A 57671-nucleotide genomic window follows, 5' to 3' on the forward strand; every position below is an offset into this window, starting at 1 on the left:
ATCGCTCTCGGCCACCAGGACCTCGGTCAGGCGCAGGCCGCTTTCTTCCGCGCCGATCGTCGCTTCCTGCCAGGCGGCGACGGTGCCGGTCGCGCCGATCGACGACGTGACCGTCTCGGAGGCGACCTTCTCCACGGAAACCGTAAGTGTCGCCGACGACACGGGTGCCAGCGTGGCAGGTACGGGGGCGGCGCGGCCATAGGCCTTGAGCGCGGCGACGGCGGCCACCACAACAAGCACAGCCAGCAGAAGAAGATGTCGTTTACGCAATTTTGYGGTCATCGTTTTTGACGTTGGTCGAGGCGCTCGGGAGCGACAGCCGAAAGGCCGCGAAGTTCAACCGGATCGCGTCCCCGGTTGTGATGGGCGCGATCGCTGGCTGCGGCGCGCGCCGGCCGACCGGCAAGCCCGGAGCGACAGACACGATGAGGCGCAGCATCATGAGCGCTTCCCACATGGTGCTCTCCATTCGCGTCGGGCGGCTTGGCGGCAGCTCGACGCATCGTTCGGTTGAAAGAGGAGCCGGCCGGCCCTTGAACGGGTGGGTCAGAGGGCCGGCCGGTGCAGCCGGTTAGAGTTGCTCGCCACTCCGGGGGAGGGGTGGAGGGAGCTGTCCGCCGTGATCAGGCAGACCTCCGGGGCCGGCTGCGTCCGGCGGATCACCCCATGGACCGGGGGGCGGRCCGTGCGGCCGATCCGCCGAAGCGAGTATTTCGAGCTGTTCGGGCGTCAGCTTGGCCCGCAGCACCGTGATGGCGTCCTTGAGCTTGGCGGCCGAGGCGGCGCGCTTGGTCACCTCGTCGGCCAGCTTTTCCTGGAAGGCGAACGGATCGCGCTTTGCCTGATCCGGCTTGCCGCCGACAGCATCGTCGGGCCCCCGGCCGGGTGGGCCGAAATCGGGCCGCGGCGGCGGCGCCAGCACCGCTTGCAGCGCGCTGGTGTAGTCGCGCCAGGCGTCGAGCTGTTCGGAACGGATGCCGATCCGGGTTTCGAGCGCCGCAAGCCGGGCGGCAAGGAATTCCGGCGGCGGACCCATGCGGCGCGGACCGAAGTCCTCGGGGCCGTGCCGCATTGCCCAACGCTGGCCGTGCCACGGCATCGGGCCGGGGCCGGAGTCGGGACCCGCGTCATCCTGCCGGCCGATTGCCGGCGGTTCGTCCCCGGGAACTGCGCCAGGCTCCGGCTGCGCGGCGAGCACGGGGTGGATGGCCGCGACCGAGAAGAGGCCAAGCGCCAGAAGTCTGCTTCGCATGACATGATCCTTTCCTGCATGCTTCGGATGCCGGGGAGGATAGGAAGCGTCTTTTGCCCCATTGCTTCGGCGCGTTGCCGAAGGTTTCCGGAAAAAGGAGATTTGTTTCCGAATGTTTCCAGCGGCTTTGCGGAAACGTTCCGTTGCAATTTTCCATGCCGCTTGGCGGCGTCGCTCCCTATAATCACAAACAAACAGGCAAGCGGGCTAAGAATGCAGGCACAATCCCACATCCTTGTCGTCGACGACGACCGCGAGATCAGGACGCTGCTCGGGCGCTATCTCGACGGGCAGGGATTTCGCGTGTCGGTGGCGGCGGACCGGCGCGAATGCGAGCAGAARCTCGGTTCAGGCCAGTTCGATCTCATCGTGCTCGACGTCATGCTGCCCGACGGCTCCGGTCTCGACATCTGCCGGAGCCTGCGGGACCGCAAGCCGCACATCCCCGTCATCCTGCTGACGGCGCTGAAGGAGGATGTCGACCGCATCATCGGGCTGGAGCTCGGCGCCGACGACTATCTTGGCAAGCCTTTCAATCCGCGCGAGCTCTCGGCTCGCATCCGGGCGGTGCTCAGGCGTTCGGCGCCGGACGAAGCCGCCCCGCCCAAGGTTCGCGTCTATCATTTCGCCGGCTACAGGCTTGAGCCGGATACACGCAAGGTGATGGATGCCGACGGCGCCCTGATCGACCTTACCGGCGCCGAGTTCGACCTGCTGCAGGTCTTTCTCGACCGGCCGGGCCGGCTCTTGTCGCGCGACCAGCTGCTCGACCTGACGCAGGGGCGCGAGCGCGAGCCGCTCGACCGGTCCGTCGACGTGCTGATGAGCCGACTGCGGCGGAAGTTCGCCGAAGCGGGCGAGGAAAACCTGTTCAAGACCGTGCGCAATGGCGGCTATCAACTGACCGCGCGCGTCGAGACGGCGGAGACCGGGGCATGACCTCGCTGCGCCGGCGGCTGATCATCCTTCTGGTCGTGTCGATCCTGGGCGTGGTCGGGCTCGCCACCTTYGTCGCGGTGAAGGTGCTCGGCGGGCCGTCGCCGGAACTGATCATGGGGCCGCTCGCCCACCAGATCCAGTATATGGTGCAATTGGTTCCCGGCCGCGCGCCGAAGACAAGCGATGCGCCCGTCATCGTGAAGGATCGCCCGGCCGACGGCTTCGAGGACCGCAAGCACACAAAGGTGCTGAATGAGATCCTGCACCACAACGGGCTGGATCTTTCGGCCGTGGTCAGCCGCAATGCCGGCAGGCCGGGAATGGTCGCTTCCGTCGAGCTGCCCGACCATCGCTGGATGATCGTCGACGTGCCCGATTTCGGTCCGCCGCGCGATGTCTGGCACGGGCTCGCAGGCTGGATGGTGCTGATCGTGCTAGGGGCCACCCCGGTGTCGATCTACTTCACCGGCGTGCTGGTGCGGCCGCTGGAAATGCTCGAAGCCGCCGTCAGCAAGATCGGATCGGACGGGGTGCTGGCGACCTTGCCGGAAAAAGGCTCGGCCGAGGTGAGGGCAACCGCCCATGCGCTCAACGAGCTGTCCGCAAGATTGAGGACGGCGATGGAAAGCCGCATGCGGCTGGTTGCCGCCGCCGGCCACGATCTGAGGACCCCGATGACCAGGATGCGGCTCCGGGCCGAGTTCCTCGAGGAGGATCGCGAGAAATGGCTGAGCGACCTCGACGAGCTCGACCGCATCGCCGACAGCRCCATCCGCCTGGTGCGCGAGGAGGTCAATCAGGACGCGGTCGAGCCGGTGGAACTGGACCGGCTGGTCCGCGATATCGAGGTCGAGATGGTCTCGCTCGGCCATGCGGTGACGATCGACCATCTCGATCATGTGTCGGTCAAAGCCGGCGCGCTTGGCTTGCGCCGGGCGCTGCGCAACCTGATCGTCAACGCCGCCACGCATGGCAAGAGCTGCACCGTCGCGCTTGCGAGGCGGGGCGGCCAGGCGGTCCTCACCATCGCCGACCGCGGCTCGGGCATTCCGCCGGACCTCCTGAACAAGGCCTTCGAGCCGTTCTTCCGGGTCGATCCGGCGCGCACGCAATTCATTCCGGGCGCGGGGCTGGGGCTTGCGATCGCCAAGGAGATCATCGAACGCTACGGCGGGACGATCACGCTGGAGAACAGGCCGGGAGGAGGGCTGATGCAGACGGTGGTGTTTGCAACAGCCTGACGTCGGACATTGTTCGTCCTCGGGCAATTCCAGGCCTTTGGCGCGGGCTTCAGCTGCTTTTCAAGGCTTCGCTCGCTGCATCGTGACCGCGCCACCGTTGCGGAGTGGCGTCGCCAGATGCGAATTTGGCGACAGGATGTTTGCGAGGATGCCACAATGCCCATGCGCAAGATTGCGTTTTGCGCGGCAGCGATGATCGTTGCCGCCACAAATTTCGCCGATGCGCGGCCCGACACACGCACAATGACCTGCGCTGAGACCCAGGCGCTGATTCAGAGCCGGCACGCGGTGGTGCTGACCACGGGGGCGAACACGTATGAGCGCTATGTCCGCCAGTTCGGCAATGAGTGCGATGCTCCCTATGTCCCGATGGTCGACTATGTCCCGACCCGTGACGGGCAGTGCATGGTCTATCGGTGCGAAGAGCCGGCGCCGATGGTTCCGGATTGATCGGGGGTCGCCGTTTCTCTCTGCTGGGTGGCCGCTGCCTTTTCTGATCGTCAACTCGCGCTGGCTCGATCAACGGCATGCCGTTCGGCACAGAGCGCGCCGCCTCTCACTTGACCTTCTTGATCTCCGGGCCGGTCGGCTGGTCGGTCGCCGGGGCCRGTGTGCAATCCTGCCCCTTGCACTCCAAAGCGGGGTCGTTCCTCGGCGGCAGGCAATTCTGTCCCTCGCAGTGAACGGGCGGCAGCTGTTGCGACGCGTCGCCTTTCGACTGGGCAGGCTGATCCTCGGCGAGGACTGGCTGCAGCCCGCCCAGGCCGGTCATCACCGCSCATAAGAGAGCTGTCCGAAGCAGGTTCATCCGCGCCTCCATGGCGAGGCAGAACTCTACACCGTCCGATTGCCGCCAACATGCGTCACCCGACAACGCCGTTAACGACGCGTTTCGGCCCGGGGAGCGCGAGGTGCCGGATTGCAGGTGTTCAGGGGAGACAGGTCTGGTACGCCCAAGGGGAATCGAACCCCTGTTACCGCCGTGAAAGGGCGGTGTCCTAACCGCTAGACGATGGGCGCGCTCAGACGAAGCGGCTTATAATTGCGTTGTTGCCAGCCGGCAACCCATCCGCCGCCACATGCGACAACTTTTTTCAAGGGCGGGAAAATCCGGCTTTTCAGCGAGGCAGAGCCTGCTTAGTGGACCTACTCCGCGTTGCAGCCTTGGAGATTGGCTGTAACGCTTCTCGCGGTCGTCATTCTATGGCGGAGCAAGGAGCGAAGCGACGCGCGCAGACCATAGAATCCATTCCGTTACCCAGAAGCGTTGCAGCGGTGAAAATTCTGCTCGGCTGCATTCTTTCGCCAAGGTCACGGAATGGATCCTCCGGTCTGCGCGTCCGCTTCGCTCCCGCTCCGCCCGTGGATGACGAAGTTCGGAGGGCCTCGGCCAATGTCCACTATGGCTTGTTCAGACRAATGTCAGCGTTGGCTTGGATCGGCTCTCAACCCGGCTATGCGCACCGGGCCAAGCCGAACGTATCAGCCGTCCTCGCCACCGCCGCTGCGGCGACGGCAGCGCCAGTTCCAGTCGCGCTCGGGGCCGACGTCGACATGGACGGATTCGGTGTGGCAGTAGGTGCCGACGCCGCCGCGGCCCGGCATCGTGCGGACGTAGTTCRCCAGCTCCCACTTCGACACGCCGGGCACCTGGATGTCGGCGGCGGCGCAGTACATGTGCAGCGAGTTCTTGGCGCCGTTGGCGCGGCGGTTGCGCGAGGGATCGCGGTAGCCGGAGGTAACGACCATCTTGCGGCCGAAATGACCCTCGATCGTCTTCAGCACCCGCACCAGCGAGGGCTTGAGGCAGGCGACGTCGACGCTTTCGTTCTGCTTCAGGAGACCGTTGGGCGCGAGTCTCGCCATGCCGGCGGCCGAGGCCACCTGGTAGGAACCGCCGCCTTCATCCTCGTTAAGGTCGACGTCGCTCTCGTCGTCGATACCGGACTTGCGCTTGATCTCGAACAGCGCGGTCTGGCGTACGCCCGGAAGGGCATCGGCACCGGTGATGTGATAGCTCGGGTCGTCCAGCGAGGCGAGCTGCACCGGTTTTGCGGCCGGCGTCGCGGAGGCCAGCTCAACGATCGGCTTGGCGGGAGCCGGCGCGGCGGTCGCGGTCTTGGCTTGGGCCGCGGTCTGGTCGCCGGAGCGCGCATTGTTGACCAGCGGCGCGGGCGCGGCCGAAGCCGGCGTGGTGCTGAACAGCGAGGCAAACAGGCTCTTCTTCGGCGCGGCGATCTGCGGCTGCGCCGGCTCGCCCGCGGTGACATAGACACCGTTGCTCATGGCCTGCGTGGTCGCCTGGGCCTTTGAGGCAATGGCGGCGGCATCGCCGGCGGCGACCTGCTGGGCAACGGTTTGCGTCTGCTCCGCCGTTTGCGCCTGCTGAACCAGCGGTTGCGGCGTGCGGCCGGCAATCGCGGCGGAGCCCGCCGGCACGGAAACCGCCGGGAAGGCGGCGGCTTGCGGCCGTGTCTCCGGCACATAGGCGACCTTCTCGGGCAAGGGCGTATCGCCCTCGCTCATCACGGTCGACCCGGCTTCGGCCGGCGCCGAAGCCTGCAGCGACGAATCGGCCGCGGTCGCGGTCTTGGCGCCGGATGTCGCGCTCATTTCGGTCGCGGTTGAATTGTAGGCGGGCGAAACGACCGACATGGTCGGGTCGCCGGTCGAGGTGCAGGAGGCCAGCAGCACGGAGAAAAGCGCTGCCGCGATGCTGCGACCTTCCCTTCGTGCAAGACGCCAACCTGCTGATTTCAAAATAAATTCCCCCTCGGTATCCGGTCGGTTCGTCATCGCCGCGCCACTCCAGCATCGCGCCGCGATAACCCTCCTGTTCCCAACCGGAAACGGGACATGTGTCGAATCTGCAAGCCTCGGAATTATTCTGCGTCGGAAGGTGATTTGAGGCCGTGAAACGATTGACGCCACCATTTCGCCCTGTTTTGGCGGCCCGTCAACTCACCAGACATTACAGTCCGTTACACACGCACCTTGACGTAGGTGCCCGGCGCATCCCCCAAGGTTTTCATACGCTTGCCGGGTTTGCGGGCGGGTACGCGGATGTTGTCCTGGTTCTCKATCCAGTGCTGCCAGTGCGTCCACCAGGAGCCTTGATGCTCGTGGGCGGCGGCAAGCCACGCGTTGAAGTCGCCCACCGGCTTGCCGCCGGTCCAGTACTGGTACTTCTTGGCGGCGGGCGGGTTGAYGACGCCGGCGATATGACCCGAACCCGCCATCACATATTCGACRTCGCCGCCGAAGAACCGCGATCCCAGGAACACCGAAAGCGCCGGCGCGATGTGGTCTTCCTTCGTGGCTAGGTTGTAGACGGGGATGGTGATGTCGGCCAGCGAGACGGTGCGGCCGRCAAGCTCCATCGTGCCGCGCGAGAGATTGTTTTCGAGATAGCAGTTGCGCAGGTAGAACGAGTGGTTGGCCGCCGCCATGCGCGTGGAGTCGGAATTCCAGTAGAGCAGGTCGAAGGGCAGAGGCTCCTTGCCGCGCATGTAATTGTTGACGACATAGGGCCAGATCAGATCGCCCGAGCGCAGCATGTTGAAGGCGGTCGCCATCTTGGTGCCTTCGAGATAGCCCTTTTCGCTCATCGAGCGCTCCACGGCGGCGACCTGGTCCTCGTCGACGAAGACCTTGAGGTCGCCGGCATAGGTGAAGTCGACCTGCGTCGTGAAGAAGGTGGCAGATTTGAWGCGGTGGTCGCCTTCCTGCGCCAGCAGCGCCAGCGCGGCAGCCAGGAGCGTGCCGCCGACGCAATAGCCGATGGCGTTGACCTCCTTTTCGCCGGTCGCCTTCTCCACCATGTCGAGGCCGAATTGCAGGCCTTCGCGGATATAGGCCTCCCAGCCCTTGGCGCCGTGGCGCTCGTCCGGATTGATCCAGGAGATGACGAAGACCGTGTGACCCTGCTCGATCGCCCAGCGGATGAAGGACTTTTGCGGGTTGAGGTCGAGGATGTAGAATTTGTTGATCCATGGCGGGCAGATCAGCAGCGGCCGCTTCAGCACCGTCTCCGTCACCGGATCATATTGTATGATCTCGGCGACATCGCTGCGGCCGATGACCTTGCCGGGCGTGGTGGCGATGTTCTTGCCGATTTCGAAGGGCGTGTAGTCGGCCTGGCGCAGCTTCAGGTCGCCGCGGCCGGCGGCGATGTCCTCGGCCAGCATCTTCATGCCGCGCACCAGGTTTTCGCCATTCGAGGCGACCGTTTCGCGGAACAGCTCTGGATTGGTCAGGATGAAGTTCGACGGCGCGATCGCGTTCGACACCTGCTTGACGTAGAAGCTCGCCTTGTGGCGGGTGTGCTCGTCCAGGCCCTCGGCGTGCTCCACGAGCTCGTTCGCCCAGCGCGAGGTGACGAGATAGGCCTGCTTGAGGAAATCGAAGAAGGCGTTGCGGCCCCATTCCGGATCCTGGAAGCGCTTGTCGCCGCGCTCAGGCTGAACCGCGTCCTGCGGCGCCTCGGCGTTGGGATTGACCTTCTGGATGGCGTTCGCCCAGACCGTCATATAGCCGGCGAAGAGCCGCGTCTGGGCTTCGAGCGCGCGTTGCGGATCGCCCAGCCAGTACTCCGAGAGTTTTGAGAAGGTCTTGACCATGTCGACCACCGGTTCGGCGACATGATCGCGCACCTCGCCCTTCTCGCGCGGTTCGGTCCAAGCGGACGCCGCCTTGCCGGCCTGCTCGATCATGCGGGCCATGTTCAGGGCGAAACGCTCGGGATCCTTCACCAGATATTGCTCGATGGCCGAAGGTCCGCCATTTTCCGCTTTGTCCGAATCGGGAGCTTTGGACATGGTTCGCGGGGTTCCTCCCGGAGCGTTTTCTTGACATATTACCATGGGACATCTGACCGGGTCCAATTCGCTGTAACCCGGCTGCCAGGAAAACAATATGACGATTAATGTTGGCGGGACWTTTTTTCTCAGGCCGGGTTCGATTTGCCGCACGGCCGCCGTGGCGGGGCTGCTCGGCGTGCTGCTGCCCGCCGGCGGCYGCACAAGCACCAGCCCGAACRATGCGGCGCCGACGGCCCTGACCGAAGGCCCAAAGGACACCGGCTCCTATCCAAATCTCAACATCCCGCCGCAGGTGGCCGCCAAGCAGTTCACCAAGGAGGAGACCGCGGCGAACCTCGCCCAGCTCAAGGCCGAGCAGCAGGCGCAGGCTGCCAAGGGCGGCAGCGTCAAGGCGCCGACGAATTCCGCGGCGCTCAAGACGCTTGCCAAGACGCATGGCGACGACACGCTGAAGCAGATCGAGGGCAAATGCGACCCGACCCTCGACCCTAACTGCAATTAGGTTTATATCGCGCGCCGAAAGCGCCCCTTCGATCGTCTGGAACTGAAATGGAAGAATTTCACAAGGTCCGCCGGCTTCCGCCTTACGTGTTCGAGCAGGTCAATCGGCTGAAGGCCAGCGCCCGTTCGCGCGGCGCCGACATCATCGACCTTGGCATGGGCAATCCGGACCTGCCGACGCCGAAGGCCATCGTCGACAAATTATGCGAAGTGGTGCGCGATCCGCGTACGCATCGCTATTCGTCCTCGCGCGGCATTCCAGGGCTGCGCCGCGCCCAGGCCAACTATTACCAGCGCCGCTTCGGCGTGAAGCTCAATCCAGACACGCAAGTTGTGGCGACGCTCGGCTCAAAGGAAGGCTTCGCCAACATGGCGCAGGCGATCACCGCGCCCGGCGATGWGGTCCTGTGCCCCAATCCCACCTATCCGATCCATGCCTTCGGCTTCATCATGTCGGGCGGCGTCATCCGCTCGCTGCAGGTCGAGCCCGATGACGGCTTCATCCCGGCGGTGGAACGCGGCATCCGCCACTCGATCCCGAAGCCGTTGGCGCTGATCCTCAATTATCCGTCGAACCCGACGGCGCTGGTCGCCTCGCTCGACTTCTACAAGGATGTGGTCGCCTTCGCGAAGAAGAACGACATCATCATCCTGTCGGATCTTGCCTATTCTGAGATCTATTTCGACGGCAATCCGCCGCCTTCGGTGCTGCAGGTGCCGGGCGCGATGGACGTCTGTGTCGAGTTCACCTCGATGTCGAAGACCTTCTCCATGCCTGGATGGCGCATGGGCTTCGCCGTCGGCAACGAGCGGTTGATCTCCGCGCTGACGCGGGTGAAGTCCTACCTGGACTATGGCGCCTTCACGCCGATCCAGGTGGCGGCGGCGCATGCGCTGAACGGCGACGGCGCCGACATCGAGGAAGTGCGCGAGGTCTACCATAAGCGGCGCGACGTGATGGTCGATTCCTTCAGCCGCGCCGGCTGGACCATTCCCGCGCCCGCCGCCTCGATGTTCGCCTGGGCGCCCATCCCCGAGCAGTTTCGCCATCTCGGCTCGCTCGAATTCTCCAAGCTGCTCATCGAGCATGCGGATGTCGCGGTGGCGCCGGGCATCGGCTTTGGCGAACATGGCGACGACTATGTGCRCGTGGCCCTGGTCGAGAACGAGCACCGGATCCGCCAGGCGGCGCGCAACATCAAGAAATTCCTCGCGACCACCGCCAAGCAGCCCAACAATGTGGTGCCGCTCGCCGCGCGCCGCTGAATTTGCCGGACATTTGTTGAATTGAGGGGCGTCGCCGGACATGGCTGAAGCGTTGCGTGTTGGAATTGCCGGCCTCGGCACGGTTGGCGCCTCCGTGGCGCGCGTGCTGCGCGACAAGGCGACCGAGCTCACCCGGCAGTGCGGCCGCGACATCGTCGTGACGGCTGTTTCGGCGCGTGATCCGAAGCGCGACCGCGGCGTCGATCTGAGCGCGGCGAAATGGTTCGACGACCCGGTCAAGCTGGCCGAGAAGGCCGATATCGATGTCTTTGTCGAGCTGATCGGCGGCGATGAAGGCCCGGCGCGAACCTCGGTGAAGGCGGCGCTCGAGGCGGGCCGCCATGTCGTGACCGCCAACAAGGCGCTGCTTGCCAAGCATGGCGTGGCGCTTGCCGAGATCRCCGAGAAGAAGGGCGTGCTGCTCAACTACGAGGCGGCGGTCGCCGGCGGCATCCCGGTCATCAAGACGATGCGCGAGGCGATGGCCGGCAACGCGGTAACCCGTGTCTTCGGCATCCTCAACGGCACCTGCAACTACATCCTGACGCGCATGGAGGCCGAGGGCATTTCCTTCGACGCCTGCCTGAAGGACGCGCAGCGGCTGGGCTACGCCGAGGCCGACCCGACCTTCGATATCGAAGGCCACGATACGGCGCACAAATTGTCGATCCTGACCAGCCTTRCCTTCGGCACCAGGATCGCCGCCGGCGACATCTATATGGAAGGCATCTCCAACATCACCCAGGCCGACATCCGCGCGGCGGCCGATCTCGGCTACCGCATCAAGCTGCTCGGCGTCGCCCAGCGCACCGACAGCGGCATCGAGCAGCGCGTGCACCCGACCATGGTGCCGACGGCGTCGGTCATCGCCCAGGTGCATGGCGTCACCAACGCGGTGGCGATCGAGACCGATATCCTGGGCGAGCTTCTGCTTTCCGGCCCCGGCGCCGGCGGCAACGCCACGGCGTCGGCGGTGATCGGCGATATCGCCGATATCGCCAAGAGCCGGCCCGGGTTCCAGCACGCGCCGGTGTTCGGCTGGCCGGCGAAGGAGCTGAAACCCTACAAGAAGGCGCGGATGYGCAGCCATGCCGGCGGCTATTTCATCCGGCTGACCGTGCATGACCGCACCGGCGTCTTCGCTGCCATCGCCAAGCGCATGGCCGACAACGACATCTCGCTGGAGTCGATCGTCCAGCAGGCGGCCAGCGCGGAAAGCCAGGCGCAGAAGACGGTGATCCTCGTCACGCATGAGACGACGGAAGCTGYGGTGCGCAAGGCCGTCGAAGGCATCACCAAGGACGGTCACCTGACCGACAAGCCGCAGGTGATCCGCATCGAACGGGCGGAATAAACCAGGTCCGATTCCGTCTTCAATCGATTGATTTTGCTGTCATTTCGAAAAATGGCGAGCCAAGTCTTGCCGTTGTCATGGAGCTTTGCCAGAAGAAGCCCGCCTCTGGCGGGAGGCGGAGCAATTCCGGCGCTCAACCGTTCTGGGATCGCTCGACGCAAACAGACAACGAGGAATGCGTAATCCATGAATATCGCCCAGAACATTGCCGCTGGTCTCGACCGGATCCTTACGATGGAAGTCGTGCGCGTGACCGAACGGGCCGCCGTCGCGGCCGCCAGGCTGCGCGGGCGCGGTGACGAGAAGGCCGCCGACCAGGTGGCGGTCGACGCCATGCGCCAGGAGCTCAACCGGCTGGCCATCAAGGGCACGGTGGTGATCGGCGAGGGCGAGCGCGACGAGGCGCCGATGCTCTATATCGGCGAGGAGGTCGGCACCGGCAAAGGTCCGGCCGTCGACATCGCGCTCGATCCGCTCGAGGGCACGACGATCTGCGCCAAAAACCTTCCCAACGCGCTTGCCGTCATCGCGATCGCGGAAAAGGGCAGCCTGCTGTTTGCGCCCGACGTCTATATGGACAAGATCGCCATCGGTCCCGGCTATCCGGAAGACCTGATCGACATCGACGCCTCGCCGGCGGAAAACCTCGCCAATCTGGCCAAGGCCAAGGGCGTGGCGGTTTCCGACATCACAGCCTGCATCCTCGATCGGCCGCGTCACGCCAAGCTGATCGACGCCGTGCGCGCCACGGGCGCCGCGATCCGGCTGATCGGCGACGGCGATGTCGCCGGCGTCATCCACACCACCGATCCGGACGAGACCGGCATCGACATCTATCTCGGCACCGGCGGCGCGCCGGAAGGCGTGCTGGCGGCGGCAGCGCTGCGCTGCACCGGCGGGCAGATGCAGGGCCGGCTGATCCTCGACACGCCGGAAAAGGTGGCGCGAGCCGAGAAGATGGGCATTTCCGACCCGAAGCGGGTCTACCGCGCCCAGGACATGGCGCGCGGCGACGTGCTGTTCGCGGCGACCGGCGTCACCGACGGCAATCTGCTCGACGGGGTGAAGTTCGGCCGCACCTTCATCACCACGCATACCATCGTGCTGCGCTCGTCCTCGCGCACGGTGCGCGAGATCAAGGCGCGTCACCAGGACCTGGACAAGTTCTGATCTTTCCGCTTGAGCGTCGCATCCGGGGAAACCCATCCACACCTTTCCCCGGCTTGCCCGCTTGCCCGCAATTGCTCCAGACGTCGCATGTTGATATCTGCGCAAGTATGATGTGCAGACGGCGCGTCGCATGACGGGCGAGAAACGGTTCTTCCTCGATGTCAGGCAGTCGGCGACGGGTGTTTCCTGGGAACACCGGCTGACCGAGCGGCAGGATATGGCCGCCTTGGCCATCGCGCAGGGCCATGGCGTGCCGGACATCGTGGCGCGGGTGCTTGCCGGGCGCGGCGTCAGCGTCGAACAAACCGGGCGCTTCCTCGATCCGACCATCCGCGAGCTTTTGCCGAACCCGGCATCGCTGACCGACATGGAGAAAGCGGCGGCGCGGCTGGCGGACGCGATCGTCGCCAGCGAAAAAGTGGCGATCTTCGGCGACTATGACGTCGATGGCGCCGCGTCGTCGGCGCTCCTGAAACGCTTTCTCACGCATCTTTCCGTACCGTCCGAAATCTATATCCCGGACCGCATCTTCGAAGGCTATGGGCCCAACCCGGAAGCGATGCGGGAGCTGATCTCGCGCGGCGCGAAGCTGATCGTCACCGTCGATTGCGGCACCAACAGCGCGACCTCGATCGAGGCGGCGAGGGAAGCCGGCGCCGACGTCGTKGTGCTCGACCATCACCAGGTCGGCGGCCCGCTGCCGCCAGCGGCGGCCGTGGTCAATCCCAATCGCGAGGACGACCTGTCGGGGCAGGGGCATCTGTGCGCCGCCGGCGTCGTTTTCTTATGCCTGGTGCAGACGRCCAAAGTGCTGCGCGAGCGGCTGCCGAACGCCGCGCCGGTCGACCTGCTCTCGCTGCTCGATCTGGTGGCGTTGGCGACGGTCTGCGACGTGGTGCCGCTCACCGGCGTCAACCGCGCCTTCGTCGTCAAGGGACTGCAGGTATTGCGCCAGCAGAAGAATGAGGGGCTGGCGGCGCTGGCGCGGGTCTCGCGCATCGGCGAGCCGATCAACACCTTTCACTTGTCCTTCCTGATCGGGCCGCGCATCAATGCCGGTGGCCGCATCGGCGATGCCGCGCTCGGCAGCCGGCTTTTGGCCACCGACGATCCCGTCGAGGCGGCAAGYATCGCCGAGACGCTCGACCGGCTGAACCAGGAACGGCAGCAGATGGAACAGGAGATGCTGGCGCAGGCGCGCGCCGAGGCCGATGCGGAGCTTGCCGGCGGCAATGGTCCCGCGGTCATCGTCACGGCCAGCAACAGCTGGCATCCGGGCATCGTCGGGCTGATCGCCTCGCGGCTCAAGGACTATGCGCGCCGGCCGGCCTTTGCCATCGCCTTCAATTCGACCGGCGTCGGCACGGGCTCCGGCCGTTCGGTGACCGGCTTCGATCTCGGCCGGCTGGTGCGCGAGGCGGCGGCTGCCGGGCTGATCGTCAAGGGCGGCGGCCACGCGATGGCCGCGGGCATTACCGTCGAGCGTCCCAAGCTTGGCGAGTTGCGCGCCTTCTTCGAGGAGCGCGCCGCGGCCGACGTGTTCCGGTTGCAGAACGAGGAAAGCCTGGCGATCGACGGCGCTCTGGCCGCCGAGGGCGCCACGATCGCGCTGCTCGACGCGCTTGAGAAAGCCGGGCCGTTCGGCGCCGGGCATATCGCGCCGGTGTTCGTGCTGCCGCGCCACCGGCTGGCCGATGCGCGCGCGATCGGCACCAACCACATTCGCGTGGACCTGCAGTCGCAAAGCGGCGGCAACATCCAGGCGATCGCCTTTCGTGCCGTCGATACCGCGCTCGGCGAGTTCCTGTTCAAAAACAGGGGCAGGACCGTGCATGTCGCCGGTTCGCTGTCGGGCAATTACTGGAACGGCAATCGCACGGTGCAGTTTCGCATCAGCGATGCGGCACTCGCCTAGCAATAATAGCGGGAAATTCAGACCAGAACGGATTGCAGCCGGGTCAGTTCGCTGATCTGTGCCTTCGTTGCCTGATAGCCGATGCTGATCGCCTCGTCGGCGCGGTGGAATTCCGTGAGGCCGATATGGCTAAGCTTCGGCTGCAGCGACATATCCGGCGGATCGCCGGCGAGCCTGGCGCGCGAGATCCTGTCCTGGATGATGTTGAAGGCCTCGACCATGACGCCGGTGATGCCCAGGCGTGTCTGATGTGACTGGGAATTGACCTGCCCGGGGCGAGGCGCGTCGTTCTCGACGAGCAACTCGCCGGCGCTGTGCTTGATGACGGCCGCACGCCCGAACAGGTCGTAATGCAGGTTCACCGCGACGACGAGCGGCTGCTCATAGGCGCGGCAGACCGAAACCGGCACCGGATTGACCAGCGCGCCGTCGACCAGCACGCGGCCGTTGCAGGCCACCGGTTCGAAGACGCCCGGTAGCGCATAGGAGGCGCGCATGGCGGTGACGAGCAAGCCGCTCGACAGCCAGATTTCATGGCCGGTGCGGATTTCGGACGCGACGGCGACGAAGGGTTTCGACAGGTCTTCGAAGCGGGCGCCGTCGAGGTGCTCGCGCAGGCGCTGGTCCAGCTTCATGCCGCCGAACAGGCCGCTGCCGCGCAGGTTGAGATCGAGAAGGCCGAAGATGYGCCTTTTGGTCAGGCTTCTGGCAAACTCTTCCAGTTCGTCGAGCTTGCCGGCAAGATAGCRGCCGCCGACCAGCGCGCCGATCGAGGTGCCGGCGATCATCGACACTTCGATGCCGGCCTCGTCAAGCGCGCGCAGCACGCCGATATGGGCCCAGCCGCGGGCGCATCCGCCGCCGAGTGCCAGCGAGATGCCGGTTTTCGCGCCAGGTTTCGGATCGGGCAGGCCGCCCGACGATGCGGGGCCGTTAGCCTCCTGAACGTCAGGTCTGCTGCGCAATGACGCCCATTCGAGCATCACGATCTCCCATGTCCCATATCCCTTGTACCACAAGGACGTTTGAGAATAATGAATATGAGTGGTTTTTGAATATTGAACGGTTCACAGAGGCTTCCGATACGTTTGGTCCGCATCGAACAGCGGCCTGCTACCGTCGTCGGCAAGCGTCGCCCTGCCGTCACTCAGCCCCACCGTCCGATAAAAGCAGGAACGTCTGCCGGTGTGACAAGTTGCGTCGTGGCCCAACACTTTGACGCTCAACCATATCGCGTCCTGGTCACAATCCGTGCGCATCTCGACGACGCGCTGGAGATTGCCCGAGGTCTCGCCCTTCTTCCAGAGCGCATTGCGCGAACGCGACCAATAATGCGCGATGCCGGTTTCCAGCGTGAGCGCCAGCGCCTCGGCATTCATATGCGCGACCATAAGAAGCATGCCGTCGACGGCATCGGTGACGACGACGGTGACGAGGCCTGCGGCGTCAAAACGCGGAGAAAGGACGGTGCCTTCCTCCAGCGCTTTCTTGTCTGACGGAGCTTTCGGGAATTCAACTGCCGACATCGCCGGTCCCTATATGTTCTGGCCGGCGAGGGCCGGCAAATCAGCCGCCTGCGCGCACCATGGTGACGAAACGGACCTGTTCCTCGGGTGTGTCCTTGAAGACGCCGGTGAAGGTCGAGGTCAACGTGGTCGAGCCCTGCTTGCGGATGCCGCGCATGGCCATGCACATATGCTCGGCCTCGAGCATGACGGCGACGCCGCGCGGATTGAGCACGTCCTGGATGACGCCGGCGATCTGCGCGGTCATTGCTTCCTGCGTCTGCAGGCGATGCGCGAAGATGTCGACGACACGGGCGATCTTCGACAGGCCRACGACCTTGCCGTCCGGCAGATAGCCGACATGCGCCTTGCCGATGATCGGCACCATGTGATGCTCGCAATGCGAATGGAATTTTATGTCCTTGACGATCACGAGGTCGTCATAGCCGGCCACTTCCTCGAAGGTGYGGCCAAGCTCGTCGGCCGGGCACATGTCATAGCCGTTGAACATTTCGCGGAAGGCCTTGGTGACGCGCTTGGGTGTATCGACTAGGCCTTCGCGGTCCGGATTGTCGCCGGTCCAGCGCAACAGCGTGCGCACGGCCGCCTCGACCTCGGCTTCGCTCGGCCGATCGGTGACGGGCTTGTCCAGATATTGGGACGGGGGCATGATTTTCTTGATGACGGCATCCATAAAGGCGTCTCCCGTAGTCCCACTCAAAGGTGGGACGAGTTGAACGGACCACGACCTTTTGGGTGAAAATCGCCCATTTCCATCCCGCAAGCGGCGTGAACAGATGGGCAAGGACACTGGCTTTTCGTCGCCTTGTCGATGCCCGACTGCCACCATTATATATGGTTACAGCGAAGCGAAAGGAAGACGCGGGAGCGGCAAAGCCTGTTCGCTGGGCGGCGACGGATTGGAAAAATATGATCGACGACGTCTACAATGCGAAAATTCTCGGCTTCGCCGGGAACATAGGGCGGATCGGCCGGCTCGACGACGCCGACGCGACCGCCAGGGCGCATTCCAAATTATGYGGCTCGACGGTTACCGTCGACCTCAAGATGGACGGCGATGTGGTGACCGATTTCGCCCATGACGTAAAGGCCTGCGCGCTCGGCCAGGCCTCGTCCTCGATCATGGCCCAGCATGTGGTCGGCGCCAGCGCCGACGAATTGCGCGCCGTGCGTGAAACCATGCTGAAGATGCTCAAGGAGAACGGCGCGCCGCCGGAAGGCCGCTTCGCCGACCTCAAATATCTGGAGCCGGTGCGCGACTACAAGGCGCGCCACGCCTCCACGATGCTGACTTTCGACGCGGTGGTCGACGCGATCGGCCAGATCGAGAAGAAGCGCGCCGGGCAGGCGGCTTGAAATCGGGCTTAGGCCGCTCTCCTGGTCATCGCGAACTCGCTTCGGATCCAGTCGGCGAACGCCCTGGCAGGCTCCGTCAGATCCCCAAGGCTCCTGGCCACCAGCCAGTAGGCGCCGGAAGCGACATCGATGTCGAAGGGCTTGATCAAAGTGCCCGACGCGAGTTCCTCGCCGACCTGCAAGAGATCGCCGAGCGCCACGCCATGGCCCAGGAGTGCCGCCTGTTTCGAAAGCGCGACATCCGCCAGCATCGGGCCACGCGCGGGCACCGCATCGGCAGGCACACCTGCCGCCTGGAACCAGCGCGCCCAACCCTGGCGGTTTTCCTCATGCAGCAACGTGTAATGGCGTAGGTCGACCGGCTTTTCCAGCGGAGGGCCGGCGGCGAGCAGCGTCGGCGACAGCACAGGTGAATCGACGGTCGAGACCAGGCGCTCGGCCTCGCTGCGCGGCCATGAGGTGGCGTGCGCGCTGAAACGCAAGGCGAGCTCGGGCTGATCGCTGCGGAACTCGATCGGCCGGGGATCGACTTCGAGGGACACATCGATGTCGGGCCGCAACTGGCGAAAGCGATTGAGTCGCGGCACCAGCCACACGGCGGCAAGCGATGGCTCGACGCTGACGCGGACAATCGCCTGCGCCGGCGAGGCGGTGAGCTCCGAAAGCACGCGGTCGATGTCGTCGAAGCTTCTGACCAATCGGTCGAGCAGCCGATGTCCCGCATCCGTCAGCTCGACGCGGCGATGGAGGCGCAGAAACAGCGGTCTGCCCAAAAAGGTCTCGAGCTCGCGTATCTGCCGGCTGATCGCGGCCTGTGAGACGTACAGTTCTTCGGCCGCCCGGCTGAAGCTCAAATGCCGGCCGGCCGTCTCGAAGCTTCTGAGCGCTGTCAGCGGCAGCCGGCCACGCTTCATGTCGCATAACCTCAAGTTATCCGACGCGGAAATTATACTCGTTTGAGAGGGAAGGCCAGCGGCGGTCTAATCCGTCTCAAAGGAGACCTGCCATGAACGAGTTCCTGGCCATTTTCAGCGATGTGATACGGATAGCGACCTTCCAATGGCACGGCGAGGCCGTGCGTGGCGGACACCACCATGACTGTCGCGATCTTCCCTCTCACCATCGCCCATGGACCGGCAGCCATCCTGTCCGGCGCTCCAGACCTTGAGGGCAAAGGCATTGCGTTTCAGCGCCGAAGCCCACATCTATCGCGCAGTGAAACAGGCTGCGGAGCGATGGGYGACCATCACGGGCATATGCATGGCGTCCGGTCGGTCCAGCGCGGGCGCAATTGGCCGGGGCCCTGGCGCAAGACGCCCGGGCGCGTGCTCGGCACATCGCTCGTGCGCCTCTATCAGCTGACGCTCTCAGGCTTCGTCGGCAACAGCTGCCGGCATCTGCCGACCTGCTCCGAATACGCGCATGAGGCGATCGCCCGTCACGGCCTGTGGGCCGGTGGCTGGATGGGGCTGTTCCGGGTCCTGCGCTGTGGGCCGTTCGGGACGCATGGCATCGACCGCGTGCCAGAGACGCTTGCGGCGCGCTATGTCTGGTTCATGCCCTGGCGCTACTGGCGGATCGGCAAGAAACGCGGCGACCCCGAAATCTGATTGCTTCGCCGTCACGCGCGGCTCGGATCTTAACGGTCCGGTAGGGTTAACGCGAAGCTGCACAAACACTGCGAATTTGAGACAAAATCGAGACAAGACGCCTCGCTAAGCCGCTCTCGTAATCTCATACCGGAGTGACTTCGCCATGCGCCAGATGGACCGCTATCCCTTCATTTTTGCCATCGTCCTCTTCCTTCTGGCCTGGATGCTGGGCTTGCCGGTGCGGGCGCAATCGGCGCCGCTCAACGAGATCCACTGCACGCTGATCCTGGACGCGCAAAGCGGCGCAACACTTTACCAGGACGGCGTCTGCGACCAGCGCGTCAGCCCGGCCTCGACCTTCAAGGTGCCGCTCGCGCTGATCGGCTACGATGCCGGCATCCTGAGCGACCAGCACACGCCGAGCTGGGACTACAAGCCGGAGTTCAAGGCGGCGAAGCGCGACCAGAAGAGCGTCGATCCGACGATCTGGGAGCGCGATTCCATCGTCTGGTACTCGCGCGAGATCACGCGGCGTCTCGGCGCCGAGAAGTTCRCCAACTACGTGTCGAAATTCGGCTATGGCAACAAGGACGTCTCGGGCGATGCCGGCAAGGACAATGGGCTGACGCAATCCTGGATCAATTCCTCGCTCGAAATATCGCCGGCCGAGCAGACGGCGTTCCTTCGCCAGCTGCTCGCCGGCAAGACGCCGGTGTCGGCGAAGGCGCATGAAATGACCAGGGYGATCCTGCCGACCTTCGCGGCGGGAGACTGGACGGTGCAGGGCAAGACGGGCAGCACCAGGCTTGGCGAGGACGGCAAGCGCTCGCTCGGCTGGTTCGTCGGCTGGGCCGAGAAGGACGGCCGCCRCATCGTCTTTGCAAGGCTGGTCATCGATGCCAAGCGTACCGACAAGCCGAAGGGCCTCGTGACGCGAGCGGCGTTCCTGAAGGACTTGCCGCAGCTGGTGAAATGAGGCGCGCTCGACGCAAAGTCAGGACAAGGCGATCCGATGGGCGGATCGGTCGCGGTTGATCAAACGGCGCGTCAGGCACGCTCGTGCGGTCGCGCTCAGATCAATGTGCGGACGTRGGCTTCGCGGCCRTAGATCGAGACCAATGCGAGAATGACGATCCCCAGCGCGGCCTGCACCGTGGAGGGCGCGAGGCCGAGGCCGATCAGGAAAGTGTTGAGCTCGATCAGGACTGCCGAGCCGGCAACCGTGCCGATCAGGCTGCCGCGCCCGCCGACGAGCGCGGTGCCGCCGATCACCACCGCTGCAATGGTCTGGAACAGGTAAGGTTGGCCGACGTCGCCATAGGCCGAGCCGGTGAAGCCGAGCAGCAGGACGCCCGCGAGCGCGGCGAACAGGGCGCTCAGCGCGTAGCTGACGACGACGATCCGATGCGGGTCGATCAGCGCCAGCGGCGCTGCCGTCGGGTTGCTGCCGAGCGCATAGACCTGCCGGCCGAACGGCGTGCGCGCAAGCATCACATGGACAAAGACTGCCAGCACCGCGAAGCACGGCACGACCCACGGCACGGGCAGCGGGCCGATCGCCCCGCCGATCGACACGAACTCGCTCAGATAGGCTGGAGCCGAGCCGGTGGGCAGCCCGCCCGTCCACATCAGCACGATCCCCTGTACAGCGGTGCCGACGCCAAGCGTCACGATCAACGGATGGATCCTGAGGAAAGAGGACAGCGCGCCGTTGAGGGCTCCGATGGCCATCGACAGCAACGCCACGATGAAACAGACCAGCCAGAACGCCATCCCGTCGCCGTAAAGCGATGCGGCAACGACATTGGCGAAGCCGATGACGAAGGGGATCGACAGGTCTATGCCGCCAAGCAGGACCACCAGCGTCTGGCCGATGGACGCCACGGCTATGAATGTCGCTAGAACGAGYATCGAGCGGATGGCGAACGGCGCGCCGAAACCCTCGATCATCAGTGAGCCGAGGACGAGCAGCACCAAAGCCATGCCTGTGGCGCCAAGGGTGCGGCGGGTGTTGGCGCCGAGGTCGGAAAGGACGTTCATCTCGATCCTCCCGCGATGCGGCCGGTGAGCGCGTTCAGCGACACGGATGCCACCAGGATGACACCGTAGAGGGTGTGCAGCAGGAAGCTCGAGACGTTGAACTAGGTGAGCGTGCTCTGCAGCAGGAAGATCACTGCCGCCCCAAGCGCCGCGGCCGCGAAGCCGCCGCGCCCTCCCGCAAGGCTCACGCCGCCGAGCGCCACGCCGGAGATGGCGACCAGCGTGAAGGTGGGGCCGACATTGGGGTCGGCCGAGCCGAGCAGCGCGCTGAGCAAAAGCCCTCCGGCGCCGGCAAAAAGGCCGCCAAGCGTGTAGGCGAAGACACGCACGCCGGTTACGGGGATGCCGGCGGTGAAGCAGGCACGGTCATCGCTGCCGCACGCCATCAGCCAATCATAGACGGTCAGGCGCTTCGCCAGCAGCCAGACTGCCGCCATGCCGGCGAGCGGGACGATGGAGTAGGGGCCGGCAAGGGCCTTCAGCCAGGCGGGCGCCGCGCCCTCCGGCGCAGGCAGCAGGGTCAGTGTCACGCTGCTGAGCACCAGATAGGTGCCGAGCGTGGCCACGATCGGCTGGATGCGCGGCACCGCGGAGAGCAGCCCGTTGAACAGCCCGACGAGCGCGCCGATCGCAAGGGCGACCGGCACCAGCACCCAGGGTTGGTCGATGCCCATATCTCCCGCCAGCACCTTGACCAGGATGATGTTGATGACCCCATCAACGGGCCGATCGAGACGTCGATGCCGCCGCGCCCGGCCATGATCGCCGGCATGGAGGCGATCGCTGCCGCCATCGTCGGGCCGGCGAGGCCGATGACGGTGCCCCAGGAGCCGGGCAGCATCCAGGCCCGGTTCAGCCACAGGTCGACGATGAGCAGTGCGGCAAGGATGACCAGGGCCGGCGCCGACTCGCGACGGCCGGCCAGGAGCGCCCCGATGCCACGCGATCGCGCAGGCGCGTTGCCGGCAATTGGCGCGGCCGCTGTCATGCGACGCGCCCGAACATTGCCGCGATCACTGTGCTGCTGTTCATATCGGCCCCCGAAAAGGTAGCGACGACGCCCTGCTCGCGGAACACCAGGAGCCGATCGCAGAGGCGGAAGATTTCCTCTAGCTCCGAGGACAACACGACAAGCGTCATGCCCTCCTGTCGCGCGAGATCGCGGAAAGCCTGGTAGAGCGTTTCACGGGTCCGCTGATCGACGCCGCGCGTGGGGTCGTTGAGGAGGAGAATCCTCGGTTCGCGCGCCAGCCAGCGCGCCAGCAGCACCTTTTGCTGGTTGCCGCCGGAGAGAGCCGTGATCGGCTTGTTGCCGCCGGGCGCGACGATCGACAGCCGCTCGCGGTAGCGCTCGAAGCGTTCGCGCCTGGCGCGCGGGCTGATCAATCCGAAGCGACGATCGCGCCCCAGCGTCACCATGCTGAAATTGTCGAGGATCGACAGCGAGGGGAAGATGCCGTTGGCTCTGCGGTCACGGGCAAGATAAGCGATGCCGAGCCGTGTGGCGTGGCGGAAATCGTCGATTTCGACATAGCCGGCGCTGCCACGACGGACGAGGATGCGACCGGCGACCGGCGCGCGCAAGCCGGCAAGCGTTTCGAGGAAGGCGTCCTGGCCATGCCCGTCGAGACCGGCGAGGCCGACGATCTCGCCTGCATGGACGCGTTCGTCCAGCCCGGGCGTGTTGTGAGCAAGCGATACGCCTTCGACACGCAGGGCCGGCTCAGAGGGCATGATCGAGCTCCCTGGCGGTGGCGGGTGCCATCAATTGCAGCAGCCGTTCGGCCGAAACCGACGCGGTTTCGAGCGTATCGACCAGTTGTCCATTGCGCAGCACGGTGACCCGATGGGCAAGACGCATCACCTCGTCCATCCGGTGCGAGATGAACAGCACCAGGCCGCCCGCCCGGGCGTGGCCCTCGATCATCTCGAACACCGCGTTGCGGTCGCCGAGGTCGAGCGCGGCGGTGACCTCGTCGAGCACAAGGATTTTCGGGCGGCGGACCAGAGCCCGCGCCAGCACGACCAATTGGCCCACCGCCAGCGACAGCGACCCGGCGGGCGCATCGAGATCGATCGGCAGGCTGGTGACCCGCGAGAGGGCGGCTGCGGCGATGCCGTGACGCGCCGAGCGGCTGGCGCGCCAGCCGAAAGCCGACCCGGTGCCGAGCACGATGTTGTCGGCCACGGAGCGTTCGGGGGCGAGCAGCACTTCCTGGAAAACCGTCGCCAGGCCGAGTTGCTGGATGCGCGCCGGATTGGAGCCGGTGACCGGCCGGCCAAGCATCCGGATGGTCCCGGAGGAGGGCGCGACGATCCCCGAGAGTAATTTGACCAGCGTGCTCTTGCCRCAGCCATTCTCGCCCAGGATGGYGTGGACCGAACCCGGCTGGAACGCGAGATCGACGTTCGACAGCGCCACGGTCTCGCCATAGCGCTTCGACAGGCCGCACGCTTCCAGCATCGGGGCGCGCTCGCCGGTCATCTCATTGGCCGTCCATGCCGATGYCGTTGCTGCCGGCGCCGCAGATAAGCGTCGCGATCTTGGCGCGCGGCGGCAAGCCCAGCTTGCCCGAGCGCAAGGCAGCAATGCCGGCCGCGCCGCTCAGGTCGGCCGCGATGCCGAATTCGAACCACAGCCAGCGCGCAGCCGCCTGCATGTCCTCGTCGCCGACCAGGATGATCTCGTCGACATGCTCTTGCACGATGCCGAAGATGCGCTCGTCGGTCCGCCCGCAAGCCATGGTGGCGATGCGGGTGGTGACGGCCGGCAGGGTGACCACATGGCCGGCGGCAAGAGAGGCCTGGAGCGTCGGCGAACCGGCGGGCTCTATGCCGACGATCCGGATCGAAGGTTTCAGCGCCTTGAGYGCGACAGAGATGCCGGAGATCAATCCGCCGCCCCCGATAGCGACCAGCACGGTGTCGAGTTCCGGCAGCGCCTCGATGAGCTCGAGCCCGATCGTGCCCTGGCCGGCCACGACCTGGGGATCGGCAAAGGGATGGAAATAGGCTGCGTTGCGTTCCTTGGCGAACGCCAGGGCCGCTCGGTTGGTGGCATCCCAGACGGCGCCCTCGACACGGACCTCGGCGCCCCACGCACGGAGCTTTTCGATCTTCGCCTGCTCGGCCGTCTCAGGCACGAAGACCGTGGCCGTCACACCGGCGATCGTTGCCGCCCGCGCGGTCGCGAGACCGTGATTGCCTCCCGAAGCGGTCACGATGCCGGCGGCGAGCTCTTGCCGGGGCGTGGTCAGCAGGCGGTTGGTGGCTCCTCTGGCCTTGAAGGAGCCGGTCGGCTGCAGCGACTCGAGCTTCATCCAGACTTCGGCATCCGCCAATGGCTGTCGAGTAGCCGTCATCTTCACGACCGGCGTGCTTCGGATGTATGGCGCGATGCGTTCGGCGGCCRCCCGCACATCGTCGAGGCCGATCACGGCAGTTGCCCGCGATAGGGCGTGGCCACGACCATGCAGACGTTGCCGGGCCGGACCTGGCCCGGCTGGCGGCGCACGTAAACGATGCCGTCGGCCCGGTAGTAGAGCGTTACCGGGGCGCGGCCGGGATTGGCAAGAAAATGAATGCGCCCGGCCGGCTCGCCGGCATGCACCTCGACGCCGTTGAGATGCAGCGGTTCGAACACGCCTGTCTCGGTGGCGAGCACGTAGGCATCGGGAGTGATCTCGTAGATGTCGGGTCGCGTTATGGAGGGCGGTCCGTCCTTTCCGGGCGGCAGCACGCCAAAATGCGCCAGCAGGTTGCGCAGGCCGCGCCGGACGACCGCCAGCGCTTCGACGGACACCCCGCCGCCGCCGGCGAGCTCGGTGCCGACCACCGTCAGCCCCGCGCGCACCGCCGTGGCCGTCGAGGTTCGTGGATCGCCGCGGTTGGAGATGACCACGACCATGGGCGCGCCGAACGCCACGACCGCGTCGATGTTGCGCTTGAAATGCGCTGGATCGGCTGCCGGCTCGATGGCGGCGCTCGGCACATTGACCGATGACGACCCGCCGGAGTGGAGGTCGACGAAGACATCGGCCATCGGGAACAGGACATCGCTGATGTAGGCGGCGATCTGGGCRGTGATGGTGCCGCCGTGATCGCCGGGGAACACGCGATTGAGATTGAGGTCGTCGACCGGCGAGGTTCTCCGACCCGCCACGACCGCCGGCAGATTGATCGCCGGCACGATGATCAGCCGGCCCGCGATCGAGGCCGGATCGAGATCGCGGATGAGCTCGCCGAGCGCGATCGGCCCCTCATATTCGTCGCCATGGTTGCCGCCCTGCAGCAGGATGGTCGGCCCCTTGCCGTTCTTGATGACGGTGAGCGGGATCGGCACGACGCCCCAGGCATCCTCGTGAACGGAGAGCGGGAGGTTGACGAAGCCGATCTGCTTTCCATCCTTTTCGAAATCGATATCCGTGCTGGCCGTGCTGACAAGCTTCATGGTGGTTCTGCCAAAAATGTCTGGAAGTGAGGAAGGGCCCTCCGAGGAGGGCCCTTGGGAGGTCTCGACGGGCGTTATTGGGCGCAGGGATCCGGCGTCTTGGCGTAGTCGAATTGCGGCGTCGGCGCGGGCTTCTTGAAGTAGCCGTTCATCAGGTCCTCCGGCATCGGATCCTGCGGCGCGACCGGGAAGACCGAGACGGCGTCGGCCGTCATGCATGAGCGGTACCATGAACCAAGGTCGCCGATCTTGACGTCGGGGACCGGGATTTCCACCAGGCTCACCTTGGGCTCCTGGCCCAGCAGCATCCGCACGCCGACGCGCACGGCCGTCTGYGCGGTCCATGACGGCAACAGCGCGCCGCCCGTGAACTTGAAGTCGGGATGCGCTTTCCAATAGCCGAGGGCATCGCCCGAAATGCTGCCGGTGATGACAGGCGCCGGCCGGCCTGCCTGCGCGAAGGCCTCAGCCACCACACGCGCTTCGCTGYCCGAAGTCCACACCGCTTCGATCGGACCGGGATTGGTGGCAAGCGCCTGCAGCACCACCGTCTTGGTCACCGCCGCGGTCCAGTTGCCGTTGACGTCGCGCACCACCTTCACGTCCGGCGATTCCGCGAACCCCTTATCGGCGCCGACGCGCTGCTCGGCCACCAGCGGACTGCCGGCAATGCCCTCGACCCTCARCACATTGCCCTTGCCGTTGAGCGCCGTGGTAATGTCCTTGGCCATGTCATAGCCGAACTTGATGTAGTTGGAATCGACACTGACCGCGTAAGGGGTGGTGACGAGGCCCACCGAGACCACCGGAATGCCCGCTTTGTAGGCCGCCTCGATGGCGTCGTTCAGCGCGGTCGACGATCCGGCCACGACAGTGATGATGCTGCATTTCTTGTCGATGAAGGCACGGAGCTGGGCGATCTGCTGGCTGGTGTCACCGTTGGAGTCCGAAAGCTCGAAGCTGCTGACGCTGCCGTCGGCCTGGAAAGCGCCGACAAGGCTCTTGAAGTGGTTGGTCAGCGCCACCCGCCAGGGATTCCCCTGATACGATTCGGAGTGGCACCATTTCCATGGCTTGGCCGGCATCGCGAAGCCGTCGAAGGCCGACGGCTGCACATTCTGTTCAGCCCCGACATACAGGCTCTGCAGATTGTCCGGCAGCGTGGCGAGGGCCGCCTTGCCGTCGGCGAGAGCGGTATTGGGAAGTGCCAGCCCGGCGAGCAGCAGAGCTGGAAGAAGTATGCGAACGGCATGCGTATCCATGGTCGTGTTCCCCTGTTGATTTTATATATGATAGTCTATTTTAATAGGTAATAGGAACTTTGCGCGCTTGTCAATCGCCGCCGAGACCAGCAAGTTCCTGCGAACCGGAACGGACGGGACCAGAATCAAAATGGGTGGGCCAAGGAAAAGCGACGTCGCCGCGCGGGCGGAGAAGGCGCCCAAAGAGGGGCAGGCAACCTATCTTGCGCCCGCGCTGGAGAAGGGCCTGGACGTGCTCGAACTGCTTGCCCGGCAATCCGAAGGACTGACCCAGAGCCAGATCGCCCAGCAGCTCAGCCGTTCGTTGCAGGAAGTCTACCGCATGGTCGTCTCGCTGGAGCGCCGGGGCTATATCCGGCGCGGGCCGCAGGATGAGGCCTYCAGGCTGTCGATGAAGCTCTACGACCTTGCGCTTGCTTTTCYGCCGATCGAGATGCTCACCACGGCGGCCAATCCGATCCTGTTGCGGCTCGCGGCCGAAACGCAGCAGTCGATCCTGCTGACGGTGCTGGAGGGGGCGTTCATCCGCACCATCGCCTATGCCGACAGTCCGGCGCCGCTCGGCTTTAGAGTGCGGCTCGGCACATCGAGTCCGGCCGAGCATACCGCCTCGGGCCGGGTGATCCTCGCCTTCCAGCCGCCAGCGACACGCGAGTGGACGTTCGACGCGCTCGCAGCCAACGGTATCGATCGCGCGGAATTGCGGCGGGCGCGGCAGCGCATCGAAGCCATCGCCGCGCAGCACTACGAGCTGATCGCAGGCGAAAACATTGCCGGTATCACCGATGTGAGCTTCCCGATCCTCGACGGCCGCGGGCAGGCCCTGGCCGCGCTGACCATGCCGTTCCTTCAGTCGGTGCGCGGGCGGGTGCCTATCCAGCAGGCAGCCGCTTCGCAATTCAAGGCGGCCTGCGAACTGTCGAGCATCCTGGGCGGCACGCCGCCGGCACCCGAGTTCCCGCTATCGGACCCGTTGACCCGCGCTCCGCATCCCGAATGAGAGCAGCTTTACGGCTCGGCGCATTTGTCGAATCCCCGACACCGCATAAATAAGAAACGCGAAAGCGGGCGAAAGCTTTACGACGACATTTCCTGGCGAGCGCTCTTTACCTGACGTGGCACTGCCTCTAAAACCGCGCCGCCGGCCAACATCCATGTGATTGGCGCCTCCGGCTAACCCTCTGCATGCTGCTGAGCATCCTTCCGCATGCATTTCACCACCCGCGCTCGTTTGCGGGACTGGATAGGAGAACCCTGATGCCGAATTCCGTTTCCCTGACATTTCCCGATGGTTCCGTCCGTGAATATGACGCGGCGCTGACCGGCGCGGGGCTTGCCGAATCGATCTCCAAGTCGCTGGCCAAGAAGGCTGTCGCCTACAGCCTCGATGGCACCGTGCGCGATCTTTCCGATCCGCTCGGCACGTCCGGCAAGGTCGAGATCATCACCCGCGAGGATCCGCGCGCGCTGGAACTCATCCRCCACGACACGGCGCATGTGCTGGCCGAGGCCGTGCAGGAGCTGTGGCCGGGAACGCAGGTGACCATCGGGCCGGTGATCGAGAACGGGTTCTATTACGACTTCGCGAGGAACGAGCCGTTCACGCCGGACGATTTCCCGGTGATCGAGAAGAAGATGCGCGAGATCATCCAGCGCAACAAGCCGTTCACCAAGGAAGTGTGGTCGCGCGACAAAGCGAAGAAGGTCTTCGCCGACAAGGGGGAGCGCTACAAGGTCGAGCTGATCGACGCCATTCCGGAGGATCAGGACATCAAGATCTACGCGCAGGGCGACTGGTTCGATCTGTGCCGCGGCCCGCACATGGCCTCGACCGGGCAGATCGGCAACGCCTTCAAGCTGATGAAGGTGGCGGGCGCCTATTGGCGCGGCGACTMGAACAACCCGATGCTGACCCGCATCTACGRCACCGCCTGGGYCGATCAGGCGCAGCTCGACGCCTACCAGACGCTGCTGGAAGAGGCCGAGAAGCGCGATCATCGCAAGCTCGGCCGCGAGATGGACCTGTTCCATTTCCAGGAAGAAGGGCCGGGCGTCGTCTTCTGGCACGCCAAGGGCTGGAAGATGGTGCAGAACCTGATCAACTACATGCGCCGTCGCCTCGACGAGCACGGCTATCAGGAAGTCAACGCGCCGCAGGTGCTGGACAAGAGCCTGTGGGAGACGTCGGGACACTGGGGCTGGTATCGCGACGCGATGTTCAAGGTCACCGTCGCCGGCGACGACACCGACGACGACCGCGTCTTCGCGCTGAAGCCGATGAACTGTCCCGGTCACGTCCAGATCTTCAAGCATGGGTTGAAGTCCTACCGCGAACTGCCCGTTAAGCTTGCGGAGTTCGGCAATGTGCATCGTTACGAACCGTCGGGCGCGCTGCACGGGCTGATGCGCGTGCGCGGCTTCACGCAGGACGACGCGCATATCTTCTGCACCGAGGAGCAGCTGGCGGCCGAGTGCCTGCGCATCAACGACCTGATCCTGTCGACCTATGCCGATTTCGGCTTCGAYGAGGTCAGCGTGAAGCTCTCGACCCGGCCGGACAAGCGCGTCGGCACCGACGAGGCCTGGGACCATGCCGAGGCGATCATGAGCAACGTGCTGGAGACGATCCGCACGCGCTCCGGCAACCGCATCAAGACCTCGATCAATCCGGGCGAGGGCGCTTTCTATGGGCCGAAATTCGAATATGTGCTGAAGGACGCAATAGGCCGCGAATGGCAATGCGGCACCACGCAGGTCGACTTCAACCTGCCGGAGCGCTTCGGCGCCTTCTATATCGGCTCGGATTCGGAAAAGAAGCAGCCGGTGATGGTGCATCGCGCGGTCTGCGGCTCGATGGAGCGGTTCCTCGGCATCCTGATCGAGAACTATTCYGGCCATTTCCCGCTGTGGTTCGCGCCGCTGCAGGTGGTGGTGGCGACGATCACCTCGGATGCGGACGAATACGCCATGAAAGTGGTCGAGCGACTGAAGGCTGCGGGACTGCTGGCCGAGACCGATCTGCGCAACGAGAAGATCAACTACAAGGTGCGCGAGCATTCGCTCGCCAAGGTGCCGGTCATCCTCGTCTGCGGCAAGCGCGAGGCCGAGGAGGAAACCGTCAACGTTCGCCGGCTGGGTTCCCGCGACCAGGAATCGCGAAAGCTCGACGATGCGGTGAAGGCTCTCGCCGAGGAGGCGGTCTCGCCCGATCGCAAGCGCCGCGCGGCAGCCTGACATACCAGCACTTTCTAAAATGGCGGTGGCGTGCCCACCGCCATTTTCATATGCCTGTCACGCCAGCCCTGTAACGAGCCGCCATGCTCAAATTGAAACTGYGGGAAAGACGTTTTCCCGAGCTCTCCTATGCCAACCCGCATCAGCCGGTGCTGACGCGCTGGTTCATCCATTCCGTCGAGGGCTTGTCCGGCCGCGACCGCTTCGCCGCGCTTTACGATTTCTGGCGCCGGCAGGTGGTGCCGACCGGCGATCGCGTGTTCARCCGCATGCTGGAATTGATCGACGTCAAGGTTCGCAACGCCGTGCAGTGGCCGCCGGYGACGCTGCCGGATACGCCGCTGGTCATCGTCGCAAACCATCCCTTCGGCATCGGCGACGGCATCGCGGTGTTGTCGCTGGTCGAGCAGCTCGGCCGGCCGTTCCGGGTCATGATCCACAAGGACCTGCTCAGGATCCGCGAGATGGAACCCTATTCGCTGCCGATCGATTTTTCCGAGACCAAGGAAGCGCTGAAGAACAACATGGCGGTGCGCCATGAAGCCGTGCGGCTGTTGAAGGAAGGCGTCACCATCGTCGTCTTCCCGGCCGGCGGCGTCGCCACGGCGCCCAAGGGTTTCGGCCGCGCCATCGACCTGCCGTGGAAGATGTTCCCGGCCAAGCTGATCCAGGACGCCAAGGCCTCGGTCATCCCGATGCATTTTTCCGGCCAGAACGGCCGCCTGTTCCATCTCGTCAGCGGTCCGATGAACATGGCCGAGCGCGACAACCGCGTGGCGAAGTTCATCGGCAAGGCATCGCTGACGCTGCGCACCTCATTGCTCATCCGCGAGTTCGCCCGCCTGTCGGGCAAGGCGATCGAGGTGCGCATCGGCGACGTGCTGAGATGGAGCGACCTCGAGCCGCTGCGCGACCGCAAGGCTCTGCTCGACCGCCTCTATCGCGCGGTCTTCGACCTTGCGGCGCCTTCCACGCAGCGTGGCCGCGTGCCGTTCCTGCGGATGCGAAAGGCGGCCTGAGTAGAAGAGATCAGTCCGCGCCTTCCTCGGGATCGATGGCGGACTGTTCGTTGGCCACGACCTCGATTTCCTGGTTCTGGCCGGCGACGACCGTGAAATCCTTCTGGTAGATGCGGTCGCGGTTCTTGGCGATGATGGTGTACTGGCCCTCGGCCAGCACCATCGAGGCGAAGGCGCCGACCGCTTCCTTGATCGGATCGCCGCTCTCGTTGAGCAGCGACCAGGACGTGTCGGCGATGGCTTCGCCGCCGGGCTCGCGCACCAGCTTCATCGTCATCTCGGCGGCGCGGTGCTCGACGGTCGCTTCCGTCAGCTTGCCGGCCTCGACGCGGATATCGGAGCGGATCACCGCGTTGACCGCGCCATAGGTGGAGACGACATGATAGGTGCCGGCGTTCAGGCGCACCACGGTGTTCGGCGCGACGTCGGGGGCGATCAGCGGCCGGTCGCCATTGGCCGCGGCCTCGCCTTCGTAGATCGAGAAGCGCAGTTTCTTCGGCGGGATGGGCGCGCCGCCCGATGTCACCGCGTCGAGCTTCAGGCCGCCGGCGTCGAGGACGAGGCTTTCGCGCCTGGCTTCCTTGCCGACTGTGATGCGCTTGGTGGCGCCGGCGCGTCCGTAGGAGGCATGGACGAGATAGCTGCCGGGGTCGAGCTGGAACACGGCCGTGCCGCCATGGGCGGATGCCACCATCGGCAGCTTGCCATCGCTGGCGGGCTGCGGCTTGAAGACCCGCCAGACGATGCCGCGGGTGATGTCGGCACCCTTGTCGGTCAACTGCGCCGACAGCGTGATGGCGCCGCCATTGCCGAGCGCCAGCGGTCCCTCCGACTTCGGCGTCGCGTAGCTCGAAATGCCCGGAAGCTTGATGTCGCCGACATCGTTGGCGTTCTGGGCCAGGGCGAAGGAAACCGGCACCGCGAATAACGCAGCGACGAGTGCGATCACGAAAAGGCGCAGAGTCCCCTCAAACATGCCTTGCGTTGAAGYCCAAGGCGGTGGCAATTTCAAGGCCTAGGAGCGCGCTGCTTCCCCTCAGCGGCTTCTTATTCGGCGCAAAACGCCACCGCCCGAGCCGCCCGACCTCCCGATGGCGTGCTTCAGCTCAAAATCGAATGCCTTCAGGAGACTTGGCCCCCATGGCGTCGCCGATCATAGACTTCCTGCTCACCCGCAATTCCGCGCCGATTCCCGACCTCAAGGAGCCGGCGCCGAGCGATGCCGAGATCGCGACGATGATCGCGGCCGCCTCGCGCGTCCCCGACCATGGCCGGCTCGAGCCCTGGCGCTTCATCCTCTATCGCGGCGAGGCGCGCGTCGAGATCGGCAAGAAGCTGGCGGCGCTTGCCGAACAGCGCGAGGGGCCGCTGCCGGAAGGCCGGCGCAACCAGGAACTGGCGCGCTTCTCGCGCGCGCCACTGGTGATCGGCGTGGTGTCGGTGCCGAAGGAAAACCCGAAGATCCCGCAATGGGAGATGTTCCTGTCGGGCGGCATGGCRGCCATGAACCTGATGATCGCGGCCAACGCGCTGGGCTATGGCACCAACATGATCAGCAACTGGTATTCCGACGTGACCGAGGGCAGGGCGATCCTCGGACTCTCGCCGCGGGAGCGCGTCATCGGCTTCGTCCATATCGGTTCTTATCAGGGACCCGCACCGGATCGGCCACGGCCCGATCCGGCGAAGCTCTACGCCGATTACGCCGGCCCCTGGGCCGGTTAGTCACATCCTGCGCGCCTTTGACGCCGCGGCTGCCACGCTGGAGGAGGGACTGGCCCGACGCGCCGTCATGACGGCGCGCACATAGCCGGGCTCGCCGATGCGGATGCTGCCGTCGGGAAGCCCCAGGATGCGGTCGAGCRCGATCTCGTAGAGCCTGACACGCCTTTCCAGGGTTTCGATCGCAATGTCCATATCGGCATCGCTGCCGCCGGYGAATGYCTTGGYGATCACATCGTGCGTGGCCAGGCCGAACTGCATGACGATGTCGGCGACKCCTTCCGGATCGAAGGTGCGGAAGGTTCCGTCCGCAACGCCTTGCTTGATGATTTCGACCAGCAAGGGCGAAAAGGCCGCGTTGGCCGCCACGTTGATGCGGTGGAACAGCACCAGGTTTTCCGGCCGGAACATCGTCTCGAACAGTGCCCAGGCTTCCGCCGCGGTCTCGACCTTGGCCTGCCGTGATTTCGCGAGCAGGGCGTTGAGGCGTCCGAGCGGATCGAGCGCCRGATCGCCGAGCACATCCTGGACGCCGGCGAGCGCCTGCCTGGCGAAACGCTCCGCCAATGCCTCCAGCAGGGCCTCCTTGGAGGCGAAGTAGTGATAGAAGGCGCCTTTCGAGATGCCGGCGGTGGCGATGACGTCGTTGAGGCTCGCTTTGTCGTAGCCATGCATCAGGAACAGCGCCTGGGCATGGTCCAGCAGCTCTTCTCGCCTGAGCTCCGGGTGCTTGATGATACGTGGCATGACAAAACCTTGTGCACGCGGCAGCCGTTTGCGTCCAGATGCCTCGCGCTGATTGCGCTTGAGCATAGACCGTCGGTCGGTATAATAGACCACTGGTCGGATTCGACAACGGTGGCGGGGGACGTCACGGAAGGTTGGTCATGTTCTCGAGATTGGTTTTCCAGACATTCATATGGTTCGGCGTCATGGGCGCGCTGATGTTTCTGTCGGCCGGCACGCTGCGGTGGACCGCAGCCTGGGTGTACATAGTCGTGATGGTCGGACTGAGCCTTACCATGGGCGTGGCGCTCGCCCGGCGCGATCCAGGCCTGATGAACGAGCGCCTCCGTCCGCCGATCCAGAAGACCCAGACCGCGGCCGACAAGATATTGCTGAGCATATTGCTCATCGGCATTTTCGCCTGGCTGGTCCTGATGGGGCTCGATACCCGTTTCGGCTGGTCGGTAGTTCCCGTCTGGGTGCAGGTGATCGGCGCTCTGGTGCTGCTCGTCGGCATCTGGATCTGCTATCTCACGATGCTGGAAAACAGCTTCGCGGCGCCTGTCGTGAAGATCCAGGACGAGCGTGGACAGAAGGTGATCACCACCGGTCCATATGGCTATGTCCGCCACCCCATGTATGCGGGCGCCATAGTCTATTTCGCCGGCACCGCGCTGCTGCTTGGCTCCTGGTGGGGACTGGCAGCGGTCCTCGCCTTCATCCTGCTGCTCGCCCTCCGCACCTTCATCGAGGAAAAGACCTTGCGGACCGGCCTGCAGGGCTATGACGATTACGCCGCGCGCGTCCGCTACAAGCTGATCCCGATGGTCTGGTAGCGGTCAGACGGATACGCCTGCCGCCTTGGCGCGCGCGAGCAGCCGCTCGGCCAGCCGCAGATGCGGCCTGTCGTACATCTTGCCGTCGATGCCGACGACGCCCGGATTTCCCGACGCCGCGAAGGCCTCTACGATCGCCCGTGACCGCGCGACCGCTTCGGCGGACGGCGTGAAAGCGGCGTTGATGACGGGCACCTGCGCCGGATGGATCGCCATCTTGCCGGTGAAGCCGTCGCGCTCGGCCTCCCGGCATTCGGCCTCGAAGGCGGCCATGTCGCGGAAATTCGGAAAGACCGTGTCGATGGCGGCGACTTCGGCCGCGCCCGCCGCCAGAATGGTCATGGTGCGCGCCAGGCGGAACACGTCGGTGTATCGGCCGGTCTCGTCGCGGGCCGTGCGCGCGCCGATCGCGGCGGACAAATCCTCCGCGCCCCAGGTCAGGCCGGCAAGCCGCGCGCTCGTTCCGGCATAGCTTGCCGCCGCGAGCACACCTGCCGCGGTCTCGGAGATGATCGGCAGGATTCTTATAGCGCCGTCCGGCAGCCCGTTCTCTGCCTCATGCACCCGCAGCTTCGCCGCCAGTTGCTGGACATCTTGTCCRCTGTTCGACTTCGGCAGCATGATGCCGTCGGGCTTCGCCGGGACAAGAGCCGCAAGGTCTTCGTCCGTCAGGCCGGTGGAAAGGTCGTTGACCCGCACATAGATGGCCGAACCTGTCCGGTGCCTTCGGCTGGAGATGAAACCGGCCGCGGTCGCGCGCGCCGCCGCCTTGTTGGCGGCGGCAACGGAATCTTCCAGATCGACGATGATCACGTCGGCGCCGGCCTCGAATCCCTTTTCCAGCTTGCGCTCGGAATCGCCGGGCACGAACAGCAGCGAGCGCATCAGGCCGCCTTCCTCAGCATCATCGCCTGCCTGGTGCATTTGGCGACAAGAACGTCGTTCTGATTGTAGGCGCGGTGCTCGAACTCCACGATGCCGCGATCGGGTTTCGACTTGGAGTCGCGTACGGAGACGACCGTCGTCTCGACCCGGATGGTGTCGCCGTGGAAGACGGGGTGCGGGAACACCGTCTCCTTCATGCCGAGATTGGCGACGGTCGTGCCGACCGTGATGTCGTTCACCGAAATGCCGATCATCAGGCCAAGCGTGAACAGCGAGTTGACGAGCGGCTTGCCCCATTCGGTCTTCGCGGCAAAGTCGAAATCGATGTGCAGGGGCTGCGGGTTCAGCGTCATCACCGAGAACAGCATGTTGTCGCTCTCGGTCACGGTCTTGCGCAGCGTGTGGCGGAAGACATGGCCGACGACAAACTCTTCCAGATAAAGYCCGGCCATGGTTCGATCTCCTCCAATGTCGTTGCTTGATAGGCGTTGCCTGCGCCTCCATCAAGCCGGTTAAGAAACATGGTGAACCGTTCGTAAACCATTTCCAGCCTACCGTTCACAGCGGGGCCGGGGACATTCCGRCAGGGGCGCAGCTGATCGGTATGGTTGTTTCGCATTTTCTAAAATGGATTGATACGGCAAGGGTTTCCGAGCGCGCCGCCGCCGCGAGCGCGCTGGCGCGCGCCTATATCAATTCCGATCTGCCGTTCGAGGATCGCTGCGCCGCAGAGGCGGYGCTGACGCTGCTTCTGGACGACGCTTCCTCCAAGGTGCGCCTGGCGCTCGCCGAGGCGCTGTCGATGAGCCATCACGCGCCGCCGCAGGTGATCAGCGCCCTGGCCGCCGACCAGCCGGAAGTGGCGGCGCTGGTGCTGGCGCGTTCGCCGCTGCTTACCGATGCCGACCTGGTCGAGCGCGTCGCCTGCGGCCAGAAGGCGACGCAGAAGCTGATCGCCAACCGTCCGGTGGTCTCGATGTCGCTGGCGGCGGCAATCGCCGAGGTCGGCGAACCGGAAGCCTGCGCCGTGCTGATCGGCAACAGCGGCGCCGAGATTGCCTCGCTCAGCTTCCGCCGCATGGCCGAGCGGCACGGCCACCTGCCGCTGGTGCGCGAAGCACTGATCGCCGATCGGCGCCTGCCGGCCGACTGCCGGCACATGCTGCTGGTCAAGCTCGGCGAGACGCTGAAAGGCTCGCCCCTGGTGCTGGCGATGATGGGGGCCGCGCGCGCCGATCGCGTCATGCGCGACGCCTGCGTGAAGGCCTCTGTCACGCTGATCGAGGGAACGCGCATGGAAGAGCATGCCGCGCTGATCGAGCATTTGAGGCTGCGCGGCGACCTGACCGCAAGCTTCATCATCCGCACCGTCGCGCATGGCAAGGTGGATTTCTTCGGCTCGACGCTGGTGGCGTTAGCCCAACAGTCCGAGCAGCGGGTGACGGCGCTTCTCGCCGGTGGGCACGACGTGGCGCTGCAGGCGCTGTTCCGCCGCGCCGGGCTTGCGCCGGCGACGCATGGCATCATCCTGCGCGCGCTGAAAATCTGGCGCGAGGTCGCCAATGGCCGGCGTGTCGCCGGCGTGCAAGAGGTGAGCTGGCTGATGCTGAAGGAGCTCGGCGGCCAATCGGCCGAGGGCGATCTTGCCGGGCTGGTGAAGGCGATCCACCTCGACGCGCTGCGCGAAAACGCGCGCGGGCATGCGCTGGCCATCGCCGCGGCCTAAGGCATCATGTTCAAGGCTCAGCCGAGTTCCTCGGCCAGTCCGATGAGAAGCCCTTCAGGCCCGCGGATGTAGCAGAGCCGATACACGTCTTTATACCGGACCACTTCGCCTACGAGCGAAGCGCCGTGCTTGCGGAGCCTCTCCAGCGTGTCGTCGATGTCATCCACGGCGAACATGACGCGCAGATAGCCCAGGGCGTTCACCGGGGCGTTGCGGTGATCCGCCACGACGCGTGGCCTGAGGAAGCGGGACAACTCGAGTCGGCTGTGGCCGTCCGGCGTGCGCATCATGGCGATTTCGACATGCTGATCGCCTAGTCCGGTCACGCGCCCGGCCCATTCCCCTTCGATCGTGGCGCGCCCTTCGAGCTCAAGGCCGAGCTCGCGAAAGAAATCAACCGTCGCATCGAGGTCTTCAACGACGATTCCGATGTTGTCCATACGTTTGAGAGCCATCTGTCCACCTGGAAGTATCGACCAGTCTAACAAGGGACCTTTCCGAACCGGTCCGACCTGAAACGCGTCACGTCCCCAATTGTTCAGGCGCGACCCTTCGCAAAGAAATCCGGGTAATCCTCCATCGCCGCGGCGATAATGCGCAGGGAGGCGGCGATCTGCAACATTTCGAGCCGGTTGCTGCGTTCCGCGATATTGGCCGCATATTGCCTCGCCACCGCAATGGTCGCGGTCTGTGGTTCTCCAGGGCGCCGAAACAGCAACTCGCGCGCCAGGCCGCGCAGGAAATTGCCGATGGACTCGACTGTTTCGTGCGCGATGGCGGAGTTCAACTGGGCCTGGCGCAGCCGCAGCACCTCCAGCCCGACGGTGACGGCGGCGATGCTGCCGCCAAGCATGGGGTCGCCCTTGCGGCCCGTCCGCTGCACCTGCGGCATCAACTGGTTGATCCGGTCATAGGCGAGGCTTTCGAAGGCCGAGCGCCGGGGAATGCGCTCATGCAGGCAAAGCCGCGCCAGATCCTCACGCATCGCTTGCGAGATTCGCTCCACGGTGACCCAGGGATCGGCCGGCAGCACGACGATGAAAACGCCGATGGCGATCAGGATGCCGACCAGGATCGAGGCAGAACCGGCTAAGAACGGCCCGGGATCGTAGATCATCTGCTGATGCGGGCTGAGGAAGGCGAGGAAGTTGATGGCGAAGGCGGTGGCGACGCCGACATGGCGCGGATTGGCCATGCCGAGCGCCGCGGGCACCAGGATCGGCACGACGAAGAGCGTGAACCAGCCGAAGCCAGGCAGCGCCGGCAGCGCGACCTGGCCGACCAGAAAGGCAAAAGGCAGTGCGAGCAGCGTTCCGGTGAAGAAGCCCCAGGCCGACTGGACCGGGTCGGGGCGTGCCGCGAACAGGCTGGAGACGACGGCGACGAGGATGACGGTGCCGGCCGCTTCCGACCACTTGGTCGTCAGCCAGAAGATCGCCACGAGGAAGGTCGCGAGCGCGGCACGCACGGCGTTGYGGCATGCGGCCTGGTAGTCGCGGTGGACGACCAGCGCTGGCTGGCTTCGCTCGCTCGATTTGCGGGAGACGGGCGAGCGAAGCGCCTCCAAGCCGCGCATAACCTGCTTGAGCGCCTCGGCGAAATCGCCGGCAATGGTCAGGCGTGTGATGGTGCCGACCTTGTCTTCGCCCGGGTCGCCGGGGCCCGTGTCGCCGGGGCCCGTGTCCTCGGGGACCTTATCTTTGGGCAACTCTGGCATCTCCTTGGCCTTGGCCGCGATCGCGTCGAGCCGGGCGACCCAGGGACCTGTGTCGTCGAGTGCGCCAGGTGTTGCCGCCAGTTCGCCGACGAAGTTTTTCAGGTCCCGGCGCATCGGGATAAGCGCAGCATTCTTCGGCGCGCGATGGCTGTGCAGCGCGCGCGCCGCCGAAAGCGCCCATAGAAGCTGGCCGATCGTGCGCCGCACGGGATGGGCGCGGGTGGCGAAGCTCGGCGCTTCCAGCCGCGCATAGGTGCGCATCTCGGCGAGCGTCTGGGCGTCGGTGATGAGCTTGCGCTGCAGCGCGGCAAGGCTTGCCGGATCGCCTCCGGAAAAGGCGCCGCCGGCATATTCGGCGAGGTCGAGGATGCTGCGTTTCAGACGGGAGATGATGGCGTCGGCCGCGAGCTTCGGCAGGATCAGCCGGCTGGTGACGCCGGCGCAGACGATCCCAATCACGATTTCGGCRCATCGGGCGATCGCCAGGTCGACGACGACATGCGGCTGTCCAAGCGCCGGCAGGCTGATGATCATCGCCGTATAGCCTGCAAGGGCGGCGCCATAGGCTTCCGGGTTGCGCAGTAGCGAGGAAACGAGCGTGCAGACGCCGATCCACAGCGCCAGCACGGTGACCAGCAGCCAGGGATTGGCGCCGAACAGGGAGGTGATGCCGATGGCCGCCAGGCCGCCAGCCAGCGTGCCGAGCAGCCGGTAGAAGCCCTTCGCCAGCACCATGCCGGCGACCGGCTGCGCGACGATGAAGACCGTCATCATCGCCCATTGCGGATGGTCGAGCTTCAGCGCGTAGGCAACAAGCAGCGCGATCAGCCCCGCCGAAACCGTGCGCAGGGCGAAAATCCAATCCGAACGGGTCGGCTGCGTCAGGCCGCTCAGYGGTGCCTCGRCAAGCTCYTTCAGCCRCGTCCAGGTCACATGTCCGTCTCCATATCGGAGCCTGTTATGGACCGGATGACGTTCAGATATCCAGCACGTCCGTCTCGGCGAATTCGGCGCGCTCCTGGATGAAGCGGAAACGCGCCTCGGGCTTGGTGCCCATCAGCGCGTCAACGGCATCCTTGGTGGCCTGCTCGGCGTCGATCACGTCGWCCCTCAGAAGCGTGCGCTTCTTGGGATCCATCGTGGTTTCCTTGAGCTGCGAGGCCATCATCTCGCCCAAGCCCTTGAAGCGGCCGATCTCGACCTTGCCGCGCCCGGTGAACTCGGTGCGCAGCAACTCGTCCTTGTGCGCGTCGTCGCGGGCATAGCCGACCTTGCCGCCCTGCCGGATCGAATAGAGCGGCGGCACGGCCATGTAGAGATGGCCGCCGCGGATCAGGTTCGGCATCTCCTGGTAGAAGAAGGTGATCAACAGCGAAGCAATGTGCGCGCCGTCGACGTCGGCGTCGGTCATGATGATCACGCGATCGTAGCGCAGGTCCTCGTCGCGGTATTTCGAGCGCGTGCCGCAGCCGAGAGCCTGGATCAGGTCGGAAATCTGCTGGTTGGCGGCAAGCTTGTCGTTGCCGGCGCTGGCGACGTTGAGGATCTTGCCGCGCAGCGGCAGCACTGCTTGGCTGGCACGGTCGCGCGCCTGCTTGGCCGAACCGCCAGCCGAGTCACCCTCGACGATGAAGATCTCGGCGCCGGCGGCTGCGTTCTGCGTGCAATCGGCGAGCTTACCCGGAAGGCGCAGCTTGCGCACCGCGCTCTTGCGCGAGACTTCCTTCTCCTGGCGGCGCCGCACGCGCTCGTCGGCGCGCGCGATGACCCAGTCGAGAAGCTTCGAGGCTTCCTGCGGATTGTCGGCGAGCCAATGGTCGAACGGGTCGCGGATTGCGTTTTCGACGATGCGCATCGCCTCGATCGTCGCCAGCCTGTCCTTGGTCTGGCCGACGAATTCCGGCTCGCGGATGAATACCGACAGCATGCCCGCGGCCGAGATCATCACGTCGTCTGTGGTGATGATTGAGGCGCGCTTGTTGCCGATGAGGTCGGCATAGGCGCGCAGTCCGCGCGTCAGCACGTTGCGGAACCCGGCCTCATGCGTGCCGCCCTCGGGGGTCGGAATGGTATTGCAATAGGAGTTGAGGAAACCGTCGCCGCCGAACCAGGTGACGGCCCATTCCAGCGAACCGTGGCCGCCCTGCTTGTCGCTCTTGCCAGCGAAAACCTCGCGCGTGACCTGGAATTCGTCCCCCAGCGTCRCCTTGAGATAATCCTTGAGGCCGCCGGGGAAATGGAACTCGGCCTTGGCCGGCGTCTGGTCCTTGTCCTTGATCAGCGACGGATCGCAGGTCCAGCGGATCTCGACGCCGCCGAACAGATAGGCTTTCGAGCGCGTCATGCGGTAGAGCCGCGCCGGTTCGAAGGCGGCGCCCTTGCCGAAAATCTGCTCGTCGGGATGGAAGCGGGTCCTCGTGCCGCGGCGGTTGTGGACCTCGCCGAGATGCTCCAGACCGCTGACCGGGACGCCGCGGGAAAAACGCTGGCGATAGAGCTGGCGACCGCGCGCGACCTCGACCTCGAGATGGTCGGACAGCGCGTTGACGACCGAAACGCCGACGCCGTGCAGGCCGCCGGAGGTCTCATAGACCTTGGAGTCGAACTTGCCGCCCGAATGCAGCGTCGTCATGATGACTTCGAGCGCCGGCTTCTTGAATTTCGGATGCGGATCGACCGGAATGYCGCGCCCATTGTCGGTGACGGTCAGGAAGCCGTCGGCGGAAAGCTCGACGTCGATGAAGGTGGCGTGGCCGGCCACCGCCTCGTCCATCGAATTGTCGATGACCTCGGCGAACAGGTGATGCATCGCCTTGTCGTCGGTGCCGCCGATATACATGCCTGGGCGGCGCCGCACGGGCTCAAGCCCTTCCAGCACCTCGATATCGGCGGCGCTGTAGCCTTCGCTGCCGTCGCGGGCGGCGGTCGAACGCTTTGCTGCCTGCACCAGCGGATCGGCGGGGCGCGAGGGCGCGCGCACCGGCTGTGCCGGCTTTTCCATCTTGCCGAAGAGATCGTTGCTGTCGTCCATGCTGGGCCTAGCGTCCGGTAATGCGAATCACGTCTCGATACTGCCACGCTTTTGGCGGGCGAACGAGTTCCTGTTCCGTTCAGGGATCAAACTGTCTCTTATTCCAAAACCATTCGATAACCAAGCCGGCCGAAATAGGGCGATCGGCGGGTCGCGGGATTCCTGATTCTTTAACATTAACGCCTAGCGTGAGGCCCAACCAACAAAAGACCACGGGCGTCAGGGGTTTCGTTGTGAGGGGCAGGGCCATAACCATGATCGGCATCGCCGCCGTTTTCGGCGCGATCTCGATCTTTGCGGCGGATTTCTGGGTCAAGAGCCAGGCAAAGGCTCAGCCCGAGGTCAAGGTCGTCTCCGTCGCGGCGCCACAGCCCAAGGTCGAGTTCAAAACCATCGTGGTGGCTCAAGCGCCGTTGCGCTACGGCATGGAGCTCGCACGGCCGCAGCTCGCCGAGATCCCGTGGCCGCAGGATTCCCTACCGCAGGGCGCTTTCCCGACGATCGACAAGCTGCTCGCCGACGGCACCCGGGTCGTGCTGTCGCCGATCGAGGTCAACGAGCCGGTGCTGCTCACCAAGCTGTCGGGACCGAACGGCCGCGCCACCCTTTCCAACCTGCTGTCACCGGGAATGCGGGCCGTCACCATCCGCACCGATGAGATCGCCGGCGTCGGCGGCTTCGTCACGCCGGGAGACCGGGTCGACGTCGTGCTGACGCGCGATGCGGGGGACATCCAGGAAGTATCCAAAAACGCGCAGGGYGCGGCTGGCTCGACGGTGACCTCCGAGATCGTCGTTTCCGACGCCAAGGTGCTTTCGGTCGGGCAGGGCGCGGACGAGCGCAAGACCGAGCCGCAGGTCGCCAATTCTGTGACCATCGAGGTGACCAACGAAGGGGCGCAGAAAGTGGCGCTTGCCCGCACCGTCGGCACCTTGTCGCTGTCCTTGCGGTCCGCGGCCGACGCCAGCACCAGCAATGGCGGGCTTACGACCATCTCGTCCTTCGGCGGTTCGGTCGCCGCAAAGGCGCAGGCGAGCGCCGCCTCGCTCGTCAGCGCTGTGACGACGGAATCCGACGAGCCGAAATTCAAGACGGTGATCGTGACGCGTGGCGAAAAAGTCGAGGAATACAAGGTTCCTTCACGGGAACCGCCGCAGGAACTGCAGCAATAGCCGGTGGGGACCGGCGGGGACGGGGCAACAGATGTTCGGGTTTGATGCATTTCGGACGACCGGGGGATGGCGTCTTCTCGGCGCGATCGCGCTGGCGGCGGCAATGCTTGGCGTCGCCGCGCCGGCAAGGGCGGGCAACGACGTCGTCTATGTCTCGGCAAACAGGAACGCCTCGATCAAGGTCGCCAAGGGCAAGCCGAAGACGATCATGACGAGCGCCGCCTTCTATCAGATCGTCATCGGCGATCCGGAGATCGCCAACGTCAATCCGCTGACCGACAAGTCCTTCTACGTGCTGGGCAACAATCTGGGCACCACGGGTATCGCCCTGTTCGACCAGAACAAGCAGCTCGTCGGCACCATCGACATCGAGGTGACGCTGGATACCGACCAGCTGGCCAGCACCATCCGCGCCAGCGTGCCCGACGCCAAGATAAAGGTCGGCTCGGCAAACGGCCGCGTCGTGCTGTCGGGCGAGGCCGACGACGCGGTCGCCRCCGACAAGGCCAGCAAGATCGCGTCGCGCTTTTCCGGCAACGAGGAAGTCATCAACTCGGTCAACATCTCGTCCTCGCAACAAGTGCAGCTCAACGTCCGTTTCGTCGAGATCAACCGCCAGGCCGGGCAGGATCTCGGCGCCAAATACGGCGCCAACTTCGCGTTCGGAATGGGCGGCCGCAACGTCTCCATCGATCCCGGCAAGGTGACGGAGGCTGGCACAGGCGAGATCATCGGCCGGCTGCTGTCGAACGGCGTTTCGATCGACATCGCCATCAAGGCGTTGGAGGAACGCGGCCTGGCGCGGCGGCTTGCCGAACCCAACCTGATCGCTCGTTCAGGCCAGACGGCGAGCTTCCTTGCCGGCGGCGAGTTCCCGATCCCGGTTTCAGAGGACAATGGCAAGATTAGCGTCACCTACAAGAAGTACGGCGTCGGCCTCGATTTCACGCCAACGGTGCTGAAGGACGGGCTGGTCAGCCTCGACATCGCGCCGGAAGTGTCCTCGATCGACCCGTCGGCTTCCATCCAGGTCAGCAGCGGCATTTCCATTCCGGCCTTCATCGTGCGCCGTGCCAGGACATCGGTCGACCTCAAGAATGGCCAGAGCTTCATGATCGCCGGTCTTCTGCAGTCGCAGAACGACATCACGACGTCGCGGGTGCCGGGGATCGGCAAACTGCCGGTGCTCGGTCCTCTGTTCTCCTCGAAGTCCTATCAGCGGCGCGAGACCKATCTGGTCATCATCGTCACGCCTTACCTGGTCAAGCCGGTCGATCCGTCGAAGAAGATGGTCGAGCCGACCGACGGCACCCAGCCGGCAAGTCCCGCCGATTATTTCCTCAACAACACCGAGGAAGTGGACGCCTCGGCGCCGAAGCGTCCGGTGGCGCTGGCGGACGGCAGCGCCGCCCGTCCGGTGGCCGCAATCACGTCCGGCCACTTCCTCGATCTGCCGAAGGACTAAGGCCATGCGCAGCGCCCCTTGGATTGCTCTATTCCTGGCCGGATTCGTGAGCGGCTGCACAAGCGACGACTACGTGCGCACCGAAGGCGTGACGCCGGGAGTCGGCAACGCGCAGGCGTCCAACACCGCCATGCAGATGGTCGACCCATGGAAGTACGGCGTACAGAACACCAAGCTTCTGGTGCCGGCCCAGCGTCCGGGTTCGGAGAGTGCTGCCGTCGGCGCGAAAGCCGGCTCCGCGCCGTCATCGACGACATCATCATCGACCACATCGAACTGATGGGCTGACGCCGATGGCATCTGGCAGCAAGACAAAGAAGATCCTGCTCGTTTCGACGGACCGGGCGTTTCTGCAAGACACGCGGACCGCTTTCGCGACCTCCGAGATCATCGAGCTTTTGACGCTGGAAAAGAGCGTCAACGAGCTGCGCGGCGAAATCCTCGAAGCGGACTTCGGCACGGTCATCGTCGACATGGACGCGGCCAAGCTCGAGGAAATCGAGTCGCTGCAGCGCGTCATGCGACGGCTGGAAGGCAGCGTTCCGGTGGTCGTCGTCACCCAGGAATTCAACGCGGCGGCGGTGCGCATCCTGGTGCAGCTCAAGGTCGCCGACTTCCTGGTCAAGYCGATCACCACGGCCGACCTCGTGCGTTCCGTCGTCCGTGCGCTGCAAGGGCCGGGGCGGGACGAGAACACCGAATCGCACGTCTATACCTTCATGCCGGCCGCCGGCGGCGTCGGCACCACCACGCTCGCCTTGCAKACGGCCTTCCAGCTGCATCATTCGGTGACGCGCGGCGCCTCGACATGCGTCGTCGACCTCAACTTCCAGCAAGGCGCCTGCGCCGAATATCTCGACCTCGAACCGCGCTTCGACATCACGGAAATCGAGAACCAGCCGGAGCGCCTCGACCGGCAATTGCTCGACGTGATGYTATCCAAGCATGCGAGCGGGCTGTGCGTGCTTGCCGCTCCCACGCGCCCGTCCGACATGCGCTCGTTCAAGACCGATGTCGTGGTGCGCATGCTCGACCTCGTGGCGGCTTATTTCGACAATGTCGTCATCGACATGCCGCGCACCTGGTTCCCCTGGACCGAGACGGTGCTGCTGGGTTCCAACAAGCTCTATATCGTCGCCGAGATGACGGTGCCGTGCCTGCGCCATACACAGCGTCTCATCCAGGCCGTCTATGAGACCGCCGGCAAGGAGGTGAAGCCCAATGTCATCGTCAACCGCTTCGAGCAGAAGATGTTCGACAGCGGCATCAAGCAGGCTGACGTTCAGGAGATACTCGGCGAACATTTCGTCGGCGGCATCTCCAACAATTACCGGCTGGTGCGCGAGGCGGTCGACCGCGGCGTGCCGCTGCACGCCATCGACCCCAACGCCAATGTCGTCAACGACCTGAAGAAGATCATCCTGCCGGAGGAGGCCGTCCAGACCACGGTCAAGTCGAAGTCGCTGTTCGGCCTGGGCAAGGGCTTGGTGAAGAGGAAGGCAGGATGACCAGCCRCTWTTCCAACCTGCAGAGCCGCGACGTACGTCCGCAGCGGGCGCCGGAACCCGCGCCTGTCACGCACAATGCAGTCGTCATCCCGACGACCCGCAAGCCGGCGCCGCCGCGGCCTGAAGCAGCGCCTCAAAAGAGCGTCAACAAGGTGCTGGACGCACGTGTGCGCATCCATCGCATGCTGCTCGAAGAGATCAACCTCGTAGCGCTGGAGCGGCTGCCCCGGGATGAAATGCGCCGGCAGGTGCATGAATTCGTCTCGGAAAAGACGCGCGAGGAGCGGATGGCGATCAACATCGCCGAGCTCGACGCGCTAGTCGACGACATCGTCGACGAAATGGTCGGCCTCGGCCCGCTGGAGCCGCTGCTCAAGGATCCCGAGATCAACGATATCCTGATCAACGGCCACCAGAACTGCTTCGTCGAAAAGCGCGGCAAGCTGCAGCAGGTCCACATCCCGTTCAAGGATGAGGCGCATCTGCTTCGAATCATTAACAAAATCGTTGCGGCGGTCGGCCGGCGCGTCGATGAATCGCAGCCGATGGTCGACGCCCGCATGCTCGACGGTTCGCGCTTCAACGCGGCGATCCGTCCGGTCGGCGTCGACGGGCCGCTGGTATCGATCCGCAAATTCTCCAAGAATAAGCTCGGCCTGCACAAGCTGGTCGAATTCGGCGCCATCACCCAGAACATGGCCGAGGTGCTGGCGGCGGCGGTGCATGCCCGCAAGACCACAATCATCTCCGGCGGCACCGGCACCGGCAAGACGACGATGCTCAACGCTTTGTCGGCCTTCATTCCGGAAGACGAGMGCCTGATCACCATCGAGGACGCGGCCGAGCTGCAATTGCAGCAGCCGCATGTCGCTCGCATGGAAACGCGYCCCGCCAATATCGAGGGCCACGGCGAATTGAAGCAGCGCGACCTCGTCAAGAACGCGCTGCGCATGCGTCCCGACCGCGTCATCCTCGGCGAGTGCCGCGGCGAGGAAGCCTTCGATATGCTGCAGGCGATGAACACCGGTCACGAAGGCTCGATGGCCACCATCCATGCCAACACGCCGCGTGACGCCATCTCGCGCCTGGAACAGATGCTCGGCATGACCRGCATGCCGATGACCGTGCAGTCGATCCGCAGCCAGATCTCCAGCGCCATCGACATCATCGTGCAACTGACGCGCCTTTCCGACGGCAAGCGCAAGGTGACCAGCGTCGCCGAGGTGACCGGCATGGAAGGCGACGTCATCCAGATGCAGGAGATATTCCGCTTCGTGCGCACCGGCATGGAGGCGGACGGCAAGATACTCGGGCACTTCGAAGCGACCGGCATCCGCCCGCGCTTCCTGGAGGACCTGCGCAACATGGGCATCGAATTCCCGGGCAAATATTTCGAACCCGGCCGGCCRCAGGATTAGGCCGGTGCTGGACGGTTTCAGCCCTATTTACGCCGTGTACGCCGCAGCGGCGCTCACCGGCATCATGATCGCCGAGGGCCTTTATCTGCTCTATGCCGGGCGCAGCGACAAGCRCACGGCCATCAACCGCCGCATGAAGCTCGCGGAGAACAAGATCAGTCAGGAGCAGGTCCTGATCCAACTGCGCAAGGAGCGCGGGATAGACGGCGGCAGCTCCATCTTTTCCCTCGATCGCTTCCGCGCCCTGCGCACGCAGTCCGGCATGACCACGCCGCTGCCGAAGTTCCTGACGATCACATCGGGGATCGCTCTCGCGCTGGCGTTTTTAGGCATATGGAAGGGCTTGCCGCTCCTGTTCGGCCTGATCCTGTTTGTCGTGCTGCTGCCGGTCCTGCCGGTGATGGCAATGCGCTTCATGCGCAAGCGCCGGCACAAGCGGTTCGGGATGCAATTGCCCGAGGCGCTTGAATTGATCACGCGCGGCCTGAAGGCCGGCCATCCGGTGCCGGTGGCGATTGCCATGGTGGCGCGCGAAATGGGCGATCCGATCGGCACCGAGTTCGGCGTCGTCGCCGACGAGGTGACCTACGGCTCCGACCTGGTTTCGGCGCTGAACAATCTCTTCGACCGGGTGGGCCATGAGGACTTGCCGCTGTTTGTCACGGCGGTGTCGATCCAGAGCAGTTCAGGCGGCAATCTGCGCGAGATCCTGGACGGCCTGTCGGYGACGATCCGCGACCGTGGCAAGCTGCGCCRCAAGGTGCGCGCCATTTCGACGGAAGGCCGCATGTCGGCTTACATCCTGACCGCGGTGCCGGTGCTTCTTTTCACCGCCATCATGGTGCTGATGCCGCAGTTCTATCAGGATGTCTGGGACGTGCCGAAGACCTGGTACATGCTGGGCGGCTCCATCATCTGGCTGCTGCTCGGCAACGCCATCATGTTCAAGATGTCGAATTTCRAGTTCTGAAATGGAAGACGCCATCCGCTTCCTCGCCTCGCTCGCGCCGACCTCGCTGGTGCCGGTCRCCGTGCTGCTGCTTGTGCTGGGCGCCGGTGCCGTCGCCTGGCCGCTGGTGCTCGCCAAGGGCGATCGCGACGAGGTCAAGCGCCGGCTGAAGGTCGAGACATCGCAGCCGGCCGAGCAGGCGGAGTCCTCGCCCAAGAAGAGCACCAACGCCGTGCGCGAGAAGGCGGTGAAGCGGGCGCAGGAATTCTACGCCAAGAGCGACCCGGAAAATGTCGCCAGGCTGCGCCTGAAACTGATCCAGGCCGGCTATATGGAACCGCGCGCCGTCGGCATGTTCTTCCTCATCCGGTTCGCCACCCTGGTCGGCGCGGCGCTCGGCGCTTTCCTGATCAACCACTGGGCGGCCAGCGCCGAGTCGACCATGACCAGCCGCTGGACCTTCATCATCCTGTCGGGCGCCGGCGGCTATTTCCTGCCGGGCCTGGTGCTGACGCAGAAGGTTCGGGAAAAGATGCGCGAATACCGCAACGGCTTTCCCGATTTCATGGATTTGATGATCGTCTGCTCCGATGCCGGCATGAGCATGGAGGCCGGCATCGAGCGGGTCTCCAAGGAACTTGCCAGGACCTATCCATCGCTCAGTCAGAACCTGATCCTGGTGTCGCTGGAATTGCGGGCCGGGCGGAGCCTCGACGACGCGCTGAAGGCGCTTGCCGACCGCCTCAGCCTGGACGAGGTTCGCTCCTTCGCGACGCTCTTGCAGCAATCCAAGGAACTCGGCACCAGCCTGTCGGGCTCGCTGCGCGTCTTTTCCGACGAGATGCGGCACAAGCGCATGTCGATGGCCGAGGAGAAGGCGCATGCCCTTCCGGCCAAGATGTCGGTGCCGGTGACGGTCTGCATCCTGCCGGTGGTGCTGATGATCGCCATCATACCGATCGTCGTGAAGCTGACCGCGCACTGAGGGTTCAGGTGAGGCCGGCCTGACCTGAACCTGGCGGCACCCCAGGAGCGCTGGTTAACGCATCCCTTGCGCGCAACCAAAATTTAGCTGCATTTCGGCACCGAAGCTTAATCGCTCTCCTGTAAGGTTTTTCCTGAAGAACGACCCGGCAAATCGGGCGATGGGGCAGGGGCATGCGTCAGAGACTTCCCAGGGCAGCGGCGGCGTTGGCGGCCGTCTTGATGATCACCGGCTGCACGACGAACGCAGACGTCGACACGACCAAGACCACGGCGATCCAGYCGGTGGCCAAGGATGTCAGCGCCAGCGACCTCGTCGAAGGCAAGGCGCAGTTCCGCGAGGCGAATTTCGGCCTTGCCGAGCAGCATTTTCGCAAGGCGGTCGAACTCAAATCCGACAATGCCGAGGCCTGGATGGGGCTTGCCGCATCCTATGACGAGCTCGGCCGTTTCGACTTCGCCGATCGCGCCTACGCGCAGCTGTTGAAGGTCGCCGGGCGCAAGCCGCAGATCGTCAACAATATGGGTTACTCGCAGCTCCTGCGCGGCAACAAGAAAAAGGCGCGCGCGCTGCTGCTCGAAGCCAAGGCCGGCATGGCCGACCAGACGGTGGTCAACRCCAACCTGGCGCTGCTCGACAAGGGCTGATCCGCCTTCACGCCTGCCGCCCCGAAGAGCCGGCGCCGACATTTCGCTCGGCATGTCGACGGTTTGTAAACCCTGTGCCGAGGTAGCGGCAGGCGCCGGCCGAAAACGGTTTGCGCAGGCCGCAGGCAATCTACATTGAGAAGCGACGAGACTCCCCGAGAGGCAGTTCTTCACCGATGTTGGATTTCAGCTCGCTTCTGCTCGCGGCGGCACTGTCGGGCGCATGCCTCAGCATCACCCTGTTTGCGATCTGGTTCACCGCGCCCCGGGCGCGTTTCATGCCCACGGTCGCCTGTGGCATACTCGTGCTGGTCGCCCATGTCGTCCTGTTCTGGCGTTACACCAAGGACGCCAGCCCCTGGCTTTGCCAGATCGTGCTTGCGCTGCTCAGCCTCGGCTTCCTCCTCATCTGCCTGTCGGCCATGCAATATCTCGGCTTTCGCGCCTACCGCCGCGCCGTCCTGCCGACACTTGCGGCCATGGCCGCTTGCGCCGCTTTGACCTATCTCGGTTTCGACGGCATCGGCTTCCAGATCACCTACGCGGTGGTGACGGCGCTGCTCGCCGCGATCGGTGCGATGTTCTGGGTGAAGGGCGATCACGACCGGCGGATCCTGCTTGTCGTCTCGTTCCTGAGCGGCGCTTGCGGCGTGTCCTTCGCGCTGTGCGGCCTGATGCTGCTCGCCCATGGGCAATGGGCCCTTGGCGCCGCGCCCGACAATTGGGCGGAGCGGTTGAACTCGGTCGTCGCGGTTGCCTGCATGACCGGCCTCGGCGCGCTGACGCTGTCGCTGCACCATCTGCAGGCGCAGATCGAGCTCAAGGCCGAGACGATGACCGATCCGCTGACCGGACTGATGAACCGCAGGGCGCTCAACGAGCTTTACGGCGACCGCAGCTTCGGTCCGTTCATGGCGATCGCCATGTTCGATCTCGATCATTTCAAGATGACCAACGACGTCTTCGGCCACCCCGTCGGCGACGAGGTCCTTTGCCRCTTCGCGGCAGTGATCAAGAAATACGGCAGGGCAGGGGTCGACGCCTTCCGCTTGGGCGGCGAGGAATTCGCGCTCGTCATGTCGCGTATGACACCGGAAAAGGCGTATGACATGGCAAGCCGGATCGGCGTCGCCTTCGGCACCGAGATCGTGCCTACCCATCGCGGCCCGCTGCGCAGCAGCGTCAGCGGCGGCATGGGATTCGGCTCGGCCGCGGGGCGCCCCCTGGACGCGGTGCTGGCGCAAGCCGACGCCGCGCTTTATGCGGCCAAGCGTGCCGGGCGCAACCGTGTCATCGTTCAGGACAGAGCGGGCCAGCCCGGTGCCGGGCCGGCCCTGAAAAGCGCCTGAACCTTGTCCGCTATTCGGCGGCGCCGAGATATTCCGACAGCGGCGGGCAGGAGCAGACCAGGTTGCGGTCGCCGGCGACGTTGTCGATGCGCGAGACCGGCGGCCAGTATTTCGCCGCCAGGTCGGCGTCGCCCGCCGGATAGGCCGCCTCCAGCCGCGAATAGGGATGCTTCCACTCACCCGCGAGCGCTTCCGCCGCGGTGTGCGGGGCGTTGACCAGCGGGTTGTCGGCGAGCGGCCACTCGCCCTTCGCCACTTTCGCCGCCTCGCCGGCGATGGCGATCATCGCCTCGCAAAAACGGTCGAGTTCGCGCTTGGGCTCGGACTCGGTCGGCTCGACCATCAGCGTGCCGGCAACCGGGAACGACATGGTCGGCGCGTGGAAGCCGTAGTCGATCAGGCGCTTGGCGATATCGTCGACGGTGATGCCGGCGCTTTCCTTGAGCACGCGGGTGTCGAGAATGCACTCATGCGCGATGCGGTCGCTTCGGCCCTTGTAGAGCAGAGGGTAGTGCGGCGCGAGGCGCGTCGCCACATAGTTGGCCGAAACAATCGCCGTCTCGGTCGCCTGCTTGAGGCCGGAGCCGCCCATCATGCGGATATACATCCAGGTGATCGGCAGGATGGACGCGCTGCCGAAGGGTGCGGCGGCAACGGCATGCGCCGAGCCTTCCGCGACATGACCCGGCAGGTAGGGCTTCAGATGCGCCCTGACGCCGATCGGGCCGACGCCCGGGCCGCCGCCGCCATGCGGAATGCAGAAGGTCTTGTGCAGGTTCATGTGGCAGACGTCGGCGCCGATGTCGCCGGGGCGGGCAAGGCCGACGAGCGCGTTGAGGTTGGCGCCGTCGAAATAGACCTGGCCGCCATGCTCGTGGATCAGCGCGCAGAGATGGCGCGCGCCTTCCTCGTAGACGCCATGCGTCGAGGGATAGGTGAACATCAGCGCCGCGAGGTTCTTCGAATGCTCGTTGGCCTTGGCCCTCATGTCGTCCATATCGATATTGCCGTCGTCCAGGCAGCGCACGACGACAACGGTCATGCCCGCCATCGCGGCGCTCGCCGGATTGGTGCCGTGCGCCGAAGACGGGATCAGGCAGACCGTGCGGTGGCCTTCGCCGCGCGCGCGGTGATAGGCGCGGATGGTGAGCAGRCCGGCATATTCGCCCTGGCTGCCGGCATTGGGCTGCAGGCTGACGGCGTCGAAACYGGTGATCTCCGACAGCCAGGTCTCCAGGTCGCCGRCCATCTCGCGATAGCCCGCCGAATGGCCGGCCGGCGCGAAGGGATGCAGGTTGGCGACGCTCGGCCAGCTCACCGGCATCATCTCGGCGGCGGCGTTGAGCTTCATGGTGCAGGAGCCGAGCGGGATCATGGCGCGGTCGAGCGCGAGGTCCTTGTCGGCCAGCCGGCGCAGGAAGCGCATCATCTCGGTTTCGGAATGGTTGTCGTGGAAGACCGGCTGGGTCAGGAACTCCTTGCCGCGCGGTTTGCCGGGCATCGAGYCGCCACCGACGCCGGGCTTGGCTCCGAAGAGGCCTGYGATCGCCTCGAGATCGGCCTCCGTCGAGGTCTCGTCGAAGGCGACACTGACGCGGTCGGCATCGATGACGCGCAGCAGCCTGCCTGTCTTCTCGGCGGCGGCGGCTATTGCCGCGGCCTTGCCGTTCACTTCGGCCGTCACCGTGTCGAAGCGGCTCGTGCCGAGCACCGAAACGCCCGCCGCCCTGAGACCGGCGGCAAGACGATCGGCAAGGCTATGGATACGACCGGCGATCGCCTGCAGGCCGGCGGGCCCGTGCCAGATCGCATAGGCCGTCGCCATGTTGGCGAGCAGCGCCTGCGCGGTGCAGATGTTGGAGGTTGCCTTGTCACGGCGGATGTGCTGCTCGCGCGTCTGCAGCGCCAGCCGGTAGCCGGGACGGCCCTTGGTGTCGATCGACTGGCCGACGAGGCGGCCGGGCATCAGACGGGTCAGCTTGTCGGAAACGGCGCAATAGGCCGCGTGCGGGCCGCCAAAGCCCATCGGCACGCCGAAGCGCTGCATCGAACCGACGGCGATGTCGGCGCCGAGCTTGGCCGGAGCGTCCGTCAGCGTCAGCGCCAGCGGGTCGGCGATGAAGACGACCAGCGCGCCGGCGGCGCGGGCCTTCTCGATCGCCGCCTTGTGATCGCCATAGACACCGAACGTATCCGGCCAGGAGACGAGCAGCGCGGCGGTGTTGTCGTCGATGGTCTCGCCGTCGACCTCGGTGCCGAGAGRCTCGGCGCGGGTGCGCACGACATCCAGCGTCTGCGGATGCGGCGCACCCRCAAGCGCCACCTTGGTGCGTTTGTCGCGGTGGTGGCGCAGCGCAATGCCCACGGCTTCGGCGACGGYGGTGGCTTCATCGAGCAGCGAGGCGGACGCCACCGGCAGGCCGGTCAGCTCGGTGACCAGGGTCTGGAAGTTGAACAGCATTTCCAGCCGGCCCTGRCTGATCTCGGCCTGGTAGGGCGTGTAGGCCGTATACCAGGCCGGATTCTCGAACATGTTGCGCTGGATGACCGGCGGCACGTGGACGCCGTGATAGCCGGCGCCGATGAAGCTCTTCAGCACCGTGTTCTTCGCCATGATCGCAGACAGTTCGGCCAGCGCTTCCGCTTCGCTCGCCGGAGCGGGCAGGTTGAGCGGTTGGTCGAGGCGGATCGATCTCGGCACGGCCTGGCTGATCAGCGTTTCTACGGACGGAACGCCGAGCACGGCAAGCATGGCTCTGACATCATTGACGCCCGGGCCGATATGGYGGGCCGAGAAGGAAGTAAGCGCTGCGGTCATGTCTTTATGTCCTGATGTCAGCCGATATGGGCTTTGTAGGCGRCCTCATCCATGAGGCTGTTGAGCTGGCTTTCGTCGGAAAGCTTCATCTTCCAGAGCCAGCCGTCGCCGGTCGCTGCCGAATTGACCAGCGAGGGGTCGGCCGACAGCGAAGCGTTGGCCTCGGTGATCTCGCCGTCGACCGGCGCGTAGACGTCCGATGCCGCCTTGACGGATTCGACGACCACGGCCGTATCGCCCTTGGCGAGCTTGCGGCCGATCTCTGGCAGCTCAACGAAAACGAGGTCGCCAAGCTGTTCCTGCGCATAGTCGGTGATACCGACAACGGCGACGCCGCCTTCGACGCGGAGCCATTCGTGATCTTGCGTGAAATAGGTCTTTGCCATCTGGAAATCATCCTTTGCGGTAGCGGTGTGGGGTGAAGGGCAGGGACGTGACGTCGACCGGGATTTTCGTCCCGCGGACATCGGCGAAGAGTTTGGTGCCGGCTTTGGCCAGCGCGGTGTCGACGTAGCCCATGGCGACCGGGTGGCCGGTCGAGGGGCCGAAGCCGCCGGACGTGACATGGCCGGCCGGATTGCCGTCGGCATCGACCAGCGCCGCGCCGGCGCGAACCGGCTGGCGGCCGTCGGGCTTCAGGCCGACGCGTTTCTGCGACGGCCCGCGCTCGAGGATCGAGCGCAGCGCGTCGGCGCCGATGAAATGGCCGGCGGCACGGACGTCCTTGGAGATCGCCCACATCAGTCCGGCGCTTGCCGGGTCGATTTCCGGCGTCAGGTCATGGCCATGCAGGCAAAGACCGGCCTCGAGCCGCAGGCTGTCGCGGGCGGCGAGGCCGATCCACTGCACTCGCTCGTCCGCCAGGAGTTTGACGACGAGATCGCGCGCGTCCTTCTCAGGCAGGCCGATCTCGAAACCGTCCTCGCCGGTGTAGCCGGAGCGGCTCATGAACCAGTTTTGCCGCGGCTCGATGCCGTGCATGAAGAGCAGCGAGCCGGTTTCGATGCCGGCCCGCGCTAGCGCCGCCCAGGCGTCCGGCCCCTGGATCGCCAGGAAGACCCGGTCGAGCGGCTCGACCTTGGCATCGAAATCGGCGGCCAGCGCGCGCAGATGCTTCTCGTCCTCCACCGCGTTGCCGGCATTGGCCACCACCATGAACCGGTCATCGCCAAGGCGCGTCACGATCAGGTCGTCGATGATGCCGGCCGCCTCGTTGAGGAAAAAAGTGTATTTGGACTGCGAGATGCCCAGCGCGCCGGCATCGAGCGGGCAGGCGCGGTTGAGAAGCACTGCAGCGGCCGGACCGCTGACCTCGAACAGCTTCATATGCGAGATGTCGAACAGGCCGGCATGTTCGCGCGTGTGAAGATGCTCCTTCATCACGCCGGGCGGGTATGTCAGCGGCATCGACCAGCCGGCGAAGGCGCCGAAACGCGCTCCCGCGGCCTGATGCAATTCCTCMAGGGGCAGATGTCTGGTGTCTTCGCCTGTCATGTCTTCTCCAGAGTCGCACGCAATCGACCGCCGCAGGCGGCCTAGTTCGTGCCCCTCTGTCTGAAGCCTGAGAGACTCGCGCCCCGTAACTCTGTCGGCAGCGCTTACACCTTCGGCGCGGGGCTAGCCCCGACTTTCCAGAGTTGTCTTTCCCGTCCACGGTTCTTTTGCCTGAGAGATTTCGGGCGATTTCCCCTTCGGCGACAGCTCRCGCTGCTCTCTCCCGCAAACAGGTGGGACTCAGCCACTGAGCCCCCGACGCGCCATCCATAGCCCGTCGGCGACACCTTGTCACCTCCTGGCGACATCAAAGGTTGCATCGATATTCAGATGGGGCCGGCCTGCAAAATGCCGGCCTCCTGAGCTGGCGAGGCCGAATGGCTGGCCGAGCGCGTCGGCGGCGGCCAGCGGCCGCTGTGCGACAACGAGCGCGCGCTGYTGACGCTGATCAAGCACGCTGCGCCGGAAATCCATCCGGCGCTGAAGCCGCTGCTGGATAAGGTGGCTTAGGGCGGTTTACCGTTTCACGGAACGGCGAACCGCTCGATCTTCTTGTTTTGACGCAATTCCGCGCGGAAAACCGCAGGCACTTTTCCTGGAATTGCTCCAAGCTTACGGCTTCGGCTTGGTCTGGTCCGGCTTGGCCTGGTCCGGCTTGGCTGAGGTATCGAAGCGCGACATCCATTTGAAGCCGCCGAACCAGTACCGACGGACACCGGCGATGGTGCCGTCGGCGGTGCGCGCGCCGACCCAGTTGTTGACGTATTGGATCAGGCGGATGTCGTCGGGGCGCATAGCGAAGGCTTCCGGCGTGCGCAGAAGCGGGCCGCCGACCAGCCTGAATTTCGCATCGTAGAGTCTTGCCGCCATCTGCGGCGTCGGCGACGTGGCGACCATCGCCTGGGCGTCGCCGCCGATGATCGCGGCAAAGACGGCRGTGGTGTTGTCGAAGGACAGGATGTTTGCCTTCGGAAAGGCTTCCTTGGCTGCCGCCTCGTCCGTGGAATTGGACAGCACGGCGATCTTGTACCCCGGCGCCGTCAGCGCCTTTCCCGGCCTTTTGCCGAGGCTGGCTATCGAGGCCACCATGCGAATGTCGGCGGTGCCGGTCGGATTGGAGAATACAACTTCGCGGGCGCGCTCAGGCGTGCTGGCATAGCCTGCGGCGATCAGATCGAAATCGCCCTTGAGCAGACGTGCCTTCAGGTCGTTCCACGGCACTTCGACCAGTTTCAGGTCGACGCCGAGATCGGATGCCAGCGCGCTGGTCAGGTCGACATCGTAGCCCGCGAATTTGCCATCCGCATTCTTGAGGATCCATGGCGGGTTGAGCGCCACACCGACCGTCAGTGTCTTCTTGTCGATGACGCGCTTCAGGCTATCGTCCGCGTGGGCCGGCAATAACGCCAGCCAGGCAGAGAGAACAAGTATGATCGCCGCGACCATTTTGTTAGCGCGCATGAATATATCCTCGCTGCAGTTTGTCTGGTTGTAAGACTTACACAGAGGTGCCATTCTGTCGATAGCGAAACCAATTGGAGACTTGCGATGTCGGCGCGGATGGCGGTTACCGGTTCGACTATGTTCCTGGCCTGCCTCCTGGGCAATCCGACGCAATTGTCGCTGCTGCCCGATGCCGCGCAGGCCGCGGGTCCGATGCGCCTGGTCTGCTCAAGTTCCAACTATCGCTACTCCTATTGCGGGATCGACACGCGTGGCGGCGTGCAATTGACCAACCGGCTGTCGAAGTCGCGTTRCCAGTTCGGCACAAGCTGGGGCTATGACGGCGGCGGCATCTGGGTGGACAAGGGCTGCTCGGCGCAATTTCTGGTTGCCGGCTCCGGCCGCGGGCCGTCTCCCTCCGGCCGCAGGCCTTCTCCCGGCGATGCGGCGGCCGCCATCATCGTCGGCGGTATCGTCGGCGCCATCCTCGACAACAATGACAGGCACGGTCGCCATTCGGACAATTACTATCCGAGGCCGAAGCCGCGCCGCGACGATCGATGGATTGACCCGACGCCGCAATTCGACAGGGACGGCAATCCCAATTTCGATACCCACGGCAACTATCAGGGATGCCACGGCATGGGCTGCATGGTGGWCAATCCGGATGCGATGGGGGACGCGCCGCCCGAGCCGGGTCAAACCACTTTCGAAAGTTCGGACGATTGATCGCGTCGCAAAGCCGCGCGGGCTGAACGTCAGCCTCGTCCGGTCGCCGCCTACCGGGAACCGATCGTCTTGCAAAGGATGATGTTGGAATGGCCTTCGGGCCATCCGCTGAAT

At 65.0% G+C, this 57671-nt stretch carries 56 protein-coding genes, 1 tRNA gene and 1 riboswitch (2 of these 58 cut by a window edge); of the genes, 27 read left to right on the top strand and 30 right to left on the bottom strand.

Features of this window, described 5'->3' with window-relative positions; all coding sequences use genetic code 11:
- The 3 genes from LCM4576_RS10350 to LCM4576_RS10360 form a co-directional block, all read right to left on the bottom strand.
- Nucleotides 1-270, bottom strand: partial view of an efflux RND transporter periplasmic adaptor subunit gene (locus LCM4576_RS10350; protein ID WP_157901206.1) — the 5' end (the start) only. Its footprint begins 870 nt before the window's first position; 270 of the gene's 1140 nt are visible here — the first part of the coding sequence; it begins with the start codon at nt 268-270; its stop codon lies beyond the left edge, outside the window.
- Nucleotides 263-457, bottom strand: coding sequence for a hypothetical protein (locus LCM4576_RS10355; protein WP_071032078.1), 195 nt, complete (start codon nt 455-457; stop codon nt 263-265). The genes LCM4576_RS10350 and LCM4576_RS10355 overlap by 8 nt, the downstream gene beginning before the upstream one ends.
- A gap of 114 nt (nt 458-571) precedes the next feature.
- Entirely contained in the window at nt 572-1252 is a 681-nt protein-coding gene (locus tag LCM4576_RS10360; protein ID WP_071032012.1) for a hypothetical protein, read from the bottom strand.
- Between the two features lie 213 nt (nt 1253-1465).
- Between LCM4576_RS10360 and LCM4576_RS10365 the strand changes: the two genes are divergently transcribed.
- The 3 genes from LCM4576_RS10365 (at nt 1466) to LCM4576_RS10375 (ending at nt 3882) form a co-directional block, all read left to right on the top strand.
- Nucleotides 1466-2191 (top strand): response regulator, encoded by a 726-nt coding sequence (locus tag LCM4576_RS10365; RefSeq protein ID WP_071032013.1) that lies wholly within the window; start codon nt 1466-1468, stop codon nt 2189-2191.
- A complete protein-coding gene (locus LCM4576_RS10370; protein ID WP_071032014.1) occupies nt 2188-3432 on the top strand; it encodes an ATP-binding protein in 1245 nt (414 codons plus the stop codon). Before LCM4576_RS10365 ends, LCM4576_RS10370 begins: the two co-directional genes overlap by 4 nt.
- Before the next feature lie 156 nt (nt 3433-3588).
- Nucleotides 3589-3882, top strand: coding sequence for a hypothetical protein (locus LCM4576_RS10375; protein ID WP_041008120.1), 294 nt, complete (start codon nt 3589-3591; stop codon nt 3880-3882).
- Nucleotides 3883-3988: 106 nt separating this feature from the next.
- On the opposite strand, the gene LCM4576_RS10380 is transcribed toward LCM4576_RS10375, so the two are convergent.
- From LCM4576_RS10380 to phaC, 4 genes are all read right to left on the bottom strand, one after another.
- Nucleotides 3989-4240: a hypothetical protein gene (locus LCM4576_RS10380; RefSeq protein WP_131803235.1), complete on the bottom strand. Its 252-nt coding sequence runs from the start codon at nt 4238-4240 to the stop codon at nt 3989-3991.
- Between the two features lie 137 nt (nt 4241-4377).
- Nucleotides 4378-4452: transfer RNA gene (locus tag LCM4576_RS10385), tRNA-Glu, on the bottom strand.
- 462 nt (nt 4453-4914) lie between these two features.
- Nucleotides 4915-6087, bottom strand: coding sequence for a YcbK family protein (locus LCM4576_RS10390; RefSeq protein WP_071032079.1), 1173 nt, complete (start codon nt 6085-6087; stop codon nt 4915-4917).
- A 326-nt stretch (nt 6088-6413) separates the two neighbouring features.
- Nucleotides 6414-8249 (bottom strand): class I poly(R)-hydroxyalkanoic acid synthase, encoded by a 1836-nt coding sequence (phaC, locus tag LCM4576_RS10395; protein WP_071032016.1) that lies wholly within the window; start codon nt 8247-8249, stop codon nt 6414-6416.
- Nucleotides 8250-8346: 97 nt separating this feature from the next.
- On the opposite strand from phaC, the gene LCM4576_RS10400 reads away from it, so the two are divergent.
- The 5 genes from LCM4576_RS10400 (at nt 8347) to recJ (ending at nt 14458) form a co-directional block, all read left to right on the top strand.
- The gene (locus LCM4576_RS10400; protein ID WP_071032017.1) at nt 8347-8754 is read left to right on the top strand and encodes a hypothetical protein; all 408 of its coding nucleotides are present in this window, start codon (nt 8347-8349) and stop codon (nt 8752-8754) included.
- Between the two features lie 47 nt (nt 8755-8801).
- Nucleotides 8802-10019 carry an LL-diaminopimelate aminotransferase gene (locus LCM4576_RS10405; protein ID WP_071032018.1) on the top strand — a complete coding sequence of 406 codons (1218 nt, stop codon included), beginning with the start codon at nt 8802-8804 and terminating at the stop codon, nt 10017-10019.
- Nucleotides 10020-10059: 40 nt separating this feature from the next.
- Nucleotides 10060-11373, top strand: a complete 1314-nt coding sequence (locus tag LCM4576_RS10410; protein ID WP_071032019.1) for a homoserine dehydrogenase — start codon at nt 10060-10062, stop codon at nt 11371-11373.
- 186 nt (nt 11374-11559) lie between these two features.
- Nucleotides 11560-12543 (top strand): class II fructose-bisphosphatase, encoded by a 984-nt coding sequence (gene glpX, locus LCM4576_RS10415; RefSeq protein ID WP_040981577.1) that lies wholly within the window; start codon nt 11560-11562, stop codon nt 12541-12543.
- A 130-nt stretch (nt 12544-12673) separates the two neighbouring features.
- The gene (recJ, locus tag LCM4576_RS10420) at nt 12674-14458 is read left to right on the top strand and encodes a single-stranded-DNA-specific exonuclease RecJ (protein WP_071032020.1); all 1785 of its coding nucleotides are present in this window, start codon (nt 12674-12676) and stop codon (nt 14456-14458) included.
- 17 nt (nt 14459-14475) lie between these two features.
- Here recJ and LCM4576_RS10425 read toward each other — a convergent pair whose 3' ends face one another.
- The 3 genes from LCM4576_RS10425 to folE form a co-directional block, all read right to left on the bottom strand.
- Entirely contained in the window at nt 14476-15441 is a 966-nt protein-coding gene (locus LCM4576_RS10425; protein WP_071032021.1) for a patatin family protein, read from the bottom strand.
- A gap of 84 nt (nt 15442-15525) precedes the next feature.
- On the bottom strand, nt 15526-15984 hold the full coding sequence (gene hisI, locus LCM4576_RS10430) for a phosphoribosyl-AMP cyclohydrolase (protein WP_040981571.1): 459 nt from the start codon (nt 15982-15984) through the stop codon (nt 15526-15528).
- A 40-nt stretch (nt 15985-16024) separates the two neighbouring features.
- The gene (folE, locus tag LCM4576_RS10435; protein WP_071032022.1) at nt 16025-16657 is read right to left on the bottom strand and encodes a GTP cyclohydrolase I FolE; all 633 of its coding nucleotides are present in this window, start codon (nt 16655-16657) and stop codon (nt 16025-16027) included.
- A gap of 236 nt (nt 16658-16893) precedes the next feature.
- On the opposite strand from folE, the gene LCM4576_RS10440 reads away from it, so the two are divergent.
- On the top strand, nt 16894-17340 hold the full coding sequence (locus LCM4576_RS10440) for an iron-sulfur cluster assembly scaffold protein (protein ID WP_040981567.1): 447 nt from the start codon (nt 16894-16896) through the stop codon (nt 17338-17340).
- Between the two features lie 8 nt (nt 17341-17348).
- Here LCM4576_RS10440 and LCM4576_RS10445 read toward each other — a convergent pair whose 3' ends face one another.
- A complete protein-coding gene (locus LCM4576_RS10445) occupies nt 17349-18254 on the bottom strand; it encodes a LysR substrate-binding domain-containing protein (protein WP_041007249.1) in 906 nt (301 codons plus the stop codon).
- A gap of 321 nt (nt 18255-18575) precedes the next feature.
- Between LCM4576_RS10445 and yidD the strand changes: the two genes are divergently transcribed.
- Together yidD and blaOXA are read left to right on the top strand one after the other, a co-directional pair.
- Complete coding sequence (gene yidD, locus LCM4576_RS10450; protein WP_041007247.1) at nt 18576-18950, top strand: membrane protein insertion efficiency factor YidD; 375 nt, start codon at nt 18576-18578, stop codon at nt 18948-18950.
- A gap of 145 nt (nt 18951-19095) precedes the next feature.
- Nucleotides 19096-19908 (top strand): class D beta-lactamase, encoded by an 813-nt coding sequence (gene blaOXA / locus LCM4576_RS10455; RefSeq protein ID WP_083361365.1) that lies wholly within the window; start codon nt 19096-19098, stop codon nt 19906-19908.
- Nucleotides 19909-20003: 95 nt separating this feature from the next.
- Here blaOXA and LCM4576_RS10460 read toward each other — a convergent pair whose 3' ends face one another.
- From LCM4576_RS10460 to LCM4576_RS10490, 7 genes are all read right to left on the bottom strand, one after another.
- Nucleotides 20004-20972 carry an ABC transporter permease gene (locus LCM4576_RS10460; protein ID WP_071032023.1) on the bottom strand — a complete coding sequence of 323 codons (969 nt, stop codon included), beginning with the start codon at nt 20970-20972 and terminating at the stop codon, nt 20004-20006.
- A 101-nt stretch (nt 20973-21073) separates the two neighbouring features.
- A complete protein-coding gene (locus LCM4576_RS37125) occupies nt 21074-21646 on the bottom strand; it encodes an ABC transporter permease subunit (protein WP_244508290.1) in 573 nt (190 codons plus the stop codon).
- 310 nt (nt 21647-21956) lie between these two features.
- Nucleotides 21957-22706, bottom strand: a complete 750-nt coding sequence (locus tag LCM4576_RS10470) for an ATP-binding cassette domain-containing protein (protein ID WP_071032024.1) — start codon at nt 22704-22706, stop codon at nt 21957-21959.
- A complete protein-coding gene (locus LCM4576_RS10475) occupies nt 22696-23457 on the bottom strand; it encodes an ATP-binding cassette domain-containing protein (protein ID WP_244510767.1) in 762 nt (253 codons plus the stop codon). Before LCM4576_RS10475 ends, LCM4576_RS10470 begins: the two co-directional genes overlap by 11 nt.
- A 1-nt stretch (nt 23458) precedes the next feature.
- Nucleotides 23459-24409, bottom strand: a complete 951-nt coding sequence (locus tag LCM4576_RS10480) for a threonine/serine dehydratase (RefSeq protein ID WP_071032025.1) — start codon at nt 24407-24409, stop codon at nt 23459-23461.
- Nucleotides 24406-25422, bottom strand: a complete 1017-nt coding sequence (locus LCM4576_RS10485) for a succinylglutamate desuccinylase/aspartoacylase family protein (RefSeq protein WP_071032026.1) — start codon at nt 25420-25422, stop codon at nt 24406-24408. Before LCM4576_RS10485 ends, LCM4576_RS10480 begins: the two co-directional genes overlap by 4 nt.
- 74 nt (nt 25423-25496) lie before the next feature.
- Nucleotides 25497-26684 carry a substrate-binding domain-containing protein gene (locus LCM4576_RS10490; RefSeq protein ID WP_071032027.1) on the bottom strand — a complete coding sequence of 396 codons (1188 nt, stop codon included), beginning with the start codon at nt 26682-26684 and terminating at the stop codon, nt 25497-25499.
- A 130-nt stretch (nt 26685-26814) separates the two neighbouring features.
- Here LCM4576_RS10490 and LCM4576_RS10495 point away from each other — a divergent pair, with 130 nt between their 5' ends.
- From LCM4576_RS10495 to LCM4576_RS10505, 3 genes are all read left to right on the top strand, one after another.
- Nucleotides 26815-27684, top strand: coding sequence for an IclR family transcriptional regulator (locus tag LCM4576_RS10495; RefSeq protein ID WP_071032028.1), 870 nt, complete (start codon nt 26815-26817; stop codon nt 27682-27684).
- A gap of 257 nt (nt 27685-27941) precedes the next feature.
- Nucleotides 27942-29918, top strand: coding sequence for a threonine--tRNA ligase (thrS, locus tag LCM4576_RS10500; protein WP_071032029.1), 1977 nt, complete (start codon nt 27942-27944; stop codon nt 29916-29918).
- Between the two features lie 83 nt (nt 29919-30001).
- Nucleotides 30002-30937, top strand: coding sequence for a lysophospholipid acyltransferase family protein (locus LCM4576_RS10505; RefSeq protein ID WP_071032030.1), 936 nt, complete (start codon nt 30002-30004; stop codon nt 30935-30937).
- A 10-nt stretch (nt 30938-30947) separates the two neighbouring features.
- On the opposite strand, the gene LCM4576_RS10510 is transcribed toward LCM4576_RS10505, so the two are convergent.
- Entirely contained in the window at nt 30948-31913 is a 966-nt protein-coding gene (locus tag LCM4576_RS10510) for a hypothetical protein (protein WP_071032031.1), read from the bottom strand.
- A 164-nt stretch (nt 31914-32077) separates the two neighbouring features.
- On the opposite strand from LCM4576_RS10510, the gene LCM4576_RS10515 reads away from it, so the two are divergent.
- Complete coding sequence (locus tag LCM4576_RS10515; protein WP_071032032.1) at nt 32078-32662, top strand: nitroreductase; 585 nt, start codon at nt 32078-32080, stop codon at nt 32660-32662.
- Here the strand turns inward: LCM4576_RS10515 and LCM4576_RS10520 are convergent, their stop codons facing one another.
- The gene (locus LCM4576_RS10520; protein WP_071032082.1) at nt 32663-33406 is read right to left on the bottom strand and encodes a TetR/AcrR family transcriptional regulator; all 744 of its coding nucleotides are present in this window, start codon (nt 33404-33406) and stop codon (nt 32663-32665) included.
- Nucleotides 33407-33546: 140 nt separating this feature from the next.
- Here LCM4576_RS10520 and LCM4576_RS10525 point away from each other — a divergent pair, with 140 nt between their 5' ends.
- Nucleotides 33547-34221 (top strand): isoprenylcysteine carboxylmethyltransferase family protein, encoded by a 675-nt coding sequence (locus tag LCM4576_RS10525; protein ID WP_071032083.1) that lies wholly within the window; start codon nt 33547-33549, stop codon nt 34219-34221.
- 3 nt (nt 34222-34224) lie between these two features.
- Here the strand turns inward: LCM4576_RS10525 and LCM4576_RS10530 are convergent, their stop codons facing one another.
- Nucleotides 34225-35106: a CoA ester lyase gene (locus LCM4576_RS10530; protein WP_071032084.1), complete on the bottom strand. Its 882-nt coding sequence runs from the start codon at nt 35104-35106 to the stop codon at nt 34225-34227.
- On the bottom strand, nt 35106-35558 hold the full coding sequence (locus LCM4576_RS10535) for a MaoC family dehydratase (protein WP_041011475.1): 453 nt from the start codon (nt 35556-35558) through the stop codon (nt 35106-35108). The genes LCM4576_RS10530 and LCM4576_RS10535 overlap by 1 nt, the downstream gene beginning before the upstream one ends.
- A gap of 152 nt (nt 35559-35710) precedes the next feature.
- Here LCM4576_RS10535 and LCM4576_RS10540 point away from each other — a divergent pair, with 152 nt between their 5' ends.
- Nucleotides 35711-36832: a DUF2336 domain-containing protein gene (locus LCM4576_RS10540; protein ID WP_071032033.1), complete on the top strand. Its 1122-nt coding sequence runs from the start codon at nt 35711-35713 to the stop codon at nt 36830-36832.
- A gap of 17 nt (nt 36833-36849) precedes the next feature.
- Here LCM4576_RS10540 and LCM4576_RS10545 read toward each other — a convergent pair whose 3' ends face one another.
- From LCM4576_RS10545 to parE, 3 genes are all read right to left on the bottom strand, one after another.
- Nucleotides 36850-37287 carry a VOC family protein gene (locus LCM4576_RS10545; protein ID WP_071032034.1) on the bottom strand — a complete coding sequence of 146 codons (438 nt, stop codon included), beginning with the start codon at nt 37285-37287 and terminating at the stop codon, nt 36850-36852.
- A gap of 83 nt (nt 37288-37370) precedes the next feature.
- Nucleotides 37371-39482 (bottom strand): FUSC family protein, encoded by a 2112-nt coding sequence (locus LCM4576_RS10550; RefSeq protein ID WP_071032035.1) that lies wholly within the window; start codon nt 39480-39482, stop codon nt 37371-37373.
- A gap of 43 nt (nt 39483-39525) precedes the next feature.
- On the bottom strand, nt 39526-41580 hold the full coding sequence (gene parE / locus LCM4576_RS10555; RefSeq protein WP_071032036.1) for a DNA topoisomerase IV subunit B: 2055 nt from the start codon (nt 41578-41580) through the stop codon (nt 39526-39528).
- A gap of 254 nt (nt 41581-41834) precedes the next feature.
- On the opposite strand from parE, the gene cpaB reads away from it, so the two are divergent.
- From cpaB to LCM4576_RS10600, 9 genes are all read left to right on the top strand, one after another.
- Nucleotides 41835-42752, top strand: a complete 918-nt coding sequence (gene cpaB / locus LCM4576_RS10560; protein ID WP_071032037.1) for a Flp pilus assembly protein CpaB — start codon at nt 41835-41837, stop codon at nt 42750-42752.
- Nucleotides 42753-42783: 31 nt separating this feature from the next.
- Entirely contained in the window at nt 42784-44217 is a 1434-nt protein-coding gene (locus tag LCM4576_RS10565) for a type II and III secretion system protein family protein (RefSeq protein ID WP_071032038.1), read from the top strand.
- Between the two features lie 4 nt (nt 44218-44221).
- Entirely contained in the window at nt 44222-44497 is a 276-nt protein-coding gene (locus LCM4576_RS10570) for a hypothetical protein (RefSeq protein WP_041007223.1), read from the top strand.
- A gap of 13 nt (nt 44498-44510) precedes the next feature.
- The gene (locus tag LCM4576_RS10575; RefSeq protein WP_071032039.1) at nt 44511-45725 is read left to right on the top strand and encodes a response regulator/pilus assembly protein; all 1215 of its coding nucleotides are present in this window, start codon (nt 44511-44513) and stop codon (nt 45723-45725) included.
- The gene (locus LCM4576_RS10580; RefSeq protein ID WP_071032040.1) at nt 45722-47143 is read left to right on the top strand and encodes a CpaF family protein; all 1422 of its coding nucleotides are present in this window, start codon (nt 45722-45724) and stop codon (nt 47141-47143) included. Before LCM4576_RS10575 ends, LCM4576_RS10580 begins: the two co-directional genes overlap by 4 nt.
- Nucleotides 47144-47147: 4 nt before the next feature.
- A complete protein-coding gene (locus tag LCM4576_RS10585) occupies nt 47148-48113 on the top strand; it encodes a type II secretion system F family protein (protein WP_071032041.1) in 966 nt (321 codons plus the stop codon).
- Nucleotide 48114: 1 nt separating this feature from the next.
- Nucleotides 48115-49077, top strand: coding sequence for a type II secretion system F family protein (locus tag LCM4576_RS10590; RefSeq protein ID WP_071032042.1), 963 nt, complete (start codon nt 48115-48117; stop codon nt 49075-49077).
- Between the two features lie 173 nt (nt 49078-49250).
- The gene (locus LCM4576_RS10595; RefSeq protein WP_071032043.1) at nt 49251-49724 is read left to right on the top strand and encodes a tetratricopeptide repeat protein; all 474 of its coding nucleotides are present in this window, start codon (nt 49251-49253) and stop codon (nt 49722-49724) included.
- 176 nt (nt 49725-49900) lie between these two features.
- Nucleotides 49901-51073, top strand: a complete 1173-nt coding sequence (locus LCM4576_RS10600; protein WP_071032044.1) for a GGDEF domain-containing protein — start codon at nt 49901-49903, stop codon at nt 51071-51073.
- A 10-nt stretch (nt 51074-51083) separates the two neighbouring features.
- Here the strand turns inward: LCM4576_RS10600 and gcvP are convergent, their stop codons facing one another.
- The 4 genes from gcvP to LCM4576_RS10625 form a co-directional block, all read right to left on the bottom strand.
- Complete coding sequence (gcvP, locus tag LCM4576_RS10605; RefSeq protein WP_071032045.1) at nt 51084-53891, bottom strand: aminomethyl-transferring glycine dehydrogenase; 2808 nt, start codon at nt 53889-53891, stop codon at nt 51084-51086.
- A 17-nt stretch (nt 53892-53908) separates the two neighbouring features.
- Nucleotides 53909-54277, bottom strand: coding sequence for a glycine cleavage system protein GcvH (gene gcvH, locus LCM4576_RS10610; protein ID WP_071032046.1), 369 nt, complete (start codon nt 54275-54277; stop codon nt 53909-53911).
- A 7-nt stretch (nt 54278-54284) separates the two neighbouring features.
- The gene (gene gcvT / locus LCM4576_RS10615; protein WP_071032047.1) at nt 54285-55385 is read right to left on the bottom strand and encodes a glycine cleavage system aminomethyltransferase GcvT; all 1101 of its coding nucleotides are present in this window, start codon (nt 55383-55385) and stop codon (nt 54285-54287) included.
- 149 nt (nt 55386-55534) lie between these two features.
- Nucleotides 55535-55621, bottom strand: a riboswitch (glycine riboswitch).
- Nucleotides 55622-55997: 376 nt separating this feature from the next.
- Nucleotides 55998-56846 carry a transporter substrate-binding domain-containing protein gene (locus LCM4576_RS10625; protein ID WP_157900461.1) on the bottom strand — a complete coding sequence of 283 codons (849 nt, stop codon included), beginning with the start codon at nt 56844-56846 and terminating at the stop codon, nt 55998-56000.
- 87 nt (nt 56847-56933) lie between these two features.
- Here LCM4576_RS10625 and LCM4576_RS10630 point away from each other — a divergent pair, with 87 nt between their 5' ends.
- Entirely contained in the window at nt 56934-57557 is a 624-nt protein-coding gene (locus LCM4576_RS10630; protein WP_071032050.1) for a DUF3011 domain-containing protein, read from the top strand.
- Nucleotides 57558-57607: 50 nt separating this feature from the next.
- Here the strand turns inward: LCM4576_RS10630 and LCM4576_RS10635 are convergent, their stop codons facing one another.
- A protein-coding gene (locus tag LCM4576_RS10635; RefSeq protein ID WP_244508287.1) for a GNAT family N-acetyltransferase crosses the window boundary here: on the bottom strand, nt 57608-57671 show its 3' portion. It continues 392 nt past the right edge of the window; 64 of the gene's 456 nt are visible here — the last part of the coding sequence; its start codon lies off the right edge, out of view; it ends in the stop codon at nt 57608-57610.

Source organism: Mesorhizobium sp. LCM 4576, assembly GCF_001854815.1.
In the GTDB taxonomy this organism is placed as follows: Bacteria; Pseudomonadota; Alphaproteobacteria; order Rhizobiales; family Rhizobiaceae; genus Mesorhizobium; species Mesorhizobium plurifarium.

Bases quoted from the DNA above. Each gene is read 5' to 3' on its own strand.
- LCM4576_RS10375 (WP_041008120.1), top strand. From the start codon at position 3,589: ATGCCCATGCGCAAGATTGCGTTTTGCGCGGCAGCGATGATCGTTGCC.
- glpX (WP_040981577.1), top strand. From the start codon at position 11,560: ATGAATATCGCCCAGAACATTGCCGCTGGTCTCGACCGGATCCTTACG.
- hisI (WP_040981571.1), bottom strand. From the start codon at position 15,984: ATGTCGGCAGTTGAATTCCCGAAAGCTCCGTCAGACAAGAAAGCGCTG.
- LCM4576_RS10445 (WP_041007249.1), bottom strand. From the start codon at position 18,254: ATGAAGCGTGGCCGGCTGCCGCTGACAGCGCTCAGAAGCTTCGAGACG.
- LCM4576_RS37125 (WP_244508290.1), bottom strand. From the start codon at position 21,646: ATGGGCATCGACCAACCCTGGGTGCTGGTGCCGGTCGCCCTTGCGATC.
- LCM4576_RS10470 (WP_071032024.1), bottom strand. From the start codon at position 22,706: ATGCCCTCTGAGCCGGCCCTGCGTGTCGAAGGCGTATCGCTTGCTCAC.
- LCM4576_RS10510 (WP_071032031.1), bottom strand. From the start codon at position 31,913: ATGTTTGAGGGGACTCTGCGCCTTTTCGTGATCGCACTCGTCGCTGCG.
- LCM4576_RS10525 (WP_071032083.1), top strand. From the start codon at position 33,547: ATGTTCTCGAGATTGGTTTTCCAGACATTCATATGGTTCGGCGTCATG.
- LCM4576_RS10545 (WP_071032034.1), bottom strand. From the start codon at position 37,287: ATGGCTCTCAAACGTATGGACAACATCGGAATCGTCGTTGAAGACCTC.
- LCM4576_RS10570 (WP_041007223.1), top strand. From the start codon at position 44,222: ATGCGCAGCGCCCCTTGGATTGCTCTATTCCTGGCCGGATTCGTGAGC.